Origin of the sequence: Lacticaseibacillus hulanensis, assembly GCF_004010095.1 — a bacterium.
Lineage (GTDB): Bacteria > Bacillota > Bacilli > Lactobacillales > Lactobacillaceae > Lacticaseibacillus > Lacticaseibacillus hulanensis.
Map to the genome: position 1 here is coordinate 1 of NZ_RRYD01000020.1, position 50,061 is coordinate 50,061.

Annotated in this window: 37 protein-coding genes, 2 pseudogenes and 1 riboswitch; of the genes and pseudogenes, 25 read left to right on the top strand and 14 right to left on the bottom strand. The window is 53.0% G+C overall.

Annotation, left to right across the window (positions count from 1 at the left end; translation table 11 throughout):
- Nucleotides 1–150: 150 nt before the first annotated feature.
- The 4 genes from EKN00_RS06400 to EKN00_RS06415 all read left to right on the top strand — a co-directional run bounded on the left by EKN00_RS06400 (nucleotide 151) and on the right by EKN00_RS06415 (nucleotide 4,496).
- On the top strand, nucleotides 151–672 hold the full coding sequence (locus EKN00_RS06400; protein ID WP_127849314.1) for an NUDIX domain-containing protein: 522 nt from the start codon (nucleotides 151–153) through the stop codon (nucleotides 670–672).
- A gap of 136 nt (nucleotides 673–808) precedes the next feature.
- Complete coding sequence (locus tag EKN00_RS06405; protein ID WP_127849315.1) at nucleotides 809–1,804, top strand: LacI family DNA-binding transcriptional regulator; 996 nt, start codon at nucleotides 809–811, stop codon at nucleotides 1,802–1,804.
- 44 nt (nucleotides 1,805–1,848) lie between these two features.
- Nucleotides 1,849–3,030, top strand: coding sequence for a galactokinase (locus tag EKN00_RS06410; RefSeq protein WP_127849316.1), 1,182 nt, complete (start codon nucleotides 1,849–1,851; stop codon nucleotides 3,028–3,030).
- 2 nt (nucleotides 3,031–3,032) lie between these two features.
- On the top strand, nucleotides 3,033–4,496 hold the full coding sequence (locus EKN00_RS06415; RefSeq protein WP_127849317.1) for a UDP-glucose--hexose-1-phosphate uridylyltransferase: 1,464 nt from the start codon (nucleotides 3,033–3,035) through the stop codon (nucleotides 4,494–4,496).
- A gap of 260 nt (nucleotides 4,497–4,756) precedes the next feature.
- Here EKN00_RS06415 and EKN00_RS06420 read toward each other — a convergent pair whose 3' ends face one another.
- The 4 genes from EKN00_RS06420 to EKN00_RS06435 all read right to left on the bottom strand — a co-directional run bounded on the left by EKN00_RS06420 (nucleotide 4,757) and on the right by EKN00_RS06435 (nucleotide 10,240).
- Entirely contained in the window at nucleotides 4,757–5,539 is a 783-nt protein-coding gene (locus tag EKN00_RS06420; RefSeq protein ID WP_127849318.1) for a Cof-type HAD-IIB family hydrolase, read from the bottom strand.
- Nucleotides 5,540–6,220 (bottom strand): beta-phosphoglucomutase, encoded by a 681-nt coding sequence (gene pgmB, locus EKN00_RS06425; protein WP_127849319.1) that lies wholly within the window; start codon nucleotides 6,218–6,220, stop codon nucleotides 5,540–5,542. It lies immediately after the preceding gene.
- A gap of 50 nt (nucleotides 6,221–6,270) precedes the next feature.
- Nucleotides 6,271–8,988, bottom strand: coding sequence for a glycoside hydrolase family 65 protein (locus EKN00_RS06430; protein WP_127849320.1), 2,718 nt, complete (start codon nucleotides 8,986–8,988; stop codon nucleotides 6,271–6,273).
- Nucleotides 8,989–9,283: 295 nt separating this feature from the next.
- The gene (locus EKN00_RS06435) at nucleotides 9,284–10,240 is read right to left on the bottom strand and encodes a diacylglycerol/lipid kinase family protein (RefSeq protein ID WP_127849321.1); all 957 of its coding nucleotides are present in this window, start codon (nucleotides 10,238–10,240) and stop codon (nucleotides 9,284–9,286) included.
- 61 nt (nucleotides 10,241–10,301) lie between these two features.
- Between EKN00_RS06435 and EKN00_RS06440 the strand changes: the two genes are divergently transcribed.
- Both EKN00_RS06440 and EKN00_RS06445 read left to right on the top strand, forming a co-directional pair.
- Entirely contained in the window at nucleotides 10,302–10,502 is a 201-nt protein-coding gene (locus EKN00_RS06440; RefSeq protein WP_127849322.1) for a hypothetical protein, read from the top strand.
- 36 nt (nucleotides 10,503–10,538) lie between these two features.
- Nucleotides 10,539–11,489 (top strand): helix-turn-helix domain-containing protein, encoded by a 951-nt coding sequence (locus EKN00_RS06445; RefSeq protein WP_127849323.1) that lies wholly within the window; start codon nucleotides 10,539–10,541, stop codon nucleotides 11,487–11,489.
- 76 nt (nucleotides 11,490–11,565) lie between these two features.
- On the opposite strand, the gene EKN00_RS06450 is transcribed toward EKN00_RS06445, so the two are convergent.
- The 5 genes from EKN00_RS06450 to brnQ all read right to left on the bottom strand — a co-directional run bounded on the left by EKN00_RS06450 (nucleotide 11,566) and on the right by brnQ (nucleotide 18,244).
- Nucleotides 11,566–12,345: a PHP domain-containing protein gene (locus EKN00_RS06450; RefSeq protein ID WP_127849324.1), complete on the bottom strand. Its 780-nt coding sequence runs from the start codon at nucleotides 12,343–12,345 to the stop codon at nucleotides 11,566–11,568.
- A 135-nt stretch (nucleotides 12,346–12,480) separates the two neighbouring features.
- Nucleotides 12,481–13,635 (bottom strand): GGDEF domain-containing protein, encoded by a 1,155-nt coding sequence (locus EKN00_RS06455; RefSeq protein WP_164848054.1) that lies wholly within the window; start codon nucleotides 13,633–13,635, stop codon nucleotides 12,481–12,483.
- Nucleotides 13,636–13,743: 108 nt separating this feature from the next.
- A complete protein-coding gene (locus tag EKN00_RS06460) occupies nucleotides 13,744–14,880 on the bottom strand; it encodes a GGDEF domain-containing protein (protein WP_127849326.1) in 1,137 nt (378 codons plus the stop codon).
- Nucleotides 14,881–15,141: 261 nt separating this feature from the next.
- Nucleotides 15,142–16,278, bottom strand: a complete 1,137-nt coding sequence (locus tag EKN00_RS06465; RefSeq protein WP_127849327.1) for a GGDEF domain-containing protein — start codon at nucleotides 16,276–16,278, stop codon at nucleotides 15,142–15,144.
- A gap of 580 nt (nucleotides 16,279–16,858) precedes the next feature.
- Nucleotides 16,859–18,244, bottom strand: coding sequence for a branched-chain amino acid transport system II carrier protein (gene brnQ / locus EKN00_RS06470; protein WP_127849328.1), 1,386 nt, complete (start codon nucleotides 18,242–18,244; stop codon nucleotides 16,859–16,861).
- Nucleotides 18,245–19,882: 1,638 nt separating this feature from the next.
- On the opposite strand from brnQ, the gene EKN00_RS06475 reads away from it, so the two are divergent.
- The 7 genes from EKN00_RS06475 to EKN00_RS06505 all read left to right on the top strand — a co-directional run bounded on the left by EKN00_RS06475 (nucleotide 19,883) and on the right by EKN00_RS06505 (nucleotide 28,832).
- Nucleotides 19,883–21,076, top strand: a complete 1,194-nt coding sequence (locus EKN00_RS06475; RefSeq protein ID WP_127849329.1) for an ABC transporter substrate-binding protein — start codon at nucleotides 19,883–19,885, stop codon at nucleotides 21,074–21,076.
- 217 nt (nucleotides 21,077–21,293) lie between these two features.
- Nucleotides 21,294–22,172: a branched-chain amino acid ABC transporter permease gene (locus tag EKN00_RS06480; RefSeq protein WP_127849330.1), complete on the top strand. Its 879-nt coding sequence runs from the start codon at nucleotides 21,294–21,296 to the stop codon at nucleotides 22,170–22,172.
- 306 nt (nucleotides 22,173–22,478) lie between these two features.
- Nucleotides 22,479–23,426 (top strand): branched-chain amino acid ABC transporter permease, encoded by a 948-nt coding sequence (locus EKN00_RS06485; protein ID WP_127849331.1) that lies wholly within the window; start codon nucleotides 22,479–22,481, stop codon nucleotides 23,424–23,426.
- Nucleotides 23,423–24,214, top strand: a complete 792-nt coding sequence (locus EKN00_RS06490; RefSeq protein ID WP_127849332.1) for an ABC transporter ATP-binding protein — start codon at nucleotides 23,423–23,425, stop codon at nucleotides 24,212–24,214. Before EKN00_RS06485 ends, EKN00_RS06490 begins: the two co-directional genes overlap by 4 nt.
- On the top strand, nucleotides 24,201–24,905 hold the full coding sequence (locus tag EKN00_RS06495; protein ID WP_127849333.1) for an ABC transporter ATP-binding protein: 705 nt from the start codon (nucleotides 24,201–24,203) through the stop codon (nucleotides 24,903–24,905). Before EKN00_RS06490 ends, EKN00_RS06495 begins: the two co-directional genes overlap by 14 nt.
- Nucleotides 24,906–25,481: 576 nt before the next feature.
- Nucleotides 25,482–27,368, top strand: a complete 1,887-nt coding sequence (locus tag EKN00_RS06500; protein ID WP_127849334.1) for a sensor domain-containing diguanylate cyclase — start codon at nucleotides 25,482–25,484, stop codon at nucleotides 27,366–27,368.
- A gap of 126 nt (nucleotides 27,369–27,494) precedes the next feature.
- Entirely contained in the window at nucleotides 27,495–28,832 is a 1,338-nt protein-coding gene (locus tag EKN00_RS06505; protein WP_164848055.1) for an EAL domain-containing protein, read from the top strand.
- A 117-nt stretch (nucleotides 28,833–28,949) separates the two neighbouring features.
- On the opposite strand, the gene fba is transcribed toward EKN00_RS06505, so the two are convergent.
- Nucleotides 28,950–29,831, bottom strand: coding sequence for a class II fructose-1,6-bisphosphate aldolase (fba, locus tag EKN00_RS06510; protein ID WP_127849336.1), 882 nt, complete (start codon nucleotides 29,829–29,831; stop codon nucleotides 28,950–28,952).
- A gap of 494 nt (nucleotides 29,832–30,325) precedes the next feature.
- Between fba and pnuC the strand changes: the two genes are divergently transcribed.
- From pnuC to ade, 3 genes and pseudogenes are all read left to right on the top strand, one after another.
- Nucleotides 30,326–31,096 (top strand): nicotinamide riboside transporter PnuC, encoded by a 771-nt coding sequence (gene pnuC / locus EKN00_RS06515; RefSeq protein ID WP_241559468.1) that lies wholly within the window; start codon nucleotides 30,326–30,328, stop codon nucleotides 31,094–31,096.
- Nucleotides 31,097–31,587: 491 nt separating this feature from the next.
- Complete coding sequence (gene efp, locus EKN00_RS06520) at nucleotides 31,588–32,151, top strand: elongation factor P (RefSeq protein WP_127849337.1); 564 nt, start codon at nucleotides 31,588–31,590, stop codon at nucleotides 32,149–32,151.
- 199 nt (nucleotides 32,152–32,350) lie between these two features.
- A riboswitch (purine riboswitch) is annotated at nucleotides 32,351–32,449 on the top strand.
- A gap of 205 nt (nucleotides 32,450–32,654) precedes the next feature.
- A pseudogene (gene ade, locus EKN00_RS06525) lies at nucleotides 32,655–34,334 on the top strand (adenine deaminase).
- Nucleotides 34,335–34,496: 162 nt separating this feature from the next.
- On the opposite strand, the gene EKN00_RS06530 reads toward ade, so the two are convergent.
- Both EKN00_RS06530 and EKN00_RS06535 read right to left on the bottom strand, forming a co-directional pair.
- On the bottom strand, nucleotides 34,497–35,846 hold the full coding sequence (locus EKN00_RS06530) for a PTS transporter subunit EIIC (protein WP_127849338.1): 1,350 nt from the start codon (nucleotides 35,844–35,846) through the stop codon (nucleotides 34,497–34,499).
- Nucleotides 35,847–35,880: 34 nt separating this feature from the next.
- Nucleotides 35,881–36,546 (bottom strand): EAL domain-containing protein, encoded by a 666-nt coding sequence (locus EKN00_RS06535; protein ID WP_127849339.1) that lies wholly within the window; start codon nucleotides 36,544–36,546, stop codon nucleotides 35,881–35,883.
- 397 nt (nucleotides 36,547–36,943) lie between these two features.
- On the opposite strand from EKN00_RS06535, the gene EKN00_RS06540 reads away from it, so the two are divergent.
- The 3 genes from EKN00_RS06540 (at nucleotide 36,944) to EKN00_RS06550 (ending at nucleotide 39,705) form a co-directional block, all read left to right on the top strand.
- Nucleotides 36,944–37,516 carry a GNAT family N-acetyltransferase gene (locus EKN00_RS06540; protein ID WP_127849340.1) on the top strand — a complete coding sequence of 191 codons (573 nt, stop codon included), beginning with the start codon at nucleotides 36,944–36,946 and terminating at the stop codon, nucleotides 37,514–37,516.
- An 18-nt stretch (nucleotides 37,517–37,534) separates the two neighbouring features.
- Nucleotides 37,535–38,005 (top strand): glutathione peroxidase, encoded by a 471-nt coding sequence (locus tag EKN00_RS06545; RefSeq protein ID WP_127849341.1) that lies wholly within the window; start codon nucleotides 37,535–37,537, stop codon nucleotides 38,003–38,005.
- 308 nt (nucleotides 38,006–38,313) lie between these two features.
- Nucleotides 38,314–39,705, top strand: coding sequence for an amino acid permease (locus EKN00_RS06550; protein ID WP_127849342.1), 1,392 nt, complete (start codon nucleotides 38,314–38,316; stop codon nucleotides 39,703–39,705).
- A gap of 47 nt (nucleotides 39,706–39,752) precedes the next feature.
- Here EKN00_RS06550 and EKN00_RS06555 read toward each other — a convergent pair.
- Nucleotides 39,753–41,860, bottom strand: a pseudogene (locus tag EKN00_RS06555) (AAA family ATPase).
- A gap of 441 nt (nucleotides 41,861–42,301) precedes the next feature.
- Between EKN00_RS06555 and EKN00_RS06560 the strand changes: the two are divergent.
- The 3 genes from EKN00_RS06560 to EKN00_RS06570 are packed head-to-tail and all read left to right on the top strand — an operon-like array spanning nucleotide 42,302 to nucleotide 45,099.
- On the top strand, nucleotides 42,302–42,937 hold the full coding sequence (locus EKN00_RS06560; RefSeq protein ID WP_127849343.1) for a helix-turn-helix domain-containing protein: 636 nt from the start codon (nucleotides 42,302–42,304) through the stop codon (nucleotides 42,935–42,937).
- Nucleotides 42,938–42,971: 34 nt separating this feature from the next.
- Nucleotides 42,972–43,868: an ABC transporter ATP-binding protein gene (locus tag EKN00_RS06565; protein WP_127849344.1), complete on the top strand. Its 897-nt coding sequence runs from the start codon at nucleotides 42,972–42,974 to the stop codon at nucleotides 43,866–43,868.
- The gene (locus EKN00_RS06570; RefSeq protein ID WP_127849345.1) at nucleotides 43,861–45,099 is read left to right on the top strand and encodes an ABC transporter permease; all 1,239 of its coding nucleotides are present in this window, start codon (nucleotides 43,861–43,863) and stop codon (nucleotides 45,097–45,099) included. The genes EKN00_RS06565 and EKN00_RS06570 overlap by 8 nt, the downstream gene beginning before the upstream one ends.
- A gap of 114 nt (nucleotides 45,100–45,213) precedes the next feature.
- Here the strand turns inward: EKN00_RS06570 and EKN00_RS06575 are convergent, their stop codons facing one another.
- Nucleotides 45,214–45,522 carry a DUF2628 domain-containing protein gene (locus tag EKN00_RS06575; protein ID WP_127849346.1) on the bottom strand — a complete coding sequence of 103 codons (309 nt, stop codon included), beginning with the start codon at nucleotides 45,520–45,522 and terminating at the stop codon, nucleotides 45,214–45,216.
- Between the two features lie 409 nt (nucleotides 45,523–45,931).
- Here EKN00_RS06575 and EKN00_RS06580 point away from each other — a divergent pair, with 409 nt between their 5' ends.
- From EKN00_RS06580 to EKN00_RS06590, 3 genes are all read left to right on the top strand, one after another.
- The gene (locus EKN00_RS06580; RefSeq protein ID WP_127849347.1) at nucleotides 45,932–47,149 is read left to right on the top strand and encodes an MFS transporter; all 1,218 of its coding nucleotides are present in this window, start codon (nucleotides 45,932–45,934) and stop codon (nucleotides 47,147–47,149) included.
- 849 nt (nucleotides 47,150–47,998) lie between these two features.
- The gene (locus EKN00_RS06585) at nucleotides 47,999–49,180 is read left to right on the top strand and encodes a cation:proton antiporter (protein ID WP_127849348.1); all 1,182 of its coding nucleotides are present in this window, start codon (nucleotides 47,999–48,001) and stop codon (nucleotides 49,178–49,180) included.
- A 141-nt stretch (nucleotides 49,181–49,321) separates the two neighbouring features.
- The gene (locus EKN00_RS06590; protein ID WP_127849349.1) at nucleotides 49,322–49,897 is read left to right on the top strand and encodes a TetR/AcrR family transcriptional regulator C-terminal domain-containing protein; all 576 of its coding nucleotides are present in this window, start codon (nucleotides 49,322–49,324) and stop codon (nucleotides 49,895–49,897) included.
- Nucleotides 49,898–50,061 lie beyond the last annotated feature (164 nt).

Consider the following 50,061-nt stretch of genomic DNA (forward strand, 5'->3'; position numbering starts at 1 on the left):
CGCAAGGTCCTAGGCTGGAAGACGCCATCAGAAGTTTACCTGGGTAAAAAGTTGCACTTGAGTTGACAATTCGTCGTGCAAAAAAAGATCACAGGGCCACACGATAACGATGGTGAATAGCAACTAAATAAATCTGCGGGGTACGTGGTAATGACTACTGATAAATTGGACGAGGAATGGGACCTGTACGATTGCAATCTGAACGTCGTTGGTCGGGCGCACCGGCGCGACAAGCTGCCAGCAGGGGTTTACCATTTGGCGGTCGGCTGCATTGTTTTCGACCAGAATGGTGCGGTGCTTATGCAGCAGCGGAGCCCGCAGAAGCTGACGCATCCGGGCGCCCTTGAACTGGGAGCTGGTGGGTCGGCTCTGCGCGGTGAAGATGGTCCAAGAGCCGCGATGCGGGAGCTCGCGGAAGAAATGCAGCTCCAGGTGGCAATCACCACTGCCGATCGCATCAGCCGCGAATTTTTTAGCTCGTGGCTTGAGGAATGGTTCGCCGTGCAGCTGCCGTTTTCGCTAGCAGACGTGCACGTGCAGCAAAGCGAGGTGGCGCAGGTATTGTTGTTGCCGGTGAACTTGGCAATCGCTAAGCTAGAAGCTGCTGGCAGCGATGACCAGGTCAAGCATTTACGCGCGGCCGCGGCTAAACTTGGACAAACACTTGAATAGTTATTCCGAGGACGCCTAGTGCGTTCTTTTTTGTTGCGGCCAATTTTTTCTGGACACGTTCGTCAAGTTGCGTTATGGTAACGGTATCATTTAGTAAACATTTCTGATTAGTTTTACTAAATTGTGGAGGGCATTAATGGCAACGATTAAGGACATTGCGCAGGCGGCCGGCGTCTCGAGCGCGACGGTTTCGCGGGTGTTAAACGCAGATTCAACGCTGCAGGTGGGTGCCGACACGCGGCAGCGGATTTTTGCAGTGGCGGAGAGCCTGAATTACAGCAAGCCGCAGCCAAAAACCACGGTTGCGGTCGGTACCGTCGCTGTGATTCAGTGGTACACGGCCGAGGCCGAAATGAACGATTTGTATTACCGGACGATTAGCTGGGGCGCCGAGACCACATTGCAGGCGCAAGGATTTCGCGTTGCGCGCAGTTTTGCGGACACGGATTTGCCCCCGGTGATTGATTTGCGGGGCATAATTGCAATCGGTAAGTTCAGCGATAAGCAGTTGCACAAGTTGGCGCGCCTGCACAAGCCACTGGTGGTGGTTGATCAGGATACGCTGAATTTAGGCATTAACTGTATTACCACCGACTTTGAGCACGCGGTGGCGTCTATTGTTCAACGGTTCATTGATTCCGGGCACAAGCACATCGGGATGATTGCGGGTCAGGAAACCACGAGTGATGGCCAGCAGCTTGCCGACCTGCGCCTGCGCGCGTTCACCGATTACACGCGGGCGTACCACCGCTTTGAGGACCGGTTTGTGTTTACGGGACCGTTTTCCATTGAGAGTGGCTATCAGCTGATGCAGCAGGCAATTAACACGCTTGGCGCCGACCTGCCGACCGCGTTTTTTGCGGCTAACGACACGCTCGCGATTGGCGCAATCAAGGCGCTGCACGAGGCAGGGCTGCGCGTGCCGGAAGACGTGAGCGTGATTGGCTTCAACGATTTGGCGGTGGGCCGTTACCTCACGCCAAGTCTGAGCACGGTCCACGTGGCGACGGAACAAATGGGTGCGGTCGCGGTTGATTTGCTCATGCAGCAGGACGGTCACCGGCACGCACCCGTCAATACCACGATTGCAAGTGACCTGGTCCTGCGCGAAAGCAGTAACTGGCAAAAGTAAAGCCGCGACTGCACCTGCAGGTATTAAGCAAATGGAGGATTATCATGGAAATTAGCGAACTAACCCAAGGCTTCATCGACGTTTTTGACAACCAGCCCACCGACTATTTCTTCGCTCCCGGACGCATCAACCTGATTGGGGAGCACACCGACTATAACGGTGGGCACGTGTTCCCGTGCGCAATCAGTCTGGGCACTTACGCGGCCGTACGGGCAAACGATAGCCACGAGTTTCACTTTTACTCCGGTAATTTCCCGGAAGATGACGTGCTGACCGTCAGCGGGAATCCGGGAACGCCGAAGTCTGGGCGCTGGGTGGATTATGCGCAGGGTATGCTGGCGGAACTGGCTAAAAATGGGGCGGAGTACAGCCACGGTCTGGACGTTTACATCAAGGGCGACCTGCCTGATGGTGCCGGCCTGTCGAGTTCCGCGTCACTGGAAATGCTCATTGGCGAAATTGCCAACCACATGTTTGCCCTCGATGTGCCGATGCTGCAGCGCGTGCGGCTTGGCCAGCAGGTGGAGAATAATTACGTTGGTGTCAATTCCGGAATCATGGACCAGTTTGCTGTGGGCATGGGGCAGGCGAACACGGCCACACTGCTGGATACGAACACGATGGAATACAAGCGCCTGCCACTTGACCTTGGCGACAACGTGGTGTTGATTATGAACACCAACAAACAGCGGCAACTGACGGACTCCAAATACAATGAGCGGCGCGGCGAGTGTGAGGCGGCCCTCGCTAAGCTCCAGACCAAACTGGACATTGCGAGTCTGGGTGAGCTTTCCGCGGAGCAGTTCGACGAGTACAGCTACCTCATTCCGGCCGAAAACGAACTGAAGCGGGCGCGGCATGCGGTGCTGGAAAACAAACGGACGCTGCGGGCGGCGCAGGCACTTTTGGACCGGGACCTAGCCACCTTTGGCCGACTGGTTAGCGCATCCGGGGTCTCGCTGCAGTTTGATTATGAGGTGACCGGCAAAGAACTAGACACACTCGTGCGGGCGGCACTGAACCAAGAAGGCGTTTTGGGCGCACGGATGACCGGCGCCGGGTTTGGCGGCTGCGCGATTGCACTGGTGCGCAAGGCGGCCGTCGACGCGGTGATTGCCACGGTGGGGCAAACGTACAAAGAGGTCATTGGTTATCCGGCGTCATTTTACGTGGCCAACATTGCGGATGGCCCGCGGGAACTAGATGTGCAGGCAAGGAAGGCGTAGTAATGGATGCAGTTGTTAGTTTTGTCAGCCACGTGTTAGCGGTCAACCCGCAATACGGCGAAATGGATCGGGTGTACCTAACCAACCGCGTTTTTGCACTGATTGGGGATGGCGCGGTGGACGTGGCTGACGGTGCGGCCACGCTCGACGTCCTCGATGCACTCGTGCAGTCGGCAACGGAGCGGGGCGTGATTACGGACACGGCCAGCGCCCGCGAAATTCTGGGCGCCGCACTGATGGATTTGGCGACACCGACGCCGGGGTTTGTTAATCGGGAATTCTGGGACCGCTACGGTGAGTCACCAAAAGCAGCCACCGACTATTTTTACCAGCTTAGTCGGGCGAATAATTACATTCAGACCCGGGCAATTGCGCGCAACGATTACTTCCAGGTCGCAACGGAGTACGGCGCCATGGAAATCACGATTAACCTGTCCAAGCCGGAAAAAGATCCGCGGGACATCGCGGCGGCGGCCAAGGCGCCCCAAAGCGGGTACCCGGAATGTCAGTTGTGCCTGCAGAATGAGGGTTACCGCGGCCGGGCGAACTGGCCGGCGCGCGCGAACCACCGCATTATCCGCATGGAAGTTGGCGGATCGGCGTGGGGCTTTCAGTATTCCCCGTACGCGTATTTCAACGAGCACGCCATTTTCCTCGACGAGATTCACCGGCCGATGCACATCACCCACCAGACGTTTACCAACCTGCTGGAGCTGACCACGACACTACCCCATTATTTTGTCGGCAGTAACGCCGATTTGCCAATTGTTGGCGGATCGATGCTGGCCCACGAACACTACCAGGGCGGCCGACATGATTTTCCAATGGCCAAGGCGCCGGTTGAAAGATCGATTCGACTGACTGGCTATCCGGACGTGCAGGCGGGCATCGTGAAGTGGCCAATGAGTGTAATTCGGCTGACGGGCAGTGACAAGGCGCGCCTTGCCGATGCCGCCGAGGTGATTCGGGCGGCGTGGGCAAAATATAGCGATGAATCCGTTGACGTACGGGCCTTCAGCGAAGACGGGACGGCGCACCACACCGTCACGCCAATTGCGCGGCGAGTGGGCACGGATTACCAGCTGGACCTGGTGCTGCGGGACAACCAAACCAGCAGCATGTACCCGGATGGCATTTTTCACCCGCACCAGGACGTGCAACACATCAAGAAGGAAAATATCGGCCTAATTGAGGTCATGGGCCTCGCCATTTTGCCGGCGCGGCTGCAAGAAGAGCTCACTCAGGTGCGCAACTACTTACTTGGCCAGGCCAACACGATGGCTGCTTACCACAAGCCGTGGGCGGATAATCTTGCCGCCAAGCACACGTGGACGGCGGCAAACGCGACGGAATTGCTGCAGGATGAGGTCGGCTACGTCTTTGCCCGCGTGCTGGAGGATGCCGGGGTGTTCAAGCATGACGCTGCCGGGCAAGCGGCGTTCGGGAAGTTTTGTGCGCTACTTTAAGACTTTCGCGGAGTTGGTGATTAACATGGGGCCACTTGGCTTTGCCGTGCGGCCATTGGTTACCCATGAACTGGAACTGAATATGTATAAAACAGACACACAGTGAGAATGATTTGTTCTCAATGTGTGTCTGTTTTTTGGCTGTAGCGGTCGATGGAGCCTGAATCTAGACGATTGCCGCAGCAACCATGGTGAAGTTTGCCCGCGGCCCCGTTTAGACTAGGAGGTCAGCCCGTACAACGTGAAGCGAACTCCTTTCATCACACCAGCTTGTAGTGCTCTAGCCCGCGCACGATGCCGTCGTGCATGTTGGAGCTGGTCACGTACTCCGCCTGCGTTTTGGCCACCGCCACGCCGTTACCCATGGCGATTGGGTGGTCCACGAGGCTGAACATTTGCAGGTCGTTCAACTGGTCCCCGAACGCGTATGAGGGGGCATTTGTCAGGTTCAGTGCGCGCAGTAAGTGCTCAATGCCGGTTTTCTTCGAGACGCCCGCCAGCATCGTGTCGAGGCCGCGAATGTTGTTGCGAACAAAGCTGAGTTGGCCGGCGAATTTCTTGGCGTAAGCCTGCTCGTGGTGCCGGTTGAAGACGAACATGAAGTTAACCTCGTTTTGCTTGTAAAAATTCGGATCAACCTGCGCGTTCAAGTTCAGCAGGTGGTAGTTGTCCACGGTGTCTTGCGACTTCTTGCTGATGGCAAAGCCCTGATTGTTGTACCACCCGACTGGATTGGCGTGCTCATTGGCAAAGCGGTTCACCGCCTTAATCAAGTCTTCGGGGATGGTTGCGGCATATATTTCCTGGCCGCGGCTGGCAACGTAAGATCCGTTGGCGCTGACGATGGTGTTGATGCCAGTTTGGTCAAGTACGTACTGGACCTCGAACACGTTGCGGCCGGTGGCAATGACCGGCAGCACGTTGTTTTGGCGCAGCTTGTCCAGGGCATCAACCGTTGTTTTAGCCACGGATTTGTCATCCCGCAGCAAGGTGCCGTCCAAATCAAAGAACACGACGGCGCTAAACTTGGGTGCATCCGCCATTTATGCCACCCCCAGTAGTTGCTTGCTGATGTTTGGCAGCGACAACTGACTGGTGGACGGGAAGACCATGGTGGCCGCCCGCAGTGCCTCCTTGTCGCCAATGCCGATGGACAATTCACCCGCGGCGTCAATGGCCTCAATCCCGGCCACCGCGTCTTCAATGCCGACACACTGGCGCGGCTCAAGGTCGAGGATAGCCGCAGCTTTGAGGAAGATTTCGGGTTCAGGTTTACCTTGGCTCAGCGTTCCTGGGTCCACGATTTTGGGGAAAAATTCGTCCAGTCCGAGACTGTGCAGGACGGCGGGCGCGTTGTGTGAGGCCGAGGCGATGCTCATCTGGTACCCGTGCTCCTTGAGGTCGGTGAGGAACTCGCGGATACCCGGCAAGATGTCGTCCGGGGTGAGCCCCGCGATTAATTCCTTGTAGTGCTCGTTTTTCTTGGTGGCTAGCTCTTCTTTCTGCGCCTTCGTGTACGCGCTCGCCTTGCCCCCGGCCTGCAGAATGATTTCCAGTGATTCCATTCGGTCAATGCCGCGCAGCCGGTTGGCCAGGTCATCACTCCACGGGGTGCCCACCTGATCGGCGATGGCGTGCCAAGCCTGCGAGTGGAAACGGGCGGTGTCGGTGATGACACCATCAACGTCGAAAATAAAGCCTTTAATTTGGTCAAATAAACTCATGTTACGTATCCTCCTGTCTGTGAACTTCACACTTGGATTTGGTGCGTTGCCTAGTAATCAACGCTGAATTCGTTATTTGCTTTGATGCTGACGGGTTTGCCCAGGACGGTCAAATCACAGTCGTGGTCACTCATGATCTTGATGGTGCTGTGCGTCAGTTTGAAGTGCAGCTTGGCGTTGCGGTACTGGCAGTTAAAGGCCAAACTGCACCACGTTGATGGCAGCTTCGGGTTAACGCTCGGTTTGTCGTCCAGCAGGTTGACCCCACCGTACAGCCGTTGCGCCACGTCGAGGGTTGCGCCCATGACGCCGAGGTGAATCCCCTCGGCCGTGGTGCCGCCCTGAATGTCGTAGTAATCCGAGAACAGGGCTTGCCGGAAGAGACGCCAGGACAAATTGGTGTGGCCGGCGATTCGGTCCAGGTACGCGTAGACGATGCGCGACAGGGTGGAGCCGTGGGTCGTGCGGTCCAGGTAGTACTGCAGGTTGCGGTCAAAGTAGTCCGCGGGCAGTTCGTAGCCCATGTCCTTGATGAGGCCGGTGACCGTGTCTTGGTTCAAAATAAAGTGGGCCATGAGCGTGTCAGCCTGCTTTGCAACCTGGTACGCATCGGGAGTTTTGCCCTCCGACTTCAGGATGCGGTCAAGACGCGCGATGTCCCCGTACTGTTTGCGGTAGTTGTCGAAGTTCAGTTCGGGCAGTTTGAAGTAGCCGGCGAACTGGCCGATAATCCCGTCCTCGTTCACATCGAGGTGCAGGTGGTGGCGAATGTCAGTCATCTTGGTAATGTCGCGGCTTGTTAAATCATTTGCGGCCAGCGCGGCCCCGAAGTATTCAGCCGGTGCTTTGTCCTGCAGCGTTGCGATGAGCTTGAACAACCAGGCAACACAGATATTGGTGTAGGCGTTGTCGGTGAGTCCGGGTTCGTCCGCGTTCGGGTAGCCTTCATGGAATTCGTCGGGACCCATGACGCGGTGAATGCTGTAACAACCGGTGTTCTGGTCGTAAATCACCATGCTCAGCCAGAACTTGGCAATCGCCAGCAGCATGATTAGTCCGTAGTGGTTCATGAAGTCGTTGTCGCGCGTGATGTGCCAGTAGAGCCATGTGTCGTAAGCAATTGCCAGTGAAACGTGGCGCTGCCGGCGACTGTTATCGGGATCCCACGTGTTGGTGAGGGGGTTGAGGTGAATTGATTGGGCCTGCTCGTCGCCGGTCTGGCCGGATTGCCACGGGTACATGGCCCCACTGCGCCCATTGTCCTTGGCGTATTGCTTGGCCGCGCCGAGGCGGTTGAAGCGGTACATCAACATGTTTTTGGCAATCGCGGGGGCGTGTTCGGTGTAAAACGGCATGACAAACATTTCGTCCCAGAAAACGTGCCCGCGGTAGGCCTCACCGTGCAAACCGCGCGCCCCGACGGAAGCATCGAGCTGCCCGGAAGCAAGCGCGCCGCCCGCGACGAGTAGGTGGAACGTGTTGACCCGCAACAACTTTTGGCTTGTGATGTCGCCGTCAATATTGGTGTCACTTGAATGCCACACCTGCTCGAAGAATTGCTGGGTGCTGGCAACCGTGTGGTCAAAGCTGGCAGCCGTGAGCTCGTCGTGCACTAGCTGCGGTAGGTCGGTATCCTTGCTCTCGCGACTGGTAAAAATCACCCCGGTTTTGTCGAAGGTGTAAGTTTGTTCGGCAACAACGGGGATGCTGACGCTCTGTTCAATGCTCCGGTTGCCGGGAGCCACCTTGATCTGGCCGGTGAGAGCGGTTGTTGGTGACGATAGCCGGGTCCCGATGGCGAATTGCACGCCGCTGTGGCGGGTTTGCCCCGTCAGCAGCACCCGGTCAGCGCGATTTTCCGTTCCCGTCACCACAACGTGCCAGTTGTCGAATTGCTGGTAGCGGTCGACGTTTTGGTTGCGCACGTCACCGTCGATGGTGCTGTAAACCTGCAGGGCACCAGAAAAATTCAGTGGTGTGATGCGGTAGCGAATACCGAAACGGTGCCAATGCTGCATGTCGGCCACCTTAGTGGTTTGAATGCGCAACTGATGGCCCGTTGAGAGGCTCACAAGCATGGTGGTGGTTAATTGGCCCGTTTTCAGGTCGAGGCTGCGGTAAAAATCTTGAATATCGCGCCGCTTAATTTGAAACGGGTTGGCGTGGTCAATGCCGAACGTCATGAACTGTGCGTTCGGCAAGTTCACGAGGTCCTCGTTGGTCACGTCACGCCCGTTGATTGTGGTTGTGTTCTGATTGTAGACCCCCGCGACATACGTGCCGGGGTAATTGTTCTCGTCGGCCTTGCTTTCGACGTACGCACCGCGCATCCCGAAGTAGCCGTTGCCGATGGTGAGCATGGCTTCCTGGCCGTAATTGCGTTTGCCGTCATACTGCCCGTAATAGTCCAGGTGCCAGCTTGCTTGGTCGCACTTGTCCTTGATGGCCGCTTCTAACCCGAGGCGATTGACGGTTGGCAGGGCGACAACGGGCACGTTGAACATGTTCGTGAGGGCGAGGCCAAGGTCGATACGCTGGTGGTTGAGGCCAACAATTGTGTCTGAAAATGAGTAGGATAATGGATTGACGACGATGATGACGTCAAAGTCGACCCCGGCAAGACGCACCCGGATATTCTCGAGGTTTGCGCCAATGCCCTGATTGGGGTTGTAGGCAATGAGCATGCGGCTTTGCGCATGACCGTCCTTGTCAATGTGGTTGGTGATTTCCAATGCTTCATCCATTACCTTAATTGAAATGGTGTGCATCTGAAGACTCCTTTCTGAAAATCCCTACACTTCAACCGTAACGCTATCTAACGTTAATGACAAACGGCACAGACGACAAATGGCCGAATAATCAGTTTTTATTGTTTATTGTCACATTACGACACGCACTGCCGCACAGGAGCGATTACAATTTTCAGGACAGAAGTTAAAACAATTTGCAGAAAAATCCCAGTGCGATTGATTGCCAGCGACAAACCATGCTGCCGATTTTGCACGCTTGAATTGAACGCAAAAAAAGCCACCCGCGTTTTGGCGGATGGCTCTTGCTGATGGACTATGCTTTTTGCGGAACGAACCAGAAATCCTGGTGGCCCACACTGATTTCGATGCGGTAAGGTTGTTCTTCCATGTCCTCACCATCAATCTGGGCAAATTCCTTGCTGGGGGTGCTGATTTCGAACCGTGGCGCGCGAACGTGGTGGCGACTCGGGCTCTTTACCGGCTTACCCATGATGGACGCGATGGCCTGCGTGGCGAAGGTGACCAGGTTGGGCCGGTCAACGACGATGAGGTCGAGTTCGCCGTCGTTCGGCACGGCACCGGGCAGAATGCGCACACCACCACCGAAGTACGGGTGGTTGGTTGTGGTGCACAGGTAGGCGTCATTGATACGCTCGGTCTTGCCATTGGCGGAAACCTCAACGGGGAATGGCTTGCGGCGGGTCAAAATCCGGATGACTTGGGCCATGTAGGCGAGCGAGCCCATGTGCAGGGTGTTAAGCAAAAACTTAGAGGTCGCGTGGTTGGCCGCGTTAACGACTGCCGCGTCGAACCCGATGCCGAAGTTATTAACGAAGAAGCCGCGTTTGCCACTTTGGAGTTCGACGTACTGGCCGATGTCCATGGCTACCGGCTTGTCGGCAGTGAGCACCTGGTCTAACGCCTCGAGTGGTTTGCGGGAAAGGTGCACTCCGCGGGCGAAGTCATTGCCGGAACCACCGGGGATGTACGCGATGGGCAAGTTGTACGGATTGCCGCTCAGGTGGAGGCCAGTGATGGCTTCGTTGAGTGTCCCGTCACCACCGATTACCAGCACGATGGATCCCTTTGCCGCCTCTGTTTTGGCAATTTGCTGAGCCAGGAGCACGGTGTGCCGTGGATACTGTGATTCATAGAGCGCAAACTGCACGTCACGTTCCACGAGCGCCTTGCTGATGACATTCCAAACAGCCTTGGCGTTACCGGAACCGGCAACGGGGTTATAAATAACGTGGAAAAATGGTGTGGACATGTTCAACCTCGGTCCTGAGTATTTACTCAAAATGATATTTATATTTTAGACATTTTTAGCGATGAGCGCAAAATTTTTTCATGTGGCAAGTGTCACTCAGTGGCGTAAACTGGGTGGTGTGGGCCGCAAATACGTGCTGCAACTGCGGGCAGAAGCGACTAAACTGGCGCTTGAGTGCCTGCAGCGGCGGCCTTTTGGGCAATTCAACTACAGCTTGATAGGCAAACTGGCCTGGACGTTTAATAATGCAGATGTTGGTTAACTGCCAAATGAAATTATTGCTCACGGAGGAAAGATTATGTACGTATTAGACACGCAAAAAATCGGGCGCAAAATCATGACGGCCCGCAAAGAAAAAAACATGACCCAACTGGCCCTCGCCGATCAACTCGGCGTCAGCTACCAGGCAATCAGTAATTGGGAACGCGGGCAGTCCGCGCCGGATATTGATAAGCTGCCAGACTTGGCGCAGGTCCTCGGCATTTCGCTTAACGACCTTTTTGACATGGATGATGCCGACAAGAAGGTTGTGTCAATTCGGCAGGAAGACGCGCCGGTTGACGCCACGACGCTCACTGAATTTGCCCCAATGATTAAGCCAGACACGCTGAGCAAGAAGGTGAGTGTCGACGCCGCGGACTTCAGCATTGATGACGTCAAAACGATTGCGCCATTTGTCAGCGAGGAAACGCTGGTTACGCTGATGAACGAACACGCGGATGCGAACAACTTTAACGAGCTGGTTGTGGTGGCGGCACCATTTCTCAGCAAGGAGTACCTCGCGCAGCAGGTGGACGTGCTCCTGGCTGGCAACAAGGAGGTCGACATGCGGACCGCGCGGCGCCTTCTGCCATTTCTGGATCAGGAAAAAGTGGACGCACTGCTTGCTCGCCGTGTTGCCCGCGGCGATGTTGATGACACTGAGCTGGTTTATTACTTCCCCTTTGCCAGCAAGAAGGCTCTCGGCGCAATTGTGAATGAGCACGAGCACGACATTAAGTTCATTCGCAAGGCTGCACCGTTTCTGGAACACGAACGGATTGACCAAATGTTCAAGCAGGCGGCGACAAAGAAGGACATTTCGCTTAGCGACCTAAATTCGCTGGCGCCGTTTGTATCATCAGGAGTGCTGAAGGACGTGGTGCTGGAACTGATTAATAATTCGGAGCACGAGATTAAGCTGCATGACCTGATGGGTTTGCTGCCGTTTCTCGGTGACAACGATATTCTGTCGCTCATTCACAAGTAGAGCCGGCCTGCGCTAGGTTACTACGGGAAAACGACTGTTGTGGTGGGCGACTTATCCGGGCGTTAGGTGCATCCATCTAGAAACTTGTCGGCATTGCCACGTGCTTTTTGTAGGTGACCAGCTCATTTACGCCGCAGCTGCGCAGAAGTTGTTTGGCCTGGACAAAGTTGCTCTCGAATTTGGTGCTCGTGTGGGCGTCGCTGCCGAGGGTCACGAGTCTGCCACCCATTTCCAGGTACCACCTGAGCACCAGTGTGTAGAGTTGCTCATTGTGCCAGCGATACATGGATTTAGTGTTCACCTCAAGGCTCATGCCGCGGCTGATGACCAGTTGCAAGATTTCCTTAATGGAACCTTCTGCCCATGCCGTCAGCTCGGTCGGCGTCACGTCGAGTACGCGCAGGCCGTAATCAAAATGGGCCAGAACGTCGGCGAAGGTCGTTTGCTGCAGGCCGGCAAGCATGCTCGCGTAGTAGGCTTGCACGTGCGCTTTTGGGTCGAGTTGGGTGAAGCTGGCGTCCTGGTAATCGTGGTGGCCGTTGTGGTGGAAGCTCAGCAAGATGATGTCGTAATCGTGGGCATCAAGGTAGGCGCGAATTGCGTCCATCCGCGGCGCGTAATATCCGACCTCGATACCGGTGCGCAGTTTGTTGCCAAATTGAGCAGATAGGCGCTGCTCCTCGGCCACATATTCCGCGTAATCTGGCACGTCATCAAGGCCGTGATCATCGGGGTTGCTCATTTCAAGGTGTTCAGTCGTCACGAACGGGTTACTCGTTTGGCGCAAGTAGTCGGCAAATTGCGCCTGGGAATCAAACGAGAAATGGGTGTGCACGTGCTGGTCAAAGTAGGTCATGGGAAGCCTCCTGTGCAAGATATTTGCTTAATTATAGTCTAGACGTCGCGGCAAAAGAAAACGGTGGGACTGCATACTGGATAAATAGAGCGGAAGCAGCCGAATTTAGTTCGGCCACTTCCGCTCTATTTGCGCTTAATTGATTAGCTGACCACAGAGCGTGATGGTGTTCCGTCCGTGGTTTTTCGAATTGTATAGGTGCTTGTCGGCGCGATTGTACACATCGAGGTAGTTTTGGTCATCATCAAGTGTGTGGTCCTGGCCGAGAGAGATTGTAATGCCAAACTCGGCACCATCATTGGTGGTGAAGTGGAGCTTGGCCATTTCGGTTTTGAGCATGCGGGCAAAACGTGCCGCACGGTTCAAGTCGTCATCAACACCGAACACGATGATACTGAATTCCTCACCGCCAGTCCGGTACGTCTTGGCGGGGTAGCCGGTTGTCTCGACTAACTCATTGAGGCGCGCTGAGACGGCAGTGAGCACTGCGTTGCCAACCAGATGGCCGTATTTATCATTAATCCGTTTGAAGTGATCGATATCAAACGTGAACAGGGAGATGTGTTTTTGCGCAGCCGCCATCCGTATGAAGGCATCGTGCAGGTCGGCGTCGAACATGCGGAAATTATTCAGCTTCGTCAGGTCGTCGACTTGGCCCTCCTTGCGCAGCCGCAATTCGCGCGCACGGCGGTTCACCAGCAGATTGTGGATGCTGCCCATGATGATGACGGTGAGTGCAAGGGTACCGATTTGCCACGGCCAGCCAACGACGATGTTGCCAACGGAATGGTAATTCGCAAACATGAGTGGTGCAACAAAAACGCCGGTAAAGGGAAGGTAGAAGTAGGCGTGGCGACTAATGGGTTCGTAAAAGTAGTTCCCAAAGGCCATGGTGATGATGGTGATTGCGGCCAGCGGTGGCCATTCACTGATTGGGACCCCGGCAAGGAAGTGGTACCACAGCGTGAGCAATGCGGTGGTGCTCCAAAACATTGGGCGGCTGCGACCATCGCCTAGCAGGGCGTAGACAATTGCCGTGGCCTGAAAGTTCAGGTAGTTCCACCCGTAGCCGACTGGCGTTAGGGCCTCACTTCTACCCCAAACGGAGGCGAAGTGGAAGATGATGAGCACGAACCACAGCGCTGCAATTTCAATCCACTGCCGATTTTTGAGTATCCATGGATTGTTGATGTGCGGAGTTTCGCGGAGCCACGTAAACAACACACCAAAGGCAACCAGGACGGCCTGATTTGTGATAAATGTTGTTATGCGTAAGCCCCAAATAACCATCAATGTCCACCTCACCGTCATCTATTTAGGGATTTTATCATGAAAGCGCTAATATTGTTAGAAAAACTATGTTTCGCGATAACGTATGGTTACTAGAAGCAGTTGCGGCTACTGGATTGTAATTCCGCGAACGGTAATCTTGTTACGACCCCGGTTCTTCGAGTTGTAGAGGAACTTGTCGGCACGGTTGTACACGTCGAGGTAATTCTGGTCATCGTCTTGAACGCGGTCTTGCCCCATGGAAATAGTCAGTTGGAATTCGGTGCCATCGGGGGCGCTGAAGCGTAATTTTTCAATTTCCTGTTTGACGAGCTTGGCCGTGCTGACCGCAACGGCGAAGTTCTCCTCAATATCAAACGTGATGAAGGTAAACTCCTCGCCGCCCGTCCGGTAACACCGAGCTTCGTAACTGAGGGTTTCCGTCACTTCAAGCAGGCGGTGCGCCACCGCGTGCAGAACGTCGTTGCCAACAAGGTGTCCATACTTGTCGTTAATCCGTTTGAAGTGGTCAATGTCGAACGTGTACAGTGCAAACTTCTTGTGGGTGGCGCGCATGCGGATAAATTCGTTTTGTAAATCCGAATCGAACACGCGGAAGTTATTCAACTGCGTGAGTTCGTCGATGGTGGCCTCGGTGACAAGTGTGGCTTGGCGCTGGCGGTTGCGTTTGAGCTGGTGGTAGATAATCCACAAGATGGTTAGCAAAATAGCGTAGTTAAAGAGGAGCCACGGCCAACCAATATCAATACCATTCAGCGAAATCAGGTTGGCAATGTAAAATGGCAGTGCAAACAGGTAACCAAATGGGAAAAACAGGTAAACGTGCTTCAGAATCACATCGCTGTAGCGGTATAACAACCACATGGTGAAGATGGTGGCCAGCTCTAGGAAAACCCACTCATCCACGCGTGGCATCCACCAGTACCACACCGTCAGCAGGGCAATCAGGCTCCAAAAAACGTGGCGTGGTGGCCGGTCGAACAGCGCGTAGATAATGACGGCGATTTGGCAGTTCATGTAGTTCCAGCCAAAGCCGACCGGGTTTTTGGCGTCAGCCATGCTCAAAACGGAGGCGAAGTGGAACAGAAGCAGTACGGCCCAGGCCAGCGTGCCCAGCAAAAAAGCACGTGATTTCACAAGCTTAGTCTTTTTGGTGTTAAGCAGCCATGTGTACAAGAAGGTATAGGCCACCAAAACGGCGCTGTTGGTAATGAACGTGGTTATCCGTAATCCCCAAGTTACCATGTGCTACCCCCGGTTCAGGTGGGGGTGGCTGCACTAGGCACCAGCCACTACACCTAAACGATACAAATCATACATAACCACCTTAATATTACCACATAAATATTGTTATTAAAGGGCTTCCAATAAGCTTGCTTGCGCGGTTTGGCCGGTTGTTCAGTGGTACACATTATTTTCGTTTTACGGTTGGGATTAGCACGTGATTCTTCGTACAAAAAAAGCCCACACAAAGATGAAATTAACTTTGTGCGGGACTCAATTGTTTTACCGAAGCGTGACCCCACGAATTGTGAGGGCGTCACGGCCGTTGTTCTTGGAACTGTACAGGTACTGGTCGGCCCGGTTGTAAATGTCGAGGTAGTTCTTGTCGTCAGCCGTAGCTCGGTCTTGACCCAAGGAAATGGTAATGTGGACCGTATCGCCGTTGAACGTGAAGCTGAGTTGGCTTAGCTTTTTGCTAATTTCCCGAGAGATTTCGGTTGCCCGGTCCATGCTCTCCACAACGTCGAAGAGAAGAATACTGAATTCTTCCCCGCCGGTGCGGTAGGTGCGCGCCTCGTATTCAATGTTGCCCGTAATTTCGCGTAGCTGCTGGGAGACGGCCTTCAGAACCTCGTTGCCGGCAAGGTGCCCATAACGGTCGTTGATGCGCTTGAAGTGGTCAATGTCGAGTGTGTACAGTGCGTAAAGCTCTTGATGATCAACGTAGCGATTGTACGCGGCGTGCAGGTCGGCATCGAAACTGCGGAAGTTGGCGATTTGGGTGAGGTCGTCGATGGTCGCGTCGTGGACCAACTCGGATTCCTGCTCGGAGTGCATGGTTAGCCGGCTATTAAGCTCCCAGATTGTTGCCAGGATGATGAACATCGAGGCTATCTGCCAAATCCAGCCGACGTCAATCCCCTTCAGGCCGTAGTAGTTCGCGATGAAAAACGGGGTCGAGAGCAGAAAACCAACAATGTAGAACCGCAGACGACTGTGCGCGATGAGGTGAGTGTAGCGTTGAATTGCCCAGAAGAGGATCAAGGTCGAGATGGTGATGGGGACCCAGAATCTGAAAGCGGGCATCCAGACGAACCAAATGGCAATTATGGCGATTAATGAAATGAGCATCGACCGGGTGCGCGTGGATAATAGCGCATAGTAAATCGTTGCAATTTGGAAGTTGAGGAAGGTCCACCCATACCCAATGGAGTTCTGCTGATTCATGATGCTCAGCACCGATGATGTGTGGAAGAAAAGGAGGAATGCAACGGTAACCAGAATGAGCAGGGCGTTTCGATATTTACCGGTCCATTCCAGCTTTTCGTTGGTTTGCAGCCAATCGTATAAATAGATGAATGCCAGCAAAACAATGAAGTTTGTTAAAAATGTTGTCACACGTAATCCAACCGCGGCCATGTTATTCCCCCTCTCCCCTTACATATCAGTTTCAGTTCACAATTATAGCACAAGAGGTGGCTGTCTACCTCCTTTTTTGCATGGAATAGCTTGAAATGTTTTCATCGGAATACCGTTATTTCATTGATAGTTACAGAAAAAACCCACCATGCTGGTGGGCTTTTTCTGGTATTGGTATAGGTTAATTCAGAAGACGTTTCAGTGGCTAACTTTCGGGAAATCTCCGAATGCTTAGCCCGAAACATTGTGGTTTGGTTTTGCGGTGACAAATTCCGATTCATTGTCTCAGTAGGTGGTAGTTGTATTCGCCTTTCAAATAAATGATTGGGAAAATGTGTAGGTGAATTATGCTTTGGTTTTATTCACGGTAATGCTCAAAAGATTGTGGGTGACTACGCTTTGTGTGATAGTCGAGCTGCGTGAGGCAGAAGTCTGCGGCTAGCACGTCCCCAAAAAAGATTGCAAAAAGCACAATCTTGTTTGCGGCCACGCTAGCCAATTGCACTCACCGATTTATCGGTGTTAGTGCAATGGACATCGAAGAGTCCTCAACTTCTAAACGCCTCACTCCGCTCTGTGATTAATCTTCCATCACTCCGCTCGACACACCGAGTCCAGCGTGCACCTTGTAGAAATGTACTGCTAGGCCGAATGCGAGGCCAACTAGCGCGGGGACGAGCCAGCCGAGGCCCATGGATGCTAGTGGCAGGTAACTTTGCTGGAAGGAAACAACCGCCTTACCGAACGCGCTGGCAGAAACAACTGGTGGAAATGATGCGACCATGTCCATCAGTGCTGGTAGTGTGGTGAAGCCGACGACAAATCCGTAAACAACACGGTCGTAGTTGAACAGCCGGCCGGTAACTGACAGCAGGATCAGCACCATTGAGAATGGGTAGAGGAACATGAGCATTGGCGTTGACCACTGAATGATGGTGTCGAGACCAAAGTTAGCGGTGCAAAATGATGCAAAGCTCATGAATGCGAGCCACTGCTTGTAGGAAACGCGGCTAAAGTGCTTGTGAAAATCCTGGGCGAAGGCGGCGATGAGGCCGATAGCCGTGGTCAGGCAGGTCACCGTGATGAGCACGGCGAGGAAGGCGTGGCCCGCAGCACCAAGGTAGTGCGTAACGACCTGGTTGAAGGCAACCCCGCCGTCAGCTGAGACCTTGAACTTGCCCAAGGACATGGAACCGAGAACGATGAGGGCCAAGTAAACGACCCCGATGAGGCTGGTGGCCATGACCCCGGATTTAGCGGTGACCTTCGCCACGGCCGTATCCTTCTTGAGGCCAAAGCCCCGAACTGCCGTGACAACGGTGACCCCAAAGGCGAGACCGGCGAGGGCATCCATGGTGTTGTACCCCTGCAAAAAGCCATTCATGAAGCCAGCGTGCTGGTATTCAGCCGTGGCAACCTGCGTCATGGCGTTGCCCATTGGGTTCAGGAACCCGATGAGGAAAACTACGAACAGCAGTAAGAGAAACAGTGGGTTAAGCAACTTGCCGACTGCCGCGGTGATCTTGCTTTCTTTGTAGGAAAAAAGGAAGGCGGTGAGGAAGAAGAGGGCGGAGAAGACGAGTAGCCCAGTTTGCTGCATGCCCTTGCTCAGCATTGGCGCGACCCCAACGGTGAACGGAACGGTGGCCGTGCGAGGTGTGCCGAACAGTGGGCCGATTGTTGCGTGTATGAGGACCATGAAGGTGAGGGCGAACCAGGCACCAAGGGGCTTGCCGATGTCGTATACCCCTTCAGAATGGGTCATGGCGATTGCCAGCACTGCAAGCAGCGGCAAAACAACTGCGGTGACCAAGAAACCAAGTGCCGCGGGAACCCAGTGGCCCCCGGCGAGTTGCCCCAAGTGGAGCGGGAAGATGAGGTTGCCGGCGCCGAAGAAGAGGCCGAACAACATTGAAGCTACAACGAGATAATTTTTGGTGCCGAATTTTGACTTAGATAATTCCATTAAATTTTCCTCCAGGAGTGCTAACGCGAAATCCTTTTCTGTGTTGCACTGGTTATATAGAGGCGCGTAGCTTTTGCGACTAACTGTTCACATGAGCTCCGCGGAAAATGCTTATGTAAAAGTTAGCGCAAGAAGCGGTGGTGCGCCGAAACGATTGCGGTGAATGAAGTGCTTAAAATGTTAATAATGCCGTCGTCCATGACGAACCATCTCCTTTTGCAGTAACTAGTTATGTGTCCCAGTTCTTGCTGGGTGAAAAAGTGACGCTATGTGTTTATGTGTGGCGCAGGGCCAAGAGTATGTGTCGGCTAATGCCGGATGGAACAATATGTGGTTGCCGGAGAATCCGGATATGTGTAAGTAATGGCAACAAAAAACGCCCTTGAATCAATCCTCTGCGGAATTGATTCAAGGGCGTGATGCGCGGTACCACCTTGAAGGCGCCAATGTGTCACCACAATGGCCTCAACACGTACGGCTATGATCTAGCGATACGTTGGCGCGATATTGGGCGCCCCCCATGACATGTTACTCGTTAGCTAGGCTAATCTTCGGTGTCCGCTCGAAAGGGATGTTCATCGTGATTGCTCCTGCTGCCTCACACCTAACGCAGCTCGCTGAAGGTTAAATCCGACTACTGTTCTTTCTCGTCGCAATTACTTATTGGTACCCAGTTTATGAGTATCCGGTGTGCTTGTCAACACTTTTCTTTAATTTTTTATCATTTGTGGCCGTGTACGCCAGGAATCTAGTTGGCTGGTGTGGGAAAAATCTACGCGTGAGCATGATGTTTCACGGCCATACATGGAAGATTTAAGTCAGGCAGCTGTGGCTGATCACCGCGGGACGCGCGGGTGAATCGAAGTTAGCTTGATTTCTGATAATGGTTTGGTAGCTGGAGGTTCGAAATTTGAAACTGCTGATCTATTAGAACCATACTCATTTTCTAAGCAATAGTGTGACCTGTGACGGAAACTGACAATAATTCGCCAAAAAATTTCACAACAGGTATATGCTCTAAATGCCCGCAACAAAGCCGATTTGAAGCTGAATAGCGTAATTGGCTGCAAATGAAAAGCTAAATTGCGCCACAAAAAATGACAAAAAGGGTTGACGAACATTAAAAAAGGCATTAAGCTAACGACATCAATTAAGTTTTCGAAAGGAGATACACATGATGAAACCAGCAAATATTAATACTAACGTTGTATCCCCAATTGAAAACCTTGCCTTGTTGTTGAACACCTAGGACCCGGCGATTAGCTAGTAATTAGCAATCAGTTGAGCCCTTGTTCGTGTTTGGCAATGAGGGCTCAGCAAATGTGCGAGTGAGGCCTCATTGATTAAGTCAATGAGGCCTTTTCTTTTGCACAAGGCCTCGGTTTAGAAAAGGAGGATGCAGCATATGCGATTGTGATTTTACAAGAAGCAACACTGCAATTATTCATCACCCGCCGCAAGCAAATGTTGCTAGCGGCGCGGCAACCACATAGTTTCACTTGTTCAGATCTAATTCGACACATAGCGTTAACACATATCGGCTACGCAGCCACACCAGGTTCACGCCTGACACATATTTATTATTGCAAATCACAACATTAAAAAAGATTGGCCAACGCCAACGCGAGGAGAAAACACATGAAGAACTTTAAAAAGATTGCTACAGCAACTGTCGGTATGGCCGCAATGATGATGCTCGCTGGTTGCAGCACCGCCGCAAACAGCTCCAAAAAGGGGAACACCGCTTCCGGCAACACCATCAAGATTGGGGTCAACATGGAACTGTCCGGTGCCGTTGCTGGTTATGGTGAACAGCAGAAGCAAGGGATTGAACTGGCCGTGAGCCAGATTAACTCTAAGGGCGGCATCAAGGTTGACGGCAAAAAGTACAAAATCAAGGCCATCTACCGCGACAACAAGTCCACAACGAGCGGCTCAGCTTCCGTTGCCGCACAGCTGGTGAACAACGACAAGGTGCAGGCAGTGGTCGGACCCGCAACGACGAACGATTCCACCGCCGCGATTCCTAATGTTACCAAGGCCAATGTAGCTTCCGTATCGCCATCAGCAACCGACGATGGTTACACGCTCGACAAGAACGGCAAGGTGCAAAAGTACGTGTTCCGGTCATGCTTCGACAACAGCTACCAAGGCCAGACCGCTGCTAAGTTTGTTACGAACACGCTGAAGGGCAAGAAGGTCGCAATCATCGCCGACAACTCTTCCGACTACGGGACCGGGCTGGCAAAGGCCTTCAAGAAGCAGTTCAGCGGTGCCATTGTTTCCACCCAGTACTTCCAGGAAGGGGACAAGGACTTCAACGCTATGCTGACGGCCATCAAGAACAAGGGCTTCGATGCAATTTACGCACCAGGTTACTACTCCGAAGTTGGGCTGATTGTTAAGCAGGCACGCCAGATAGGCATCAAGACGCCAATCATCGGTTCTGACGGGATGGCAGATCCTAAGCTGGCCCAAATCGCTGGCAATGCCAACGCCAACGATATTTACTACACCACACCGTTCTCCACGAAGAGTGCCGACACCGACACGACGGTTAAGTCATTCATGGACGCATTCCAGGACAAGTTCGGCACCGAAGCACCAACCTTCTCCGCACTTGCTTATGACTCTGTATACATGGTTAAGGCGGCAATCGAAAAGGCTAAGTCTGTGAACTCCGAAGACATTGCCGTTGCCATGGCCAAGATCAAGAACATGAAGGGCGCAACCGGGACCATGACGGTTGACGCTAAGCACAACCCAGAAAAGCCAATCGCGATTGAACAGATGAACGGTGGCAAGGTTGAAAAGGCAATTACCGTTAAGTAGTTAGGCGCTGGCCGATTGCATTGAGGCTAGCAAGGACTAAAGCAAACGTCTTATTTCTTTTCACCTAATATTTAACGCAAAAACGGCGAGGCTGGTACTCACCGTTTTCGCGTAGTAATGGCAAAAGGTGTCGGCGGGCCCCAGAAAATCAGTCGGAATATCGAATTAACCAGCCCTGTGCTTAAATTATGGTCACGGGGTTGCAGGAGGAACTATTTTGCACACGATAATGCAGCAATTAATCAACGGCCTATCGCTTGGTAGTGTGTATGCACTGCTGGCGCTGGGTTACACCATGGTTTATGGGGTCATCAAACTGATTAACTTCGCACACGGGGATGTCTACATGCTGGGCGCCTTCTGGGGTTATTACGTCATTCGGTTCTGGCATGTGAACTTTTTCATTGCCCTAGTCTCAGCGATGGTACTTACTGCCGTCTGCGGGGTCGTGATTGAATTTCTTGCGTACCGACCACTGCGGCATGCGCCACGGATTACGGCGTTAATTACCGCTATCGGTGTGTCATACTTCCTTGAAAACATCATGTCGTACTTCTTCGGCGCAAGTGCCCGGAATTTCCCGCAGGTCATCAAGGTGCACAACTATCATCTTGGCGGTTTCAGCGTATCCAACGTGCAGGTTCTGATTCTGGTCACGGCGCTGGTGCTCATGGTGGCCCTCCAGCTTATTATTAAACAGACCAAGATGGGTAAGGCGATGCGCGCGGTTGCCGTTGATCCGGACGCGGCTGAACTCATGGGAATTAACCCGAACCACGTCATCTCGTTCACCTTCGCGCTGGGCTCGGCACTAGCTGGTGCCGGTGGTGTGCTGATTGGCCTTTACTACAACTCTATCGATCCGCTGATGGGGATGACCCCAGGGATTAAGGCTTTTGTCGCGGCGGTAGTCGGCGGCATCGGCTCCATTCCGGGGGCATCAATCGGTGGTTTCCTAATCGGGATTCTAGAAACGATGGTCCAAGCAATCGGTCTGTCAGCATACAAGGACGCCGCCGTTTACATTGTCCTCATCATCATCCTACTGGTAATGCCATCCGGTATTTTCGGGAAGAGGAGCAAGGAAAAGGTATAACAGAGCGGAGCAGCCCGGTTTGCTCGTGAGCATCAGCTGGCTCGGACAAGTGATGGCGCATTTTGCCATTGCTTGTCCGAGCGTGCTGAGCGGAACGAGCAGGGCTGCGGAGCTCGACTAAGACCACAGAGCGCATCCACCCGTATCGCTTTTGAGCATTACCGTGAGTATGGCTTTGGCGGGCGTTTTTCCCGCCAGAGTCATACTCGTGGTAAGCGGAAAAAACAGGGTGGCGGAGCTCGACTAGCACCCACCCGTTTCACCTTTGAGTGTCACCAGCAACTGGCTATGCAAGGAAGGATTAACATGAAAAGAAATATTCGCGCTAATTTCATTTGGCTATTCATCATGGTTTTCGGATTTGTCGCTATCGACGCCATGGAGTTTACCGGAATCGTTAATACGTTCATGGAGAACGCGTTTGTGACGGTTGGTATCAACATTATTTTGGCGATGGGGCTCAATCTGATTATCGGCTTTACCGGGCAGTTCTCGCTTGGCCACGCCGGGTTCATGGCGATTGGTGCCTACGCGACGGGAATTATGCTGCAAACAATGGACAGCCCAATTGGTTTTTGGCTGTCCGTGGCGGTTGGCGTCGTTATTGCAATCATCGCGGCGATTATCATTGGGGTGCCCACGCTGCGTCTACGCGGGGACTACCTGGCGATTGCCACGATGGGTGCTTCCGAAATTATCCGTGTTGTGATTAACAACCTCAAAATCACAAACGGGCCGGCCGGCCTCTTCAACATTCCCCAGTACGCAACGTGGCCAGTCGTGTACGTGGTCATGTGCATTACGATTATCATGATTGCCAACTTTGTCCACAGTCGTGCCGGCCGGGCCGTGATGTCGGTGCGTGAAGACGACATTGCTGCGGAAGCGATGGGGATTAACACGACGAAATGGAAGCTCGCGGCATTTGTCTTCGGGGCCGCGACTGCCGCGGTTGGTGGTTCCCTCCACGCGTCGTACATCCAGACAATTTCGCCAAGTGAATTCGGCATCATGAATTCCATCGCCATATTGATTATCGTTGTCTTAGGTGGCGCCGGCAGTTTGACTGGGACCGTCGTTGCGGCGGTTGTCCTTGGCATCATCGACACGGTGCTCCAGAACTTCGGGACGCTGCGGATGGTGATTTATGCGCTGGCACTGATTCTGCTGATGGTCTTCAAGCCGGGTGGTCTGCTCGGCCGCTGGGAACTGTCGTTTAAGCACGTTGGTAAGAAGGGGGCACGAGCGGAATGACACACTTACTTCAAGTTGACCACGTGACGCAACAGTTTGGCGGACTGAAGGCTGTTTCAGATGTGTCGATGACTGTTGATGCCGGTGAACTCATCGCACTCATTGGGCCAAATGGTGCGGGCAAAACTACACTGTTCAACATGCTGACGGGGGTAAACACGCCCACAAGCGGGACCATCACGTTTACCACCGCCAAGGGCACGATGAAGGTTAACGGTAAGCGCGCCGATCAGGTTGCCGCCGCTGGAATGAGCCGCACCTTCCAAAACATTCGTCTGTTTTCGGATTTGACCGTGCTTGATAACGTCCGTATTGCCATGACGCACCGCACACGGGAGAATTTTGCCGAAACAATGCTCCGGTTGCCTTCCTTCTATAAAAAGGAGCAGGCCATCACCGATGAGGCCAAGGCATTGCTCAAGGACTTCGGACTCGAGCGCATCGGCCGCAGTATTGCCGGGGAATTGCCGTATGGTGAGCAGCGGCGCGTGGAAATTGTGCGGGCGCTGGCCACTAAGCCGTCACTGCTCTTCCTGGACGAACCAGCGGCGGGGATGAACCCGGAAGAAACGGCGGCACTGATGGCCTTGATTAAGAAAATCCAGGCGGACTATGACGTAACCGTTATCCTGATTGAACACGACATGGCGCTGGTCATGAACCTGGTGCAGCGTATTTACGTGCTGGATCACGGGAGTCTAATCGCTGAGGGCACGCCGAGTGAAATTAGGAATAATGCAGAAGTTGTGGCGTCATACTTAGGGGGTGCACCAGTTGCTGAAGGTTAGTAATCTAAACGTTAATTACGGCGGAATTAAGGCGGTCCGCGATGTCAGCTTCGAAGTGCACACCGGTGAAATTGTGACGCTGATTGGCGCGAATGGTGCTGGTAAGTCGACCATTTTAAAGACGATTTCCGGCATTATGCGCCCCAAATCCGGCCTCATCACGTATGAAGACAAGGCCATCCAGAATGCGAGCGCCGCTGCCATCGTGAAGGCGGGGATTTCCCAGGTGCCAGAGGGCCGGCACATCTTTGCGGGCATGACGGTGATGGAGAACCTCGAGATGGGTGGCTTCATTCACAAACGCGGAACGGATATGTCCGCCACGTTCGATAATATCTTCGCGCACTTCCCCGTGTTGGCGGAGCGCAAGAAGCAGGATGCTGCGACGCTTTCTGGTGGTGAACAGCAGATGCTCGCAATGGCGCGGGCACTGATGGCTAAACCGAAACTGCTGCTGCTTGACGAACCATCAATGGGGTTATCGCCAATCTACATCCAGAAGATTTTTGAAATCATCCAAACCATTAACGAGCAGGGTACAACCATTTTGCTGATTGAACAGAACGCCAAGCAGGCACTCAGCATCGCGGATCGTGGCTATGTACTTGCTAGTGGTGAGGTCAAGATGACCGGCACCGGCAAGGAACTGCTTGCAAATGAGCAGGTCAAGTCTGCTTACCTGGGCGGATAAGCTGGCTGATAGTTAGTCACTGATGCCGCAAATAGTTGGCAGCTAATATGAATATGACTAGTGAGATCCGCGCGCGGAATTATTCCGTGCACGGGTCTTTTTTTACCAGTAATAATGTGGTGTACTGCGCATCATTTTGTTTTTACCATAACGTTCACCGGAAAACTCTGGAGCAACACCACCGTGAGTAGATAACTAGTGTAGCTGCTGGGGATGGATGGTAAGAAGGCCGAATTTCGTTCTTTAACGTGTAAATTGTCGCTTATCGAAAATAACTAGCTTGGTCTGATGCTAAAATGCACTTTTGCAGGTGCACGGCCCGCGATATCAACGTTGTACACGTGGTTGGCTGACGGCAGCTGATTAACCGGGTTAAACAAATAACGGCACTAAATCTGAAAAATGGCGAAAAGATGTGTCTTTACTAAGAAAAATTGTTTATTTAAACCACAAACTAAATTATAATAGAAATAATAAACTATTGGCGGTTGAGTTGAGGAAATAGTATCAACTTGGCTGTGAAAAGAACGGTTATTGCGCGTGCTTGTGCTCTTTATTTGGAGGAATATCCTGACCATGGTCATTAATATTTTGGGGCTAAAAATCAACATGATGCTGAGCTTACACATCATGCCCACGCCTATGCTCGTGGTTGATGTCCTGCTGGCCGGCTGCTTCACCGCTGGCTTTGTTAGTTACTATTCACGTCTTTCCCGTTACGCCTTTAGCAATGGGGAACAGGAAAAACCGGGGTACCTGCGCATCTTGGCGCGGATTGCGTTACCGATTATGTCAATCGGGACCGGGACTATCCTGCACTTTATGGGGTATCTGACCTACCAGGACGCAATGATGTTCCACAACATGGGACTGTTCATGCTGGTATTTACCTTCCTGGATGAACACATCAACAACTGGGAATATCTAGTGCGCGTGGCGGGGGCGCTGTGGGTTTGGTTTATGCACCACAACATGAATTATGACCGCATCCAGTTTCCGATTTCGCTGGCTCTGTTGCTGGTCGCAGTGTTAGTTATGCGCAAGTTTCACGAGCAAATCCGCTACAACATTTGGCTCAACCTGGCTTCGTTCACTTACATCGCGGTGATTTTCTGGGCGCTACTGCCGCCATTTGCTAGCGATGGTCACAAAATTTTCGTTATCACCCTGCAGGCAGTAATTATGTTCATCGGGATGGCGGTCGTCACTGCGCTATTCTGGACGCAGCAGCACCGGACCGACGAGCACAACGATGAAATGGCCAAGCTTGCGAACTTTGACCAACTGACAAACGCCCGCACCTACGCGCTTTACCGTCAGGACATCACGCGGATGTTCGACGATGCACGTGCGAACAACGAACCACTGACCATGGCCGCCGTGGACGTCGACCATTTCAAACAGATTAACGATCACTACGGGCATTTGGCTGGTAACGCCATTCTGGTTGGCATTGCGACGACACTGGAGACGGTGCTGCGTGAACATCAATCCGGCCTCCAAGTTTACCGGACCGGTGGTGAAGAGTTCAACATTTTGTTCCCTAACATGACGGCCAGCGCGGTGCTGCCAATTATGAAGGACGCGTGGAGCCAGGTTCGCAAGAGTCACTTTACCTATGAGGATTACGATGTCACTGTGACGATGTCGTGCGGGATTACCGCGCTCAAGCCGAGTGATGCCAAGGTGGACGATCTCTACAAGCGCGCGGACGACAACCTGTACCAGAGCAAGCACAACGGGCGCGACACCATCACGCTTGAGGGTGTTACGGAGACCAAGACAAGTACCAAGCGCATGCTCGCGACGTACACGTTCTTCACCCAGTCGATTGTGGATGCATCCAAGAAGGAGCCGAGCGTCATCGGCAACGAGCTGTTGCTGCGGGTCTACGATTATGACCACGACAAGTGGATTGTGCCGCCCTCATTCAACGTAACGGTGGAAACACAAATTGCGCTGATGATTGAGGCGCTGCGAAATTCGAGTTGCAAGGACGTTGCCCTGAACCTCACGATGAATCAGTTCGCCTCAATACGGGTTGCCGAAAAACTCGCGGACTTCAAGCAGAGCACGCCGGAACTTGCGGGACTCATTGTTGAACTGGTGCAGGTGCCAGCACTTGCCGTGATGCAGCAGATGGCGCTCGTCTACCACAAGGCGGGGATTCGGATTGCCATTGACGACGTGGGGAGCGACAACCACTTTGAAGCGCTGAAGAGCCTGCTGCCGTACATTGATGGGGTGAAGTTCGCCATGCAGAATCTGCGTAGTGCCCACGACACGGCCAACCTGGAAGAGCGAATGTCGTTCTGGGCGAAGCTGGCCAACAAGTATGAAATTGACTTCATCATGGAAGGTATCGAAAATAGTGCCGATGCTGAATATGCGGTTACTAAGCTGCATGCGCGGTATTTGCAGGGCTACTACTATGATCGGCCAGAATTGCCACGTCTAGATTAAAATTTGTTATTGTGTACTAATTAATTGCTGGTACTCTATAGGTAGTAAGAATAGGAAGTGGACTTTACTGGCATCTTGAATTAGGCATCCTCGGGGGGTTGTTCAAGTATGCGGGAAGGAATAGTTATGGTAGAAACTCTAAGCACGCCTGCATTCATTATGCAAACAATCATTGCAGCGCTGGCGGCAGTGGGGGCGACGACGTTATACCACAATTTGTGGCGTTTAACGCAAACAAACCAAACGTCGCACAGCGTAATGCAGTTGGTACGCGTAATGCTCAACTTAGTCGTGATTGTGATTGGCGTTGGGCTCATGGCCACCGCTCGCTTTGCGGTGCTGAGTACTTACGCACAGCTTGCGGCTAGCGTGGGGCTCGTGCTGATTGTTAGCTCGCTGATGATGCCTGGCCTGCACGTGTGGGAGGCGGGTGTCCGGGTTGCGGCGCTGCTGGCGGGTATTGCTGCCAGCGTTGCAACCACCGATGCTGCGAGCCTTGGCGGTGTCTTGGCGGTGACCCTAGTATTGGGCGTTATCGCGGCTTGGCTGACCGTCAAAGGCAAGTGGGTCAACGCTACAATCAGCTTTGCTTTTTCCGCGTTAATTGCCATTAGCTACTGGCTACTGGCGTTTGGCGTGAACACGGCCAGTTACCAAGCTTTAACGCAAACACTGGTTGCCGGTCTGTGCGTTGCTTACTTCGTCATGCATCAGCACATTGATGACAGCAAGCAAAGTCGGCAACTGACCGAAAACGCGGCTGCAATGCGCCTCGCCGCCAAAAAGGACGAGGTCAAAACCGAGAATAAGACCTACGCGTTCTTCGTGCAGCCCATGGTCGATGTGACCTCGAGCAAGCGGCGCCTGATGGCCTACGAACTATTGCTGCGCGTGTACGACTACGCTAACGACCGCTGGACCGTGCCCAAGAGTTTTGATGTGTCCATTGGCAAGCAAATTGATTTGATTGAAAAGGTCCTGGAGAACGTCGACGAACCGCGCGTGGCGCTAAACATGAGCGCGGAAGATTTCGTCGATGAGAACACCATGCACCGGCTGACTGACTTCGCACGGACCAGCGATAAGCTCAAGGGGCTCATCATTGAATTGACCCACGCCCCGACGCTGGAAGAAATGCAGCGAGTTGCACCGAAGTACCACGATGCCGACATTCGGATTGCCATTGATGACGTGGGCAGTGACAACCACTTTGAAGGGTTGCAGGGCATCATGCCGTACATCGACGGGGTGAAATTCGGGATGCAGAATTTGCGCCGCTACAACGACACCGCCAACCTGAGTGACCGGATGCACTTCTGGTATGATCTGGCGGCCGAATACGATATCGACTTCATCATGGAAGGTATCGAGAACAAGGATGACGAGAAGTTCGCTAAGGAAAAGCTGCGGGTCCAGTACCTGCAAGGTTATTACTACGGTCGGCCGCAATTACCAACTAAATAAAGCTAAAATGAGTTCACTACACAGCTGGTGAACTCATTTTTTGACCTAGAATAATTTGGACAACAAAAAAAGCAATCCGCGAACGGATTGCTTTTTTGTTGTTCAGATGAACGTGAATTACAGTTCTTCTGGAACAAGCTTAACAGGCTTGGTGCCCATCCAGCCGATGATTTCCTTAACGGTATCGGAGATGGCATCTGTACCAGGCTTGAGAAGCTTGCGAGGGTCAAAGCCCTTACCAACTTGGTCCTTACCTGCTTCGATGTATGCACGGGTAGCCTTAGCGAAGGCGAGCTGGCATTCGGTGTTGATGTTGAGCTTAGCAACACCCATGGAAATAGCCTTTTCAACCTGTTCCTGAGGGATACCGGAACCACCGTGGAGAACAAGTGGCTGTTCAACAGCGTCTGCAAGTTCCTGGAGACGTTCGAAGTTCAGACCCTTCCAGTTAGCTGGGTACTGACCGTGAATGTTACCAATACCAGCAGCAAGGAAGTCAACGCCGGTTGCGGCGATCTGCTTTGCTTCTTCAACATCGGCAAGTTCACCTTCACCGATGATACCGTCTTCTTCACCACCGATAGAACCAACTTCGGCTTCAACGGAAATGCCCTTGGCGTGTGCCAAAGCAACGATTTCCTTGGTCTTAGCCAAGTTTTCTTCGAAAGGCAGGTCGTGGCCGTCGAACATTACGGAGTTGTAGCCGGCAGCAATTGCTTCCTTAGCAGCTTCGAAGTTACCGTGGTCAAGGTGGATAACAACAGGAACAGTGATGTCCATAGCCTTAACAGTTGCTTCGATGAGCTTCTGGCAAAGTTCGTAGCCACCCATGTACTTAGCAGCACCCATAGAGGTTTGGATAAGAACAGGAACGTTCTTTTCCTGAGCTGCGGAAAGGATAGCGCGAGTCCATTCGAGGTTGTTGGTGTTGAAAGCACCAACGGCGTAGTGACCCTTACGAGCCGCTGCAAACAATTCAGTACCATGTACTAAAGGCATTAGATAAAGCCCTCCTAGATTTATTTTTTACTCATTTATTCTAACACACTTTCTGAATGCAGGGGAAATACCTAAGCGACAAAAACGCGAATTATTCGCATTTGCGAACAGAAAAAACAAATCGCATGCGCAAGTTTGTCCAATAATCCCGCTGTGTAGCGGTTTTGCGCACATTTTACACAACCGCATGTGTGGCCCACTCGTTTTCATGAAAGCGGAGCCATCTTTTTGTGTGGATGAATTTTGGTTTTTTTATGGGTCACTGCGAGCCGTATTGGCACGGTTTACTGACAATGTGTTTGTTCTATCGGCAATTATCGCCTTTACCTATGACTCAAAGATGAGTATCATATTAAGCATTGAACTTGCGATGCCATTCAAGATGTCGTGGGTAAAATGCAATATATTTTTGAATCACTACTACATATAGGGATTAGCAGTGAGGACAAGGCGGCGCGTTTGCGCGGCCTAATAGCAGAAAGAAGGATTCCCAAATGGAACAACAGTTTGACGAAGTACAGAAGAAGACGCAGGAGAAGCGTTTTGAAGGTAATTATTGGCAGTGGATCTTATCCGAACTCTCAGGTTGGGACGCCACTCCTTGGAGCATGTTCTGGTTTGGGGTATCCTTCCAGCTCTGCTTGTTCCTGACGAACCAAATTAACATGACCACGACGATTACGTTCGCCGCAACCGTGTTCGGCCTCCTCTGCGTGTGCGCAATGATGGTTGGCAAGTCAGTTAACGGGTTGCTTGGCTTCATCTCCGCAATCGGTTTTATCTACGTTAACTGGAACGCGGGCCACTTTGCCTCCGTTCTTGACCAGACCGTCTTTGTTTTGTGTATCGACCTGCCACTCATGGTTAAGTGGCGCACCTGGGGTGAAGATTTCGACGCAAAATTACGGCACCTGAACGTGCGTGGCTGGATTATCGTCCTCGCCGTGATTGCGGTGCTCTGGTTCACCATGTTCCACGCCTACACCGCACTGCACGATACGAACCCACTGTGGGATTCCCTCGTGCTGTCCATCGGGGCGACTGCTTCGGTCATGATTGTGTTCCACTACAACGATACGTACACGTTGTGGCTGGCTGAAGACGTGGTCAACGTGCTGCTGTGGTTCACGGCGCTTAAGGGTGGCTACTCCCAGAGTTCCCTGCCAATGCTCGTTGTGACGCTCACGTACTTTGTGACCGCTGTCTACGGGAAGTTCTACTCCCCATGGTCCGCGAAGCACTACGCCGAGGTTCAGGCCAAGTAGAATCACGTGGCTTGCATCTATCTCCACCCATTAAGCGGTTGAGCTGTGTTTTGGCCCCATAAGCGCCCTGAGATTCCGGACTATCCGGCGTCCCGGGGCGCTTTTTTGGAATACGGCTATAAGCTATCCTTCGTGTCCGGCGTCTCCACCGCGGCGTTTCACGAGAATTTTGACTGATGAAGATAATTTCCACCGCACTGCGTTCGTATTTTTCGGAGAAGTTTTGTATACTGAATAGGACTGGTCGAGTTGGCCACTAATCTGGTGGGGTGACCCACGACGTATGGAGATAATGATGTTTATTTACTTCTCGGAGAGCCGGAACGCGTTGGTCGTTCCGCTGTCGCCGCCCCCGAACGTGCACTGCGCGTAGTGGATATGGCGGCAATCAGCCGTCATGGTGTGGATATTTAGTTGGTTTGACCCCGCGGCAGGGGCAAACTGTAGACAAACTTGCGATGACTCATCGTGAGTCGATAAGGAGAAATAACATGATTGATGCAATTGATTTGAAGCGTGGCATGGCTTTTGAAAAGGATGGCAAGCTGATTAAGGTCCTTGAAACCAACCACCACAAGCCAGGTAAGGGTAACACCGTTATGCAGATGAAGCTGTACGATGTTCGTTCTGGTTCCATCGTGCAGACCACGATGCGCCCAACCGAACGTGTTGAACAGGCAATTCTTGAAACCAAGGACGCACAATACCTCTACCTGCAGGATGACACGGCCTACTTCATGGATCTTGAAACCTACGAACAGTACGAACTGCCCGAAGACAGCATCAAGGACGAACTCCTTTACCTGTTGCCTAACACGAACGTCAAGATTGACTTCTACGGCTCTGAAGTAATTGGGATTAACCTGCCAAGTACCGTAACCCTGACCGTTACCGAAACCAGCCCTTCCATCAAGGGTGGTTCCGTTACCGGTGGTGGTAAGCCTGCAACCATGGAAACCGGTCTGGTTGTGAACGTGCCTGACTTCATCAAGGAAGGCGAAAAGCTGATCATCAACACGGACAAGGGTACCTACTCCAAGCGCGCTACAGACTAATAATTAAGCAACAATAGTTCGCGGCCCTTGCCAAGATAAGAATCCCCAGGTCGACCCGTTGCGGTCAGCCTGGGGATTTTTATTATGCGCGGCAGTTGGCCATGGCCGTTTCACCGTGATTAAGCGGACGGACGACGCCCAGCTTTTGGCGTGACCCGCGCCGAACGTTCGGATTTGACGTCCAGGAAAAAGGGAGTATACTTGCTAACAATATACCTGCTATATAATGCCGTGATATGGACGGCCAGTTTCTACCTCAAGCCATAAACTTGAGACTATAGCACGCATGGGCGCGTTCGGTGGCGCCCGTGCTGTTTAGTGATAAGGCGGGGTGCCCAATTTGGGTAGCCCGTTTTTATGTACTGGGCCATATTTGCGAATTAGGTAGTGGGGTATGCAAAATTAGCTCAATCGCGCGCAACGCCCCTGTCAGCGCAGCAACTTAAATGCGAAGCTGACAAGATTGTTACCCACGATTGACCAAGAAAAGTGAGGTTTACCCCTTGATTGACCTAGAAATTACTGGTGCGCACGTGCTGAACGTATACACACGACAGTTCGAAGAGACGTCTTTATGGATAGACGGAGATAAGGTAGTTTCACGCTTGAAAGACGCGCCGCTGGTTGCGCGGCAGACACTCGATCTAACCGGCAAGTACATCGTGCCCGGTTTCATCGATGCGCACGTGCACGTGGAAAGCGCGCAGGTGACACCAAGTGAAATCGGCAAAATTTTGCTGAAGCACGGGGTGACGACCATCGTTGCCGACCCCCACGAATTAGCCAACGTTGCCGGGGTGGCGGGTATTCAGTATTTGATTGATGACGCCAAGCAGACACCACTTGATGTGCGGTACATGTTGCCGTCATCCGTTCCCTGTGTGCCGTTTGACCACAATGGCGCCACGCTCACTGCCGCTGATTTGCGGCCACTGTACGCGCAGCCCGAGGTTAATGGGTTGGCCGAAGTGATGGATTAAGGTGCGGTCGCGCGGGGTGATGCCGACACGCTGGCCAAGGTTCGCGACGCCTACGCTAATGGCCACCACGCGGACGGTCACGGTGCGGGTCTGAACGCGGCGCAGCTCGAGGTGATGGTCGCAAACGGGATGGACACCGATCACGAAAGCAGCACGGTAGAAGAAGCACTCGACCGGGTGAACGCGGGGATGTACGTCTTTTTGCGCGAGGGGACAGTTGAGCGGGATGTTGCCACCACGGTTCAGGCCGTGACTGAGGACAACGCCGGGCGCTTTGCCTTTTGCACTGACGACAAGACGATTGGTGATTTGATGACAGAAGGTTCCATTGACCGCAACATTAAGATGAGCATTGCGGCGGGATTGCGGGCAAGCACCGTGTACACGATGGCCAGTTTCAATGCGGCCACGGCCCACCGGCTCACCGATCGGGGCAGCCTTTCTGCCGGGCAGCTGGCCGACCTGGTCGTTCTCGATGATGTGAACACCGTTAAGATTGCTCGCGTGATGAAGTCTGGTCAGTGGCAGGACGGCGAACCGGCCACGACGCCACTGGAGTTTTCCGCGACCAAGATTAACCACCACCTGCAGCCAAGCGACCTCAGACTGGCTGTGCCGGATGCCGGGGCAAAGGCGCACGTGATTGGCGTGCAGCCAAATCACATCACGACGGACCACCTGCAGCTAGAAGTGAGCGGTGAAAATGGTGAATTTGTCGCCGATACGAGCCGCGACATTTTGAAAATGGTTGTGGTTGAACGCCACCACAATACCGGCTGTGTCGGTGTCGGTCTGGTGCAAGGCTTCAAACTCACGGGCGGGGCGATTGCGAGCTCCGTGGCCCACGATGCGCACAACATTGTTGCAGTTGGCAGCAGTGATGCCGCCATTATGAATGCCATCGCTGCAATTACGAAAACTGACGGTGGGTTTAGCGTGGCAACCGAAGATGCGGTGCTGGCAACCGTGCCGCTGCGGATTGGCGGTTTGCTGAGCGACCAGCCGTACCACGTTGTTGCCGACCAGATGCGCACGTTGCGTCAGGCATTCGGGACAATCAGCCACGACGTCGACTACGACCCGTTCATCACGTTATCATTCTTGACGTTACCGGTGATTCCGTCCATTAAGTTGACGGACCAGGGCCTGTTTGATTTTGATAGCTTCAGCTTTATCCCGGTGGTGGCAAACGCGGCGGATTAACGGCGAGCGGCAGACCAAAGGCACCGGCTCGCAAGTGCGATGGCAAAAAAGAACCCAGCCATGCCGTGATTGGTCGAGCATGGCCGGGTTCAAGAATAATTCAAATTGTAATTGGGCAACTCGCAGTGAGGCAATGGTGTTCTCACTGCGAGTTTTTTTGGATTAGTGTGCAATCGAGAAGTGACGGTACTGTTCGGCGCGCAGGTAGTTCTGAACGCCGATGATATCTTGGGCGTCGGGTGCCTGGTCCCTAACCAGTTCAACTAAATCGTTGCGGACGAAAATGATGGCGCCACGCGTATCGTGCAGCTCGCTGATTGGTTCGGTGGTCACGGAGAAGTTTTTCGTTCCGCGCTGTTGCAGCTGGTTTTGCAGGATGCGGGCCCCCATCGCGGGCGACCCCATGCCGGCGGTCCCGGTGACGATGATGTGGAGCGCGCCGTTGTTTTTGGCCGCTAGATCAGTCGTCCTTTGTTTCAGCTCGACCGATACGTGCGGCATCAGTGCGGCGGCGACGGCAAAGGAAACGATGGTCGATGCGGCCACACCAGCCAGCACCCCGAGGTAACTGTGCAGACTTGGCGGAGTGAGGAGCAGAATCGAAATAATCGAACCAGGCGCGGGGTCTGCGCGCAACCCAATGTCCAGGAGGTTGAACGTGAATGTCCCCGTCACGCCCCCGGCAATTACCGCCAGGAACATGGTTGGGTGTTTCAGAACGTAGGGGAAGTAGATTTCGTGTATCCCACCGAGAAAATGAATCACAATTGCGGCGGGTGCTGAGCGCTTCGGCGTGCCGCTACCGAAAATTGCATACGCCATTAGGATGCCGAGCCCCGGTCCGGGGTTGGTTTCAATCAAGAATAAGATTGACTGTCCGAGGTGTGCGGCCTGCTCCTTGCCCAAGGGGTTGAGCAGGCCGTGATTGATGGCGTTGTTCAGGAACAAGACCTTGGCCGGCTCAACGATGACGTTGGCCAGGGGGATGAGGTGAATGTTAATTAGCCAGTTGGCGGCGAGGGCCAGTGCGGTGCTCATCCAGGAAATGATGGGCGCCAGGCCGAAGTACGCAACAAGGCTCATGCCGATGCCCAAGAAGCCGGCAGAGAAGTTGTTGACGATGAGTTCGAAGCCCTGGCGCACGTGCCGCCGGAATTCCTCATCCATGTAGTGCGTTATCCAACCAGATAGCGGTCCAATAATCATCGCACCCAGAAGTGTCAGGTCCTGCATGGCGGTGATGAGACCAAGGGTAGCGATGCTGGCGACCAGCCCGCCACGCTGACCACCCGTCATTTTGCCTCCGGTGTAGCCGATCATGATTGGCAGAAGGTAGTGCCCCAAGTTGGTGACGAGGGTAGCTAGGTCAGTGTTTGGGAACCAGCCGGTTTTACCGAACATGGACAGCATCAGGCCCCACGCAATGAAGGCCCCAATGTTGGGCATGACCATGTCACTTAAGGCGTCGCCCACTGCGATAATGTGGCGCCGAAATCGTGCGTTTTTTTGCATTCAGGCCCCCAAGTGGGGTTCACCTCCTTAGTGGTCACACTTGGCTCTTAATCTGAATCAGGTGTGGACGGGCGTAGTAATACCCCTGAACAATCTCAGCATGATAATTAGCTGCAACTTTCAGGTCAGTTTCAGTCTCAAACCCCTCAATTACGAAAAACACGTTGTTAATTTCGGCCTGCTCACGCCAGAATTGCAGTTGTGGACTGACCAGGGTGGCGAAATCACGCTTGTTGTGGTAATTCTGCAGGGCAAATTTGTACTCCATGACGTAAGGGGACATTGCCTGCACGAGGTCGATTTGGTTCGCGCCGGTGCCGACATCATCGAGGCACACCCATAAATCCTGCAGCTTGTACGCGGATGCGGCATCGATTAGCTGCGTGATTGTTGCGCCGGCGGGCCGTTCGGTCAGTTCCACCACGATTTGCATGTCGGAACAGACACGTTGCGCCCGACCAAGTTCTTCTATATAAGAGGAATCAATAAACTCCGGCTGGTCTAGGTTAATCGACACCAGCTGGACACCCGTGGGCAGAGCCTCAATGGTGGCGATGAGCAGGTCGGCGAATTCTTGCGCGGTGAACTTACCGAAGTCCTTGGGGAAACGCCACTGACCGTCGGTATATTCGCGCAGGAATAATTCATATCCAATTAGTTCACGTTCCGAATATTTATCCTGTCCCCAGAACCGAATCATAGCGAATTCCCCCCTTTACGTAAGCTATTCACAAGTAAATATACAATAGAATGAGGCGAAAAGCGATTGGGTTTTGTCACGTATTATTGTTCTCGAAGCGATAAGATAACAGCATAGATATACGAACACGGCACGGTATCCGTTGTTGGCCTCAGTTAGATAATTGTTATATGATTATGCCCAATGAAAATATATTTGTTGGTGACCGCACAATTTGTCTATTTTGCAAAAAGCCGAACATTTGCCGGGGATTAAGGCACACTGATGGGGTTCATGATCCTAGCACGAAGCGGACTTGCACAACGACAACGGACGTTATTGATTAAAAGTAAGCAACTGTCATGCATTTCACCCAGAATAGGCTTAGAATGATACCAACAGGAAGGACGGTGGGCACATGTCACTGAAGGTGGAACTGTTAAAGCACCAGGAAATCACAACACAGCGGCTGTTGCTGCGACCGGTGCGTTTGGCGGATGCCGAAGATTTTTACCGGATTGGTAGCGACCCCGAGAATAATCGGTTCACCATCCATTACCCCAATATGGACGCGACACTGGACGGTATGGCGGATTACTGGATGGGTGACCCCCTCGGTAAGTACGCCGTTGTGCTGCGCAAGACGAATCAGTTTGCGGGTGCGGTGGAAGTGCACCTGGATGAGAAGAATCGGAAGGCCGAAATCGGCTATTTGATCACCAGAAGATTCTGGGGCAATGGTTACGCGCCGGAAGCTGCGGCCGCGCTGCTGGATTTGTGCTTCAACGTCTTGAATCTGAATCGGGTTGAAGCGATGTATGATTCCCGGAACCACAACTCGGGGCGTGTGCTGGAGAAGCTCGGCATGCACATCGAAGGCCGGCTGCGCAATGACCGGATGGATGGCGACGTGGCGGTTACCAGCGTCGTCGCCGCGATTACCGCCGATGAATATGCGCAGAAGCAAGCAACGGCAAACGCAACATACTAACCTGAGGAGGTAGTAGTGATGACAGATTCGATTTATGATTTCACTTTAACCGAAATGAGTGGCAAGCCAATCTCACTAGCTGATTACCGCGGGCAGGTGCTGTTAATTGTGAACACCGCCAGCAAGTGTGGCCTGGCACCACAGCTAACGGGGCTCGAAGACTTGTACCAGCGTTACGGCAAGGACGGCCTGGTGGTTATCGGCACGCCGTCAAATCAGTTTCACCAGGAGCTAAAGGACGGCGAGGACACGGTCGAGTACTGCCAGGTGCACTTCGGCGTGACGTTCCCACTGACCCAGTTGATGCACCTGAACGGTAAGGAGACGCACCCGCTGTGGCAGTTCCTGAAGCAGTCAACGAATAGTGGCGCCATCAAGTGGAATTACACCAAGTTCCTCGTCGGCCGTGATGGTACGGTCCTGAAGCGATTTGCCCCAGTGACAACGCCGGAAAAAATTGAACCAGCAATCCAGGATGCACTGAAGTAAGTTGAGCAATGTCAGGTAGAGATGCCTGGCGTTTTTTTGTGCGGCGATTTCAGCGGTAGTGCAGGATTTGCTCCTGCCGGGGAAAATGGCGGACTACGCTTAACGTGAACAAAATTCACTGAAAGCCAGAAAAGTTTCATAGTATTCACCAAATCCCATAACCGCGGGCTTTGCCGGCCTTACGCGCTTTTGGGCGGCTTGCCGGAGCCGGTGCTCAATGGGTACTATGTAAAGTAACGAATCAAAAACGACAAAAAGTGGGGATTTGCTGCAGAGTTATTGCAGGGGAGCCCAGATTGGAGCAACACATGGCAAGTAAGCAGAACGCGGACGGCACCAAACGTGAATTAACCAAACGGCACGTACAGATGATTGCGCTTGGCGGCACGATTGGGACGGGGTTGTTCCTCGGTGCCAGCAATTCCATCATGAAGACTGGACCGTCGATTCTGCTGGTTTACGGAATTCTTGGTGCTATCTTCTTTCTCATGATGCGGGCGATTGGTGAGCTCATGTACCACGACCCAGAAAAGCACACGTTCATTTCCTTCATTAAAAAGTACCTAGGCCCGCAGGTTGGCTATTTTGCGGGGTGGACGTACTGGCTGGGCATTATTTTCGTGGCCATGGCGGAACTAACCGCAGTCTCCAAGTACGTCCAATTCTGGTTCCCGAGCTGGCACACGTGGACAATTCAGTTATGCGTGCTCGCGATTCTGGTTTCGATTAACTTGATTGCCGTCGGGTTGTTTGGCGAAGCGGAGTTCTGGTTTGCAATGATCAAGGTTACGGCCATTGTCGTCATGATTATCGTTGGGCTGGCAATGGTGTTCATGAATTTCAAAACGCCGATTGGCCACGCCAGCTTTGGTAACATTACGAACCACCTGTCAATGTTCCCGAACGGCTTTGCGAGTTTCGTCGCCGCTTTCCCGATGGTCTTCTTTGCGTTCCAGGGGATGGAATTCATTGGTATCACTACTAGTGAAACCCAGAATCCGCGCAAAGTGTTGCCAAAAGTCATTAACGAAATCATTTACCGGGTGCTGATTTTCTACATTGGGGCAATCGTTGTCATCATGGCGATTTATCCATGGAACAGCCTCGATCCGACCCAGAGCCCGTTCGTGCAGGTGTTCCAGCTTGCGGGACTCAAGGCCGCGGCGGCGGTAATCAACTTCGTGGTGCTTACCGCTGCGGCATCCGCGCTGAACTCCTACATGTATTCTGCTGGGCGCCATTTTTACCAGCTGGCACTCGACTCACCCAACAGCAAGTTCATGCAGCGATTCCACAAGATTAGCCGCACAGGGGTACCGGCGCGTGGCATTCTGTTCTCCGCTGCACTGGTACTTATCGGCCCAATCCTGAACGCGCTCCCGCAAATTAGCAATGCTTTTACGTTCATTACCAGTGTTTCAAGTGACCTCTACATCATTGTTTACCTGCTGACAATGCTAGCACACCGGAAATACCGTCAGTCTGCTGATTTTGACCCCCAAGGTTTCCTGATGCCGGGCTACAAGTTCACCAGTCCACTGGTAATCGGGTTCTTTGCGGCAATCTACCTGAGTCTTTTTATTACCGGAGACGGGGTATTGCCGGCAATTGGTGGCCTCGTGTGGACCGTCGGGTTTACCGGTATCATTGCGCTGGTGACCAAAAATAAGGCAAGTAGTGTCCCAACGGATATCAATTAAAAAAAGCGTGATTCACAAACGAAAAGTTTGCGAATCACGCTTTTTAACTATGCAGCACTAATCTCAATTTTACCGTCAACCAGTTCGGCCTTTAACTTCTTCACGTCTAGGTGGTCGAGGTAGAAGTCGGTGACACGGTCACGGATTTCGCGTTCGATGACGCGGCGCAGTGGGCGGGCACCCATGGCCTCGTCGTAACCTTGCTCGATTAGCCATGCCTTCGCGTCATCACTGACGGTGAGGGTGATGTCCTTTTTCGCCAGCGTCTTGTTGACGTCTGCCAGCAGTAAGTCGACAATCTTGCCCAAATCGTCCTTAGTCAGGTGACTGAATTCCACAATCCCGTTGAACCGGTTGAGGAATTCTGGACGGAAGTAAGGGGCGAGCCGCTTCATCAAGTCGATGTCCGCTTCCTTCTTGCCGGTGAGGGCTTCATTACCGAAACCAGCATTGGAGGTGGCGATGACAACCGTGTTCTTGAAGTTGACCACGTTGCCCTGGCCGTCAGTCAGGCGGCCGTCGTCCAGCACTTGCAGTAAGAGGGTGAGCACTTGCGGATCGGCTTTTTCAATTTCGTCCAGCAGTACGATGGAGTACGGATTGCGGCGAACGCGTTCCGTTAAGGTGTTGCTATTGTCATCGTAGCCGACATAACCCGCAGTGGTCCCAATCAGCTTGGAAACGGCGGTACGGTCACTGTATTCGGACATGTCGAGGCGAATGATGGCGTCCTTGCTGCCGAATAGGTCTAAGGCTAATTGCTTGGCCAGTTCGGTCTTCCCGACCCCGGTTGGGCCGACGAACAGGAAGCTACCGATTGGCCGGTTACCTTCATCAAAGCCGGCACGGTTCCGGCGAATGGCCCGGGCCACCATGTTGACCGCCTCGTCTTGGCCAATGACCTTGCCCTTAAGGCGATCACCAATGCCCTTGAGGTGTTCGATGTCACTAGCACCGAGCTGTGCTACTGGGATACCAGTGAGCCGTTCGACTGCCTGGGCGACGTCATCCTTGGTGGCAACAACATCGTCCTTGGTGTTACTTGCGCTTTGGAGTTTTTCTTCGGCCGCGGCGATGTCTTTCTTCAGCGCGGCAGCTTTTTCAAAGTCCTCGGCCTTTGCCGCTTCGTCCTTGGCCTTATTCAAATCCTTGATGCGATTCTCTAGGGAACCTTGTCCTCGGCTGGGTGCTTTGCGGCAAGGTGGGCGGCCGTCATGTCCAGCAGGTCAATGGCCTTGTCGGGCAAACTACGCTGCGGGATGTACTGAACGGAGTAATCAACCGCGGCGTGCAGTACCTCATCGGGTAACTGAACGTGGTGGTGCTGTTCGTAGAGCTTGCGGACGCCTTGCAAAATCTTGAAGGTGTCATCTGGCGTTGGCTCGTTAACCGTTACGTCGTTGAACCGCCGTGCGAGGGCAGCGTTCTTCATGATGGTGTTCCGGTATTCATCTTGGGTTGTCGCCCCGATAACGGTTATTTCACCGCGGGACAGGGCGGGCTTGATGATGTCAGCGAGTCCCTTGCCACCGTCCTCGCCGCCGGTACTACCAACGCCAAGAATCTGGTGAATTTCGTCGAAGAACAAGATGACGTTCCCGGCCGCCTTAACTTCCTTGATTAAATTCTGAATGTTCTGCTCGAAGGACCCACGGTATTGGGTGCCTGCTTCGAGGTTAGAGAGGTCGATGCTGTAAATCTGCTTGTCGCGGATTGCTTCGGGGACCTTGCCAGCAACAATATCCTGCGCAAGGCCTTCCACAATCGCGGTCTTCCCAACGCCGGCGTCACCAACCAAAATTGGGTTGTTCTTGGTCCGGCGACTAAGAATCTCGGCCGTCTCCTGAATCTCGTGCTCCCGGCCAATCACGGGATCGAGCATACCGGCTTTCGCTTCGGCCGTCAGATTCCGGCCCAGCTTCTCCAGGATGCCGCCTTTTTTGACGGCAGCTTCACCGGTTGACTGGACGGGGATTTCACTGGCGCTATCATCGGGCAGCTTACCCGTAGCGCGGTACTGCGAGAACTGTTCTGGGGTCATTTCGTGGCCATTAACGCTGTAACGCGCGGTGCCATCGCTGCCCATGTGCCGAAGAACCTGATTGAAGAAATCATCCATGTCGTTGTTAAAAAATCCGTCTGAAAACTGAGCCATATTCTGTAACCTCCTTAGGGTAAATAGGCTAACAAAAAAGCGTCGACAAGAACCGTCAACGCTTTGAGCTAGTCTATTTACTTGCTTGACTAACGAAAAACGTTGAGCCAATTGATTGTTCTTGTTTACATAATGTATAGTAACACGATTTTAGCACTCGTGCAAGTAGAGTGCTAATTTTCGAAGCGATTCCCTGTTAATTCTCGGAGCAATCTGTGCTAACCGTGTTTCTGCCTCCATTTTATTCCCCAGGAAATAAATGTCGAAGGTTGTGGCGGTGAACTTTGCCCTAAAAATGTTAATGCTACACCTCGTTGCTCGCTTTTCTGGCGCAGTTTGTGTACATTATCAATGTAAGCGAAAACAAAAATATTTATACCACGTCCGCACCGTTCCGACGTAAAATCGACGGTTGGTATTCAATAAACGGGAGTGAGATTCATGCAACTTGGTGACCGACTACGCGCGATTCGGCGTGATAACTTATTAACGCAAAAGGATATTGCCGACGAACTGCACGTCAGTCGCCAAACTGTGTCCGGCTGGGAAACGGGGCGTAGTTATCCAGATATTACGAGCCTGATTACGTTAGCGGAGACGTACCACCTGTCGCTGGACGAAATGCTCCGTGAAGATGAGGCGGCCACCGCGAACTTGGTGAAGCAGGATCAGCAGCGGCGAGAAGCACGGACGGTTTACTTGTCCGCTTTTACGGTCGACATTGTGCTCTTTCTGCTTGCAATATTGCACGCGCTCAGAGTGCCGGGATCTCGTTTTAGTCCCCAAGTGTCGCTGGTGTTATCTGCTGCGATTCTTGCCAACCTATTTTCTGTGGGCCCCAGTTACCGGCGCTATCGGCTGTTAACTAGCAAGCGGGTGGACCGTACTATGTCCCTGGGCAATCTCGCGTTAAGCATTGGTCTTATTGTCATCGTGTTGATTCTTATCTACGGTGTGCGCGGATTTTGTCCCGAATTTATCGGTGCTTTGATTGGTGGGCTGGGCGGCCTCGGCTGGTCCATTGTTTACAGGCGGCTAAAGTATGGACCGATGCGAATGACGTGGAATATATGGTAAGTGGTGACATGCACCGCAATGATGGAGGACGAAAATGTTAGAAGTTAAAAACCTAACCAAGCGCTTTGGCACGATGGTTGCCGTTGACGATGAAACCTTTAGCGTCAGCCCAGGTGAGATTATGGGGCTGATTGGGCAAAACGGGGCGGGGAAGACCACGACGTTCCGGATGATTCTGAATTTTATGAATCCCGATAGTGGCACCGTGTCGTGGCAGGGCCACAAGCTGACCAGTGCCGACTACAACATTCTCGGGTACCTGCCCGAAGAACGTGGACTGTACCCGAAAATGCGGGTTGAAGACCAAATTATGTATTTCGCGCAGCTACGCGGGATGAAGGCGGCGGACGTACGCAGCCAGATTGGCCCCTGGATGAATCGATTCCAGGTTAAGGGCAAGCCAACTGACCGCGTGAAGGACCTTAGCAAGGGGAATCAGCAGAAGGTCCAGCTAATCGCGGCCCTGATTCACATGCCGAAGCTGGTGATTCTGGACGAACCGTTCACCGGCCTAGATCCCGTGAACGCGTCGATTCTGGAAGACGGAATTAAAATGTTGCGGGATAGCGGTGCCGCGATTATCTATTCCAGCCACAACATGGGCAATGTTGAGGCTTTGTCTGACCACTTAATTATGTTGCGGCAGGGGCGGGTAGTCCTCCGCGGCACGGTGGCAGAAATCAGGCAGAGCTTCGGGCGCACGAAACTGTTCATTGAATCCCCGTTGAGCGCAGAAGAACTGGCGTCGTTTGCTGGCGTTGAGCGTGTGCGTGCGGATGGTGCGCGGTACGTGCTTACGTTGAATGACCCAGCGGCGGGGGAGCATATTTTTGCGGCGGCGACGGCGAAGGGCTATATTCCCGAGTTCAGCCAGCAGCCCCCGACGCTTGATGAAATATTCCGCATGAAAGCAGGTGCTAGTCATGAATAAATTTTGGGTTGTCACTAAACAGGTGTACAAGAAGAACGTTCGGAGCGGCTCATGGCTATTTCTGGTGGTGTCGCCAATCTTGCTGGCGGCCATCATTATTGGGGTCGGCTTCATAATGGGGAACTCGGCGGAAAACGCCAAACTGGCGGTGGTCACGACGCAGCCGGCTGTGACCAGGACAATCGGGAAGGCGGCCGATGTTAAGGCCAAGACCTACACGAAAGCGGCCGCGGACAAGGCTTTGCGCGAGGAAAAAGTGGACGGGGTGCTGACCTTTGCCGCCGAAAAGTCGGCGCTGAGTGCGCATTTGACCACCCGCGTTGGTGGCCAGACGATTGACACGGCGGGCATCACCGCGGTGCTGAATCAGATGAGCATGCAGTCGGCGGCCCAGCAGCTGCAATTGTCCAGTGCCCAGTTGCGGCAGCTGACGGCACCAGCCAAGCTGAAAGAATCGGCGGTCGCCTTCAAGGACGGCAAGCGGGTGAACAAGGATTCATCCACGGATGCCGTTAATCGCGGCATTGCGATGGGAATCACCATCCTGATGATGCTCTTCATGATGGTTTACGGCAGTATTTTGGCTCAAGAAATCGCGACGGAAAAGGGTTCCCGGATTATGGAGATGCTGCTGTCGTCGGTCAGCGCCACAACCCAGTTCTTCGGCAAGCTAGCGGGGATTCTGCTGCTGTTATTCACCCAAATCGCCGTTTACGTGGTGGCGGGCGGTGCGGCGTGGCCGATGCTACAGAAGCAGGCAATCGTCAAAATGATGCTGGCCAATTTCGACTTCTCCGCGCTAGCATCTGTTAACGGCGCGCAGATTATTCTGTTCTTCCTCATTGGCACACTTAGCTATGCGGTTCTGGCGGCACTGACGGGCTCACTCGTTGCTAACCAGGAGCAGGTGCAACAGGCAGTCATGCCACTCACGGTGCTCGGTTTGCTCGGCTATTTCGGGGCGCTTACCGCACAAGCGGGGGATTCCGCCATCATTCGCATTGGCAGCTACATTCCATTCCTGAGTGCGTCGATTATGCCCGTGCGTTCCACGATGGGATTCGCGACAAGCATGCAGGGCTGGATAGCGCTCGGTATCAGCACGGTGTTCCTCGGATTGTTCACCTGGTTTACCGTTCGGGTGTACAAGGCCAATGTGCTGGTCTACAAGGAGGGCGGCTTAGGCAAAGCGTTGCGGTCCACGTTAACGTTCATGCGTGCGCAATCGTAGGTCGGCAGGTTCTCGGTAGAAGGTAACGCGCGCAAACATTAGTAATCAAAAAGAGGAGACGTGCACCCTGCAGCGCAGGGCGGCCATCTCCTCTTTTTGATTTGGTGATAAAACTTAGAACCGAAAACCGCGGCTGAGCAGGATGCTTTCGTCAGCACTTGATGAGGGTGCAAAGCCCTTGCTAAGTAGGTCCTTGATGTACAGACCGTTGTAGATGAAGCTGAAGATAAAGGTGACTAGCGTTGCACCGAACCCGAGCGTGAACGAGCCACACGCCACCTCAATTAATGCAATAATGGCGAACCATTTGAAGTCGCCGCGGAACAGGGCGGGGAAGAAGCCAAAGAAGAGGGTGGTCCAAGAGTAACCAACCTTTACCTGTTTGGTTTCACCCGTGTACGAGCTTGTTAAATTAACGTGCATGATTTACGTCCTCCAATGTTATATTGGCTTGAGTATAGCATGATTACGGCCGCACGATGTCAGACTTGAGCAGTAATTGTCAAAATAATTGATACATGCAATGTTATTTTGCATGAACACTGGCCAAAAAGTTTGCTGTTTTTTGACCAACCACTCAAAGCGCGCGCCCATGCGTAAGTAAGCGGCTGCGGTAATAATATTCTTGGCCGCTAAGTCCCGCGCTCTGCCTGTCCGGAGCGCAACAAGCCTTAACTTTCGCGGGCAGGAGTGGCATAATCCAATGTGGAGCTTACTAATATATAGGAAATAGTTATACATAGTAGTGGGAATTAATTGCTCAATTTAATTATTTTGACCATGCACGCAAAAGTGCTTTTTATTTTGCGCGCAAACCTTCGGAGGTGAAAGAATGGACGACGAAACGCGTGAACAGGGGCCATGGCGGCGTAATTTGTACGTGCTCTGGGGCTGTACCTTCGTTGCGGGGATTGCCTTCAGCGAAATCATGCCGTTCATGTCCCTTTACGTTAATCAATTAGGGCATTTTAGTAAGCAACAGGTGTCGTTTTACAGTGGCCTTGTCTACGCCGCGACTTTTCTGGTGACGGCAATCGTGTCACCAATCTGGGGTAGCCTAGCTGATCGCAAGGGCCGGAAAATTATGTTATTGCGAGCCTCTGCCGGGACGGCGCTCGCGATGTTCCTCATGGGACTGGCGACCAACGTGTGGATGCTAATTGGGCTCCGCGCGCTCCAAGGGTTGTTTGCGGGCTTTATCTCTAACGCGCAGGCACTCGTTGCCTCCCAAACGCCGCGGCGGTACAGTGGCCGTGCGCTCGGGACGCTCGTGACGGGATCAACGTCGGGGATGCTCATGGGGCCAATCATCGGCGGGATTCTTGCCCAGGTATTTTCCATTCGCAACACCTTCTTCATCACGGCGGGATTATTAATGCTGACATGTTTGCTGTCGGCGGTTCTGGTTGAAGAATACTTTGTGCCAGTTGAACGGCCAAAGGGGCAAAAGCGTGAGGGTTTGCTGAAGCAGTTCGACAACCCCAAGCTCATCATTATCCTGTTGTGCTCGACGCTGATTGTGCAGCTCGGGAACGCTTCGATTTCACCAATTATCAGTCTGTACGTGCGTGAATTAATGCACTACCGCGGCCCAATTACCGTTGTTGCCGGCGTGATTGCCGCGTTACCCGGGATTTCCAACATCATTATGGCCCCCCGGCTCGGTAAGTATGGGGATACGCACGGCTCGGGGAAGGTACTGATCGGCGGTTACCTGTTTGCGGTGCTTGTGTACTTCCCGCAAGGTTTTGTCGGCAGCATCGTTGCCCTGGGCGTGCTGCGCTTCATGGTCGGTGTGTCTGATGGGGCACTGTTCCCAACCATCCAAACACTGCTCACGAAGAACTCACCAGTCTCGGCGACCAGTGCTATTTTATCCTGGAACCAATCATTCCAGGCACTTGGCAACATGTTTGGTGCTTTCCTCGGTGGCGCGCTTGCCGGTGCGTTTGATTACAACGTCGTCTTCATTTCGACCGCGTTCATGTTGCTCATCAACTTCATCATTCTGTGGTTTACGGAGCCATCGCTGCGGAAAGGCAACCGGTAGCGGGCTTTGCCTGAGTTATTAACCAATCATTGTTGACAAGATGGGCGTGACCGAATTGGCCACGCCCATTTTTTATTTGGCATTGCGTTGACTTTCGGCCCAATTGGAATTATATTAAGTGCATGAGAAATCAATAAGATTTTCACTACGAAAGGAAGAGTAAGCGCGCACGTTGGTATCAGGAAGTCATCGGGATTGGGAAGATGGCACAACGGCGAGCTGAAGGTAGTCCCGGAGTGAAAGGTGGCACCCATTATCGTGCAGCGTTAACCGAATGTCGTCGTTCGGCCAACGCGTTGAGGCGTGAGTCGTGAGGTTTGCGCACACACAGGGTGGTACCGCTTGTTTATAGCCCCTATGCTAGCAATTGTCGCTAACATAGGGGCTATTTTTGATTTCTCAATCGCTGGCAGCAGCCACATCGTTTCACCTGAGTATTTTAGAGCGTAGGGAAGTGATACATCATGCTAAAGGATAGCAATGGTGGCAAGGGTGAAGTGAGTAGGCGCTAAAATCCCCGGCAACCATGCACAAACACATAGATACTTCACATATCGCATTTAATCCCGTTGCCGATTTTGTGGTGGCGGACACATATTGATTGACCAGCCATTTTTTGTTGATCACATATGATGAAGATGCGGCGGATTCGCTGTATCTCGTCACCGCGTGAATTCGCGGTACATAACTAATCGTTGGCGCTGTTGGACAAGCCACTGGCGCCGAACATAATTAAATTGACCTTGCTGGGAAGGGATTAACACGTTGGGGCGGCACTGTGACTCGCGCACCACCGATACCGATAGCTATTGGGCTGACCTTCCCTGCAGCAGCCTTTAGGAGGAATACATGGACTTTGTTGGTGCACTCGCGTTTTTACTCGTCACCACCACGCTAGCCGGCCATTTTGCGCGGCGCTTCGGGTTGCCGGCCGTGGTTGCCGAAATTTTGATTGGCGTTCTTGTTGGGCCGGCGGTGTTCGGCCTAATTCACACAAATCAGTTAATCAGCACGTTCGCGGATATTGGGGTGATTGTGCTGATGTTTTTGGGTGGCCTCGAAAGTGATTTGGCACTCCTCAAGCGTTACCTGAGGCCGGCCATTATTGTGGCGGTCTCTGGGGTGATTGCACCAGTTCTGCTCATCGGTGTGGCCAGCCACTTTTTTGGCTTCAACTGGTTTGAGGCAATCTTCATCGGGGTGATTTTCTCGGCAACGTCCGTGTCAATCTCGGTTGAGGTGCTCAAAGAATACGGGGCGCTCGGCACGCGGGAAGGCGCCACGATTTTGGGGGCGGCCGTGGCCGACGACATCATCGGCGTTATCCTGCTCAGCATCATGATTGCGCTCATGGGTAGTGCCGATGCTGCGGGCAGCGCGGCGCCGCTATGGCTGACACTACTCGAGCAGTGCGGGTTCTTCGTCGCATGTTACGCGCTGGTGCGCTGGCTTGCTCCCGTGTTGATGACGCTGAGTGACAAGGTGCTGATGACGGCCAGCCCCATCATCATGTCCTTAGTGATTTGTTTTGCCATGGCCTGGCTTGCGGATTTTGTTAGCTTGAGCGGTGCTGTGGGTGCCTTCTTCGCCGGTGTTGCCGTTGCCCAGACCGACTGGAAACAGCAGGCGGCGGCCAGCATCGAACCAATTGGGTACGCGGTTTTTATTCCCGTCTTTTTCGTCAGTGTGGGCCTCGACGTTACGTTTAGCGGGCTGAAGGAATCGTTGCCGTTTGTCATCATCATGACCGTCCTCGGCGTTTTGACCAAACTAATTGGTTGCGGGTTCGGAGCGCGCATTAGCGGGTTTACCGGGCGCAGTACGTACATTATTGGCGCCGGGATGATCTCGCGGGGCGAAATGGCGTTAATCACGGCTCAGATTGGCTTTTCGGCGCACTTGTTAGCGAGCGCCTACTACTCAGACATAATTCTGGTGATAATTTTGGTCACGTTGATTGCACCATTTATGCTCAAGCACGCCCTTAGTGGTGGCGATGCGCTGATGGTTGAACCGGAATCCGGCAGATGATTAAATTGCTTATAAAATGTTAGTGAAAATGGTAGACTAGGAGAAGTGAAAAAGCTAAACTAGGGATAAATGGATTTGGCTTAGCTCTGGAATATTGGCAGTGTTTCTGGCCAACGTTCCGGGGTCGAAAGAGGTGAGCAGATGGATACTCAAAACGCAATTGCAGATGCAACCAAACAATTAGTTGAGCAGCGGGGCTTTGCGGCTGTGACGGTGACTACCATCATGAGCGCTGCCCACCTGCGTCGACAGACTTTTTATGACCACTTTAAGGACAAGTACGACGTGGTTGCCTGGATTTACCAAAACGATGCCCACGACGTTACGGGGCACACACAAAGCGGCAACTGGACTGCGGTCCTCAAGTCATTGGTGCAGTATTTCGATAATAATCGGCGCTTTTACCGCGACATTCTTGCTGTTGAAGGGCAGAACGCGCCCGCAGCGGTTGTTCGCGACTGCTTCAAGAATATTATCTGCAACGGCTTAATGGCCCTTAGCCGTGAAGAGCAGGTAACTATCGGTGGGCAGTACTGCCAGTTCATGCGCGAGCTACTTGCTGACGGCGTAATGGCCGAGTTGCAGCGCTGGATGACTGCACTGAAGCCACGGACGGCACAGCAGGAAAACGAGTTTTTACGGACGTTTATTGAAGACCAAATCAACGGTGTCCTCTTGCGTCGGCGCCGTATTAACGAGTACCGGTCTATCGCCTAACAAAATATTCCACACAAAAGCAGGCCGGATTCCGACCTGCTTTTGTTGGCCGGCAGCGTCAGTGGTTTCGGAGTTGGTTGGTACTGTGTGGTATAGGGGCCGCGCCTGGGCGGGGCCGGTGCGCGTTCCGTGCGGCTGGGATTTTCCGTGCGGCCGGTTGAAGC

What these genes read in the sequence shown, in the direction of transcription:
- EKN00_RS06400 (WP_127849314.1), top strand. Translation starts at nt 151, where the DNA reads ATGACTACTGATAAATTGGACGAGGAATGGGACCTGTACGATTGCAAT.
- EKN00_RS06405 (WP_127849315.1), top strand. Translation starts at nt 809, where the DNA reads ATGGCAACGATTAAGGACATTGCGCAGGCGGCCGGCGTCTCGAGCGCG.
- EKN00_RS06410 (WP_127849316.1), top strand. Translation starts at nt 1,849, where the DNA reads ATGGAAATTAGCGAACTAACCCAAGGCTTCATCGACGTTTTTGACAAC.
- EKN00_RS06415 (WP_127849317.1), top strand. Translation starts at nt 3,033, where the DNA reads ATGGATGCAGTTGTTAGTTTTGTCAGCCACGTGTTAGCGGTCAACCCG.
- EKN00_RS06420 (WP_127849318.1), bottom strand. Translation starts at nt 5,539, where the DNA reads ATGGCGGATGCACCCAAGTTTAGCGCCGTCGTGTTCTTTGATTTGGAC.
- pgmB (WP_127849319.1), bottom strand. Translation starts at nt 6,220, where the DNA reads ATGAGTTTATTTGACCAAATTAAAGGCTTTATTTTCGACGTTGATGGT.
- EKN00_RS06430 (WP_127849320.1), bottom strand. Translation starts at nt 8,988, where the DNA reads ATGCACACCATTTCAATTAAGGTAATGGATGAAGCATTGGAAATCACC.
- EKN00_RS06435 (WP_127849321.1), bottom strand. Translation starts at nt 10,240, where the DNA reads ATGTCCACACCATTTTTCCACGTTATTTATAACCCCGTTGCCGGTTCC.
- EKN00_RS06440 (WP_127849322.1), top strand. Translation starts at nt 10,302, where the DNA reads ATGAGCGCAAAATTTTTTCATGTGGCAAGTGTCACTCAGTGGCGTAAA.
- EKN00_RS06445 (WP_127849323.1), top strand. Translation starts at nt 10,539, where the DNA reads ATGTACGTATTAGACACGCAAAAAATCGGGCGCAAAATCATGACGGCC.
- EKN00_RS06450 (WP_127849324.1), bottom strand. Translation starts at nt 12,345, where the DNA reads ATGACCTACTTTGACCAGCACGTGCACACCCATTTCTCGTTTGATTCC.
- EKN00_RS06455 (WP_164848054.1), bottom strand. Translation starts at nt 13,635, where the DNA reads ATGGTTATTTGGGGCTTACGCATAACAACATTTATCACAAATCAGGCC.
- EKN00_RS06460 (WP_127849326.1), bottom strand. Translation starts at nt 14,880, where the DNA reads ATGGTAACTTGGGGATTACGGATAACCACGTTCATTACCAACAGCGCC.
- EKN00_RS06465 (WP_127849327.1), bottom strand. Translation starts at nt 16,278, where the DNA reads ATGGCCGCGGTTGGATTACGTGTGACAACATTTTTAACAAACTTCATT.
- brnQ (WP_127849328.1), bottom strand. Translation starts at nt 18,244, where the DNA reads ATGGAATTATCTAAGTCAAAATTCGGCACCAAAAATTATCTCGTTGTA.
- EKN00_RS06475 (WP_127849329.1), top strand. Translation starts at nt 19,883, where the DNA reads ATGAAGAACTTTAAAAAGATTGCTACAGCAACTGTCGGTATGGCCGCA.
- EKN00_RS06485 (WP_127849331.1), top strand. Translation starts at nt 22,479, where the DNA reads ATGAAAAGAAATATTCGCGCTAATTTCATTTGGCTATTCATCATGGTT.
- EKN00_RS06490 (WP_127849332.1), top strand. Translation starts at nt 23,423, where the DNA reads ATGACACACTTACTTCAAGTTGACCACGTGACGCAACAGTTTGGCGGA.
- EKN00_RS06500 (WP_127849334.1), top strand. Translation starts at nt 25,482, where the DNA reads ATGGTCATTAATATTTTGGGGCTAAAAATCAACATGATGCTGAGCTTA.
- EKN00_RS06505 (WP_164848055.1), top strand. Translation starts at nt 27,495, where the DNA reads ATGGTAGAAACTCTAAGCACGCCTGCATTCATTATGCAAACAATCATT.
- fba (WP_127849336.1), bottom strand. Translation starts at nt 29,831, where the DNA reads ATGCCTTTAGTACATGGTACTGAATTGTTTGCAGCGGCTCGTAAGGGT.
- pnuC (WP_241559468.1), top strand. Translation starts at nt 30,326, where the DNA reads ATGGAACAACAGTTTGACGAAGTACAGAAGAAGACGCAGGAGAAGCGT.
- efp (WP_127849337.1), top strand. Translation starts at nt 31,588, where the DNA reads ATGATTGATGCAATTGATTTGAAGCGTGGCATGGCTTTTGAAAAGGAT.
- EKN00_RS06530 (WP_127849338.1), bottom strand. Translation starts at nt 35,846, where the DNA reads ATGCAAAAAAACGCACGATTTCGGCGCCACATTATCGCAGTGGGCGAC.
- EKN00_RS06535 (WP_127849339.1), bottom strand. Translation starts at nt 36,546, where the DNA reads ATGATTCGGTTCTGGGGACAGGATAAATATTCGGAACGTGAACTAATT.
- EKN00_RS06540 (WP_127849340.1), top strand. Translation starts at nt 36,944, where the DNA reads ATGTCACTGAAGGTGGAACTGTTAAAGCACCAGGAAATCACAACACAG.
- EKN00_RS06545 (WP_127849341.1), top strand. Translation starts at nt 37,535, where the DNA reads ATGACAGATTCGATTTATGATTTCACTTTAACCGAAATGAGTGGCAAG.
- EKN00_RS06550 (WP_127849342.1), top strand. Translation starts at nt 38,314, where the DNA reads ATGGCAAGTAAGCAGAACGCGGACGGCACCAAACGTGAATTAACCAAA.
- EKN00_RS06560 (WP_127849343.1), top strand. Translation starts at nt 42,302, where the DNA reads ATGCAACTTGGTGACCGACTACGCGCGATTCGGCGTGATAACTTATTA.
- EKN00_RS06565 (WP_127849344.1), top strand. Translation starts at nt 42,972, where the DNA reads ATGTTAGAAGTTAAAAACCTAACCAAGCGCTTTGGCACGATGGTTGCC.
- EKN00_RS06570 (WP_127849345.1), top strand. Translation starts at nt 43,861, where the DNA reads ATGAATAAATTTTGGGTTGTCACTAAACAGGTGTACAAGAAGAACGTT.
- EKN00_RS06575 (WP_127849346.1), bottom strand. Translation starts at nt 45,522, where the DNA reads ATGCACGTTAATTTAACAAGCTCGTACACGGGTGAAACCAAACAGGTA.
- EKN00_RS06580 (WP_127849347.1), top strand. Translation starts at nt 45,932, where the DNA reads ATGGACGACGAAACGCGTGAACAGGGGCCATGGCGGCGTAATTTGTAC.
- EKN00_RS06585 (WP_127849348.1), top strand. Translation starts at nt 47,999, where the DNA reads ATGGACTTTGTTGGTGCACTCGCGTTTTTACTCGTCACCACCACGCTA.
- EKN00_RS06590 (WP_127849349.1), top strand. Translation starts at nt 49,322, where the DNA reads ATGGATACTCAAAACGCAATTGCAGATGCAACCAAACAATTAGTTGAG.